The organism is Paenibacillus sp. VTT E-133280 (assembly GCF_002264385.1).
In the GTDB taxonomy this organism is placed as follows: domain Bacteria; phylum Bacillota; class Bacilli; order Paenibacillales; family Paenibacillaceae; genus Paenibacillus_AQ; species Paenibacillus_AQ nitricinens.
Map to the genome: position 1 here is coordinate 1 of NZ_NFUX01000040.1, position 57,671 is coordinate 57,671.

At 41.6% G+C, this 57,671-nt stretch carries 52 protein-coding genes (1 of these 52 running past the window's edge); 6 read left to right on the forward strand and 46 right to left on the reverse strand.

Annotation, left to right across the window (positions count from 1 at the left end; all coding sequences use genetic code 11):
* The 21 genes from CA600_RS17430 to CA600_RS17530 form a co-directional block, all read right to left on the reverse strand.
* On the reverse strand, positions 1–763 hold a 763-nt coding region (locus CA600_RS17430; RefSeq protein WP_143812162.1), incomplete at its 3' end, for a CBM35 domain-containing protein.
* Positions 764–1,119: 356 nt separating this feature from the next.
* A complete protein-coding gene (locus tag CA600_RS17435) occupies positions 1,120–1,617 on the reverse strand; it encodes an LURP-one-related/scramblase family protein (RefSeq protein ID WP_094871716.1) in 498 nt (165 codons plus the stop codon).
* A 103-nt stretch (positions 1,618–1,720) separates the two neighbouring features.
* On the reverse strand, positions 1,721–2,149 hold the full coding sequence (locus CA600_RS17440; RefSeq protein WP_094871718.1) for an SRPBCC family protein: 429 nt from the start codon (positions 2,147–2,149) through the stop codon (positions 1,721–1,723).
* Positions 2,150–2,503: 354 nt separating this feature from the next.
* Positions 2,504–2,905 carry a hypothetical protein gene (locus CA600_RS17445; RefSeq protein ID WP_094871719.1) on the reverse strand — a complete coding sequence of 134 codons (402 nt, stop codon included), beginning with the start codon at positions 2,903–2,905 and terminating at the stop codon, positions 2,504–2,506.
* A gap of 226 nt (positions 2,906–3,131) precedes the next feature.
* Positions 3,132–3,632 carry a cysteine hydrolase family protein gene (locus tag CA600_RS17450; protein WP_094871721.1) on the reverse strand — a complete coding sequence of 167 codons (501 nt, stop codon included), beginning with the start codon at positions 3,630–3,632 and terminating at the stop codon, positions 3,132–3,134.
* 100 nt (positions 3,633–3,732) lie between these two features.
* Entirely contained in the window at positions 3,733–4,638 is a 906-nt protein-coding gene (locus tag CA600_RS17455; protein WP_094871723.1) for an NAD(P)/FAD-dependent oxidoreductase, read from the reverse strand.
* Positions 4,639–4,846: 208 nt separating this feature from the next.
* Entirely contained in the window at positions 4,847–5,680 is an 834-nt protein-coding gene (locus CA600_RS17460; RefSeq protein ID WP_094871725.1) for an aldo/keto reductase, read from the reverse strand.
* A 41-nt stretch (positions 5,681–5,721) separates the two neighbouring features.
* Positions 5,722–6,288 (reverse strand): TetR/AcrR family transcriptional regulator, encoded by a 567-nt coding sequence (locus CA600_RS17465; RefSeq protein ID WP_094871726.1) that lies wholly within the window; start codon positions 6,286–6,288, stop codon positions 5,722–5,724.
* Between the two features lie 210 nt (positions 6,289–6,498).
* Positions 6,499–7,464: a glycoside hydrolase family 43 protein gene (locus CA600_RS17470; RefSeq protein ID WP_094871728.1), complete on the reverse strand. Its 966-nt coding sequence runs from the start codon at positions 7,462–7,464 to the stop codon at positions 6,499–6,501.
* 52 nt (positions 7,465–7,516) lie between these two features.
* The gene (locus CA600_RS17475; RefSeq protein ID WP_094871729.1) at positions 7,517–8,371 is read right to left on the reverse strand and encodes a carbohydrate ABC transporter permease; all 855 of its coding nucleotides are present in this window, start codon (positions 8,369–8,371) and stop codon (positions 7,517–7,519) included.
* Positions 8,361–9,347, reverse strand: coding sequence for a carbohydrate ABC transporter permease (locus tag CA600_RS17480; RefSeq protein ID WP_094871731.1), 987 nt, complete (start codon positions 9,345–9,347; stop codon positions 8,361–8,363). Before CA600_RS17480 ends, CA600_RS17475 begins: the two co-directional genes overlap by 11 nt.
* Positions 9,348–9,409: 62 nt before the next feature.
* Positions 9,410–10,816, reverse strand: coding sequence for an ABC transporter substrate-binding protein (locus tag CA600_RS17485; RefSeq protein ID WP_094871732.1), 1,407 nt, complete (start codon positions 10,814–10,816; stop codon positions 9,410–9,412).
* A 203-nt stretch (positions 10,817–11,019) separates the two neighbouring features.
* A complete protein-coding gene (locus tag CA600_RS17490) occupies positions 11,020–12,207 on the reverse strand; it encodes an extracellular solute-binding protein (RefSeq protein WP_373455891.1) in 1,188 nt (395 codons plus the stop codon).
* Between the two features lie 134 nt (positions 12,208–12,341).
* Entirely contained in the window at positions 12,342–13,145 is an 804-nt protein-coding gene (locus CA600_RS17495; protein WP_094871734.1) for a response regulator transcription factor, read from the reverse strand.
* The gene (locus tag CA600_RS17500; protein WP_256989895.1) at positions 13,142–14,911 is read right to left on the reverse strand and encodes a sensor histidine kinase; all 1,770 of its coding nucleotides are present in this window, start codon (positions 14,909–14,911) and stop codon (positions 13,142–13,144) included. The genes CA600_RS17495 and CA600_RS17500 overlap by 4 nt, the downstream gene beginning before the upstream one ends.
* Positions 14,912–15,195: 284 nt before the next feature.
* The gene (locus CA600_RS17505; protein ID WP_094871735.1) at positions 15,196–15,567 is read right to left on the reverse strand and encodes an iron chaperone; all 372 of its coding nucleotides are present in this window, start codon (positions 15,565–15,567) and stop codon (positions 15,196–15,198) included.
* A 327-nt stretch (positions 15,568–15,894) separates the two neighbouring features.
* Positions 15,895–16,245, reverse strand: coding sequence for a hypothetical protein (locus CA600_RS17510; protein WP_064617367.1), 351 nt, complete (start codon positions 16,243–16,245; stop codon positions 15,895–15,897).
* A gap of 212 nt (positions 16,246–16,457) precedes the next feature.
* On the reverse strand, positions 16,458–16,781 hold the full coding sequence (locus CA600_RS17515) for a hypothetical protein (protein WP_053522651.1): 324 nt from the start codon (positions 16,779–16,781) through the stop codon (positions 16,458–16,460).
* Between the two features lie 250 nt (positions 16,782–17,031).
* Positions 17,032–17,613, reverse strand: coding sequence for an S-(hydroxymethyl)glutathione synthase (gfa, locus tag CA600_RS17520; RefSeq protein WP_094871737.1), 582 nt, complete (start codon positions 17,611–17,613; stop codon positions 17,032–17,034).
* Between the two features lie 25 nt (positions 17,614–17,638).
* Positions 17,639–18,754 carry an S-(hydroxymethyl)glutathione dehydrogenase/class III alcohol dehydrogenase gene (locus CA600_RS17525; RefSeq protein WP_064617364.1) on the reverse strand — a complete coding sequence of 372 codons (1,116 nt, stop codon included), beginning with the start codon at positions 18,752–18,754 and terminating at the stop codon, positions 17,639–17,641.
* A 278-nt stretch (positions 18,755–19,032) separates the two neighbouring features.
* Positions 19,033–19,395 (reverse strand): winged helix-turn-helix transcriptional regulator, encoded by a 363-nt coding sequence (locus CA600_RS17530; RefSeq protein WP_094871738.1) that lies wholly within the window; start codon positions 19,393–19,395, stop codon positions 19,033–19,035.
* A gap of 382 nt (positions 19,396–19,777) precedes the next feature.
* Here CA600_RS17530 and fghA point away from each other — a divergent pair, with 382 nt between their 5' ends.
* Positions 19,778–20,611 (forward strand): S-formylglutathione hydrolase, encoded by an 834-nt coding sequence (fghA, locus tag CA600_RS17535; RefSeq protein WP_094871740.1) that lies wholly within the window; start codon positions 19,778–19,780, stop codon positions 20,609–20,611.
* A gap of 107 nt (positions 20,612–20,718) precedes the next feature.
* Positions 20,719–22,977 (forward strand): bifunctional glutamate--cysteine ligase GshA/glutathione synthetase GshB, encoded by a 2,259-nt coding sequence (gene gshAB, locus CA600_RS17540; protein WP_094871741.1) that lies wholly within the window; start codon positions 20,719–20,721, stop codon positions 22,975–22,977.
* Positions 22,978–23,957: 980 nt separating this feature from the next.
* Here gshAB and CA600_RS17545 read toward each other — a convergent pair.
* The 13 genes from CA600_RS17545 to CA600_RS17605 form a co-directional block, all read right to left on the reverse strand.
* Complete coding sequence (locus CA600_RS17545; protein WP_053522648.1) at positions 23,958–25,490, reverse strand: Tn7-like element transposition protein TnsE; 1,533 nt, start codon at positions 25,488–25,490, stop codon at positions 23,958–23,960.
* Positions 25,471–27,342, reverse strand: a complete 1,872-nt coding sequence (locus CA600_RS17550; protein WP_053522647.1) for a TnsD family Tn7-like transposition protein — start codon at positions 27,340–27,342, stop codon at positions 25,471–25,473. The genes CA600_RS17545 and CA600_RS17550 overlap by 20 nt, the downstream gene beginning before the upstream one ends.
* Positions 27,343–27,353: 11 nt before the next feature.
* A complete protein-coding gene (locus CA600_RS17555) occupies positions 27,354–29,048 on the reverse strand; it encodes an ATP-binding protein (protein ID WP_053522646.1) in 1,695 nt (564 codons plus the stop codon).
* Complete coding sequence (locus tag CA600_RS17560; protein WP_053522645.1) at positions 29,023–31,179, reverse strand: Mu transposase C-terminal domain-containing protein; 2,157 nt, start codon at positions 31,177–31,179, stop codon at positions 29,023–29,025. Before CA600_RS17560 ends, CA600_RS17555 begins: the two co-directional genes overlap by 26 nt.
* A complete protein-coding gene (locus CA600_RS17565; protein ID WP_053522644.1) occupies positions 31,176–32,015 on the reverse strand; it encodes a heteromeric transposase endonuclease subunit TnsA in 840 nt (279 codons plus the stop codon). The genes CA600_RS17560 and CA600_RS17565 overlap by 4 nt, the downstream gene beginning before the upstream one ends.
* Before the next feature lie 151 nt (positions 32,016–32,166).
* Entirely contained in the window at positions 32,167–33,999 is a 1,833-nt protein-coding gene (glmS, locus tag CA600_RS17570) for a glutamine--fructose-6-phosphate transaminase (isomerizing) (protein WP_094871743.1), read from the reverse strand.
* A gap of 640 nt (positions 34,000–34,639) precedes the next feature.
* Positions 34,640–35,980, reverse strand: coding sequence for a phosphoglucosamine mutase (gene glmM / locus CA600_RS17575; protein WP_094871744.1), 1,341 nt, complete (start codon positions 35,978–35,980; stop codon positions 34,640–34,642).
* Between the two features lie 111 nt (positions 35,981–36,091).
* A complete protein-coding gene (locus CA600_RS17580; RefSeq protein WP_094871746.1) occupies positions 36,092–37,549 on the reverse strand; it encodes a CdaR family protein in 1,458 nt (485 codons plus the stop codon).
* Positions 37,542–38,372 (reverse strand): diadenylate cyclase CdaA, encoded by an 831-nt coding sequence (gene cdaA / locus CA600_RS17585; protein WP_060625814.1) that lies wholly within the window; start codon positions 38,370–38,372, stop codon positions 37,542–37,544. The genes CA600_RS17580 and cdaA overlap by 8 nt, the downstream gene beginning before the upstream one ends.
* 218 nt (positions 38,373–38,590) lie before the next feature.
* Positions 38,591–39,205, reverse strand: coding sequence for a zf-HC2 domain-containing protein (locus CA600_RS17590; protein WP_042192079.1), 615 nt, complete (start codon positions 39,203–39,205; stop codon positions 38,591–38,593).
* 121 nt (positions 39,206–39,326) lie between these two features.
* Positions 39,327–39,893, reverse strand: coding sequence for an RNA polymerase sigma factor SigW (gene sigW, locus CA600_RS17595; protein ID WP_042192081.1), 567 nt, complete (start codon positions 39,891–39,893; stop codon positions 39,327–39,329).
* Between the two features lie 1,153 nt (positions 39,894–41,046).
* Positions 41,047–43,839: a phosphoenolpyruvate carboxylase gene (gene ppc / locus CA600_RS17600; RefSeq protein ID WP_094871748.1), complete on the reverse strand. Its 2,793-nt coding sequence runs from the start codon at positions 43,837–43,839 to the stop codon at positions 41,047–41,049.
* A gap of 236 nt (positions 43,840–44,075) precedes the next feature.
* On the reverse strand, positions 44,076–44,969 hold the full coding sequence (locus CA600_RS17605; protein WP_094871749.1) for a LysR family transcriptional regulator: 894 nt from the start codon (positions 44,967–44,969) through the stop codon (positions 44,076–44,078).
* A 167-nt stretch (positions 44,970–45,136) separates the two neighbouring features.
* On the opposite strand from CA600_RS17605, the gene CA600_RS17610 reads away from it, so the two are divergent.
* From CA600_RS17610 to CA600_RS17625, 4 genes are all read left to right on the forward strand, one after another.
* Positions 45,137–46,105, forward strand: a complete 969-nt coding sequence (locus tag CA600_RS17610; RefSeq protein ID WP_094871751.1) for an ABC transporter ATP-binding protein — start codon at positions 45,137–45,139, stop codon at positions 46,103–46,105.
* An 81-nt stretch (positions 46,106–46,186) separates the two neighbouring features.
* Positions 46,187–47,275, forward strand: coding sequence for an ABC transporter substrate-binding protein (locus CA600_RS17615; RefSeq protein WP_373455892.1), 1,089 nt, complete (start codon positions 46,187–46,189; stop codon positions 47,273–47,275).
* Between the two features lie 5 nt (positions 47,276–47,280).
* On the forward strand, positions 47,281–48,960 hold the full coding sequence (locus CA600_RS17620) for an ABC transporter permease (protein WP_094871754.1): 1,680 nt from the start codon (positions 47,281–47,283) through the stop codon (positions 48,958–48,960).
* Positions 48,957–50,267 carry an MBL fold metallo-hydrolase gene (locus CA600_RS17625; protein WP_094871755.1) on the forward strand — a complete coding sequence of 437 codons (1,311 nt, stop codon included), beginning with the start codon at positions 48,957–48,959 and terminating at the stop codon, positions 50,265–50,267. The genes CA600_RS17620 and CA600_RS17625 overlap by 4 nt, the downstream gene beginning before the upstream one ends.
* Positions 50,268–50,370: 103 nt before the next feature.
* Here the strand turns inward: CA600_RS17625 and CA600_RS17630 are convergent, their stop codons facing one another.
* From CA600_RS17630 to CA600_RS17685, 12 genes are all read right to left on the reverse strand, one after another.
* Positions 50,371–50,652, reverse strand: a complete 282-nt coding sequence (locus CA600_RS17630) for a holin (protein ID WP_094871757.1) — start codon at positions 50,650–50,652, stop codon at positions 50,371–50,373.
* A gap of 13 nt (positions 50,653–50,665) precedes the next feature.
* Positions 50,666–51,358: a M15 family metallopeptidase gene (locus CA600_RS17635; protein ID WP_094871758.1), complete on the reverse strand. Its 693-nt coding sequence runs from the start codon at positions 51,356–51,358 to the stop codon at positions 50,666–50,668.
* Entirely contained in the window at positions 51,359–51,763 is a 405-nt protein-coding gene (locus CA600_RS17640; protein ID WP_094871759.1) for a hypothetical protein, read from the reverse strand.
* A gap of 73 nt (positions 51,764–51,836) precedes the next feature.
* Positions 51,837–51,968, reverse strand: coding sequence for an XkdX family protein (locus CA600_RS17645; RefSeq protein WP_094871760.1), 132 nt, complete (start codon positions 51,966–51,968; stop codon positions 51,837–51,839).
* Positions 51,968–52,411 (reverse strand): hypothetical protein, encoded by a 444-nt coding sequence (locus CA600_RS17650; protein ID WP_179281651.1) that lies wholly within the window; start codon positions 52,409–52,411, stop codon positions 51,968–51,970. The genes CA600_RS17645 and CA600_RS17650 overlap by 1 nt, the downstream gene beginning before the upstream one ends.
* 18 nt (positions 52,412–52,429) lie before the next feature.
* Positions 52,430–54,055 (reverse strand): hypothetical protein, encoded by a 1,626-nt coding sequence (locus CA600_RS17655; RefSeq protein WP_094871761.1) that lies wholly within the window; start codon positions 54,053–54,055, stop codon positions 52,430–52,432.
* Positions 54,056–54,066: 11 nt separating this feature from the next.
* Positions 54,067–54,678 carry a putative phage tail protein gene (locus CA600_RS17660; protein ID WP_094871763.1) on the reverse strand — a complete coding sequence of 204 codons (612 nt, stop codon included), beginning with the start codon at positions 54,676–54,678 and terminating at the stop codon, positions 54,067–54,069.
* 2 nt (positions 54,679–54,680) lie between these two features.
* On the reverse strand, positions 54,681–55,016 hold the full coding sequence (locus CA600_RS17665) for a hypothetical protein (protein ID WP_094871764.1): 336 nt from the start codon (positions 55,014–55,016) through the stop codon (positions 54,681–54,683).
* Between the two features lie 11 nt (positions 55,017–55,027).
* Positions 55,028–56,050 carry a DUF2793 domain-containing protein gene (locus tag CA600_RS17670; protein ID WP_094871766.1) on the reverse strand — a complete coding sequence of 341 codons (1,023 nt, stop codon included), beginning with the start codon at positions 56,048–56,050 and terminating at the stop codon, positions 55,028–55,030.
* Position 56,051: 1 nt separating this feature from the next.
* Positions 56,052–56,465: a phosphoglucomutase gene (locus CA600_RS17675; protein WP_094871768.1), complete on the reverse strand. Its 414-nt coding sequence runs from the start codon at positions 56,463–56,465 to the stop codon at positions 56,052–56,054.
* 1 nt (position 56,466) lies between these two features.
* Positions 56,467–57,525: a baseplate J/gp47 family protein gene (locus tag CA600_RS17680; protein WP_094871769.1), complete on the reverse strand. Its 1,059-nt coding sequence runs from the start codon at positions 57,523–57,525 to the stop codon at positions 56,467–56,469.
* Positions 57,518–57,671 carry the final stretch of a DUF2634 domain-containing protein gene (locus CA600_RS17685; protein WP_094871771.1) on the reverse strand. It continues 278 nt past the right edge of the window, so only the last 154 of its 432 coding nucleotides appear in the window; its start codon lies beyond the right edge, outside the window — the gene reads right to left on this strand; it ends in the stop codon at positions 57,518–57,520. The genes CA600_RS17680 and CA600_RS17685 overlap by 8 nt, the downstream gene beginning before the upstream one ends.

The window sequence follows — 57,671 nt, forward strand, 5'->3', positions numbered from 1 at the left end:
CTGTTGGCGTTGATGTTGGTGCTGCGGTAGATGTTGGTGTTGCTGTGGCTGAAAGAGTTAGATAGTCGATATTGATATTCCCAGTATCATCCGAGTCATATTTGTAGGCGATTGAATTATTGCCTGCCTGTAAAGAGAGCGTTTCAGGTTGGTCACCCCATGCATCCCAGCTTGCCAAATTGGCTAAAGTGGTCTGCTTTACCTTTACACCATTTACATAAATGGAAACGATCTTAGCACTGCCAGACCCATTGGCGTAGTGGAGCGTGGCATTATAGGTACCAGTCGCGGAGGATTGAACACTAAAGGTGGTTGTTGCTCCTATGGTTGTGTATCCATCCACAAAACCAGTGCCAGTATATCCGGTGTGATTCGTATTTATTTTGGCGCCACCTGACAAGGCTGCGTTCTCAGCTTCGTATTTCCCAGCAACCGGGACAACAACCGTCCAGTTCTTCCCTCCGTTGCTATCCCAACTATCTGTCGGGGCCGTAATATGATAACAATAAATGAGTGTGGCGCCTTCCTGAACATTGAGGTTGGCCGTAAATGTGGTTCCATTTTTAGTCATAACCGTATCGGCAATATCCGTCCAGTTATTCGTGGTCCAATGCAGTGTTACAGCAGATGCTGTGGAGTTCGTGTAGGAGACTGTATAATCAGTATTGCTGGCTGAAGCCCCGCCGGATAAACCAAATAAACTAAAAATAAGCGAAAAAATAATCAACCAAGAAACAAACCGCCTAGATTGTTGTCTTCCCAAGTAAATAACCTCCTCATTATTTAGGTGCAACCCCTTGTGCAAACGTTTGCAAAAATAAGAAAAAAAGAGACTTTCTAACTTATCAAATCCCTCCTTCAAAGAAAGTATGGAGAAACTTCATTGTATGCGTTTACAATTAGACCTTTTGAGAAATCCTCAAGTTCCAAATCACTCCATATCTAATGAATTTTCCCTGTTTATGATTATAGGCTCCAACCTTTTCCAGGTCAATGCATCTTTTAGGCTAAAAACATAAAAATTTTAAAGTCTAGATATAAAAATACAATCGTTTTCATTCATCAGTTGTTCAAACATATCAAAATCTTAGACTCCCGCTATTTATAGAACTAGGCTAATTATATCGTCGCTGATGAGGAAGAAGCTGCTTGATCAGCTTTTACACAATCAATTGCAACAACTAACGCAATCATGATTGCCTCCATCTCCTCATTTAGTATTTGAACCTTGTAGCTATCGCCCCAAGTAAACCACTCCTTGTTCACTTTACCTATGACTACACCGTACTGCAAGACCTGAAAATCCATGTCCCACCAGTTACCATGTACCTCAATGTCAGCCGCATGAATCGTATAGCGCGCTTTAAAGAAAGTAAACTCTTTCTTAATCGTTAACACCTCTCGACCATTGACCTCAACAAAAAACTTCGGTAAAAAACTAAATACCTTCTTCGTAATAAGTCCGACTTCATCTCTTGTGGTATTCATAATGGAGAACGTCTTTGGTATTTGCATAAAACTGCCCTCTACATAATAGACATCCTGCTCCTGCTGATTCTTTACCGTAAATTTACCACTTAGACTAAATACCTTCTGCTTTATATAAAGTTGCTTCATTCCAATGCCTCCTTCGATATAAGCATATTATTAAAGCGCAGTACTTCCGAAATCAGTTCTCGGGATCATGTACTTTAGTCACCCATCCGTGTTTGGGATGGTTCTAAAACTTCCGTTTATGATACGGAAGACCCACGCCTTCTTCACAATACTGTTTAAGACTGTACAAAAAAATAGCCCAGTTATAATTACATAGGCGATAAAATGCGGTTACATTCTCCCAATTCATCTGACGAAAAATGATTGAAGTCTTCCCGTTTTTTTCCTCTAAATTAAAAGAAATTGTCGTACCTATCCATTCTGGATCTGAATCAACACATTGCCACAAAATCTTTTTATCGGTAACAAGCTCATCAACTCGCATCTTTGTTAAGCCTTTGCCTCCGAATCGGAACTCGTTTATACAACCGATCTGATCATAGACTATTAGTTCATTTGTCCATATTTCTGAAAGTCCTTTTGCAGTGGTTAGTGCTTTATATACCGTTGAAGCCGGAACATTCACGGTCTGCAAGTGCTCGATATTTGCCATATAGTGCATTCCCCTTTTTCATAAGGATTTAATTTATGTAATTATTTGTATGCGAATATTATACCATGGTACGGTTGATTTGATTGCTTAGTCCATAACCTTTGTTAATTTTTTACCATTTGAAAACAAAACATCGATTATGATTTTTTTCATGTGGTATATCAGGATTCCAATCCACAGCAAAGGATTCATCACCGAGTTGTTTCATGTTATCTGCTCCTTATAGTTTCCCGCCGATTTCTTATAACGTCTTATTCACGAAATTACTGAATTATACTGCCTTTTACTTCAATAAAACGGCAGCTGATCCTCTGATCGGCTGCCTTCTTGTTGCGATTGAACTATCGTGTCCCGTTAGCGTAATGGAAGATTGTTATTTTCGCTACGGATAACACGGAAATCACTCGCTTTATATCCGTCTGTATTAGCTTTGAAAGTGATTTGAACTATATCCGAGTTAGAATCTTGTGTCATAACTTCCCCTTCAAATATGAACTCTTGTTGAGGATAAGAATCCGATTTCCTGATTGGTATGATATGAGCGCCGCCGATGAGATAGTTATTACCATATTCTTTTTCAAGTACGCTCATAATTTTAAGACGAATTTCAAAAATAAGGATCTCATCCAAGCACTCCCGTTGAATGTCGACGTTATATTTAGTTGATGACTCCTCATCGTAAGCTTCAGCACAATCCATTACTGTAAAGTTGGTGACCCCTATTATCAAAATCAAAATTAGACCTCTCCACCACATGAGAAATAACCCCCGTCTATTTTTGGTTATTTTCCCCCAATCGATTATTAAACTATCCTACCCGTTGGCATAACATTAACATAGCATACTGATACATAGGTTCTATCCATCAAATGAATATAGAAGAATCAATTAGTGAAGGACGATTCTATAAAAAAATGGAGTTACATATTAGTTATCTAATACGTAACTCCACTTATTATCATTAGCTTCTATTAGTAGAATCTCAAGCAATGGTCTCCATTAAAAATTCGATCACCGGATAAGAGATCATATGCCGATCACGGTAAATCGAAGTAATTGCCTCTGGCTGTGTGCTAAGGACACCCTTTTGTAGAATGGCTGCTTGAAAACCTCTTTCTTGTGCACCGTTAATAGTAAAGGTTACGCAATGTTCTGCGGCGAAGCCCGCAACGATGATGAATTCAACACCATGTTCACGTAGCAGTTGTTCCAAATCCGTTTTCCAAAAAGCATTAGAGAATTCTTTCGCCATCTGGATATCCGTGGGTGCAACTGTAATTTCCGGTATACTATTTCTAGCTTCTGGATCCGTATCTGTATTCGCCCCTTCCATGTCTTGTATATGGATAACGATTTGGTCCTTCGCACGAAGTAACCCAGACACATGATTAATATATTCACAAGCCTCACTTACATTTAATCTCTCCATATGATCGTGTAAGAAAAGGTTTTGCATATCAATAATTAGGAATCCGATTTTTATTTTGAACTACCCCTCTCAGAACAAATATAGTTTCTATATTAATCTGGATGTAGATTCAGCTCAAGGGAATAAATGAATTAGACGATTTTGTACAATAGCATCATATGTTACGCCACGCCTCTTCATTTAGTTCGTTATTAATGCCGACCCCAGCTAAGGAGCCCAAAGAAGCGGCAATAATGGCTTGATGAAGATGTGTTGTTGCATCACCGGCACTATAAACGCCTGGAACGTTCGTTTTACCGAGATTATCGATGATTACTGTTCCTGTTTCTGTGAATTCACAACCAAGGGCTTGTGGCAAATCCGACCCGATCATAAGCTTCGGTCTAAAAAATATCCCCGTACATACTATGCTAATACCATCCTTCAACACAACTTGCTGCACCATGCCATTGTCAGATTCGATCGACTGAATCGGTGAGTCATAGACAGGAATGTTATGTTGATTCAGCTCTTCACGTTGTGCATCCGTCAAGTCATCAGATCCATTAGTACATATGGTTATCTTTTTCGTCCAACCAGATAATACTCGGGCCATATGCGTTGCATCGGCTCCCTTAACAATTACGACAAGAGGCTGATCTCTTAGTTCCCATCCATCACAATAGGGGCAGATAAAGGCGCTTTTACCATATACGTCTGTGAGTCCCTTAATATCCAACGGGAGGTCTTTCATCCCTATGGCGAAGAGCACCTTTTTACTTTGAAAGGTCTGACCCTGAACCGTCTTAATTTGAAAATCACCATCGGTTCCCGTAATCGATATGGCGGTATCTTCCGCAAAAGTAACGGAGTGATAGGCACTAATCTGCTCCATCGCAATTCTCCTGAATTCGCTTGGACTTATAGAATCTCTAGTAAGAAAGCCATGCGTTTCTCGAGTCACCCTATTACGTGCGCGTCCTTCATCAATCACAACCACACTTTTTCTTGCCCTGCCTAGCACCAGAGCAGCATTTAGACCTGCCGGTCCTCCACCGATAATTACACAATCATGAGTCATCCTAATTCTCCCTTTCGCTTTCAATTTATATTAAAGATATTAGAGACTTATGTTATCCATTATGGATTTAAAAAAAGAACACTCCATAATCAGGAATATTACACTCGACTCTTTAATTAAAGACTTTATGAATCTATAATAACTTCAATAAATCTAAAAGGCAAGGATTTTTCTATTTAATCATTGCCCTCTTGGAATCCCAGCTAGATTACCGCAAAAGTGTAGTAGCCCATAAAAACAGCTTGTTGTCAGGATTAACAAATCCCTTTTTATTTTTATCTAATGTCGATATTTGTTTCATTTCCTCATCAGATAAACTAAAATCAAAAATTTCCAGATTCGCCTTTAATCTTGCAGGATTAACCGATTTGGGAATAACTCCAACATTGCGCTCAATGTTCCACCTTAACATAACTTGAGCCGTTGTTTTACCGTGTCTTTCAGCAATGCTTGTTAATATAGGGTTATCGAATAAATCTTTATTTCCATGTCCAAAAGGACTCCACGCTACATGTTGGATATTCTTATTCACCATATAATTATGCAAATCGGGCTGCTGTAAAAACGGATTCGTATGAATTTGATTTACAGCAGGGACTATTGAGCCATGCTTCAATACATCACTCAGGTGCATTTGTTCAAAGTTAGACACACCAATGGCTCTAATTTTACCCTCTTTGTACAATTCCTCTAATATCAACCAGCTCTCAACATATTTCGGGGATGGCCAATGGATCAAATAAAGATCTATATAATCTGTTCCCAGTTTTTTCAAACTCATTTCAAAAGCCTGTTTCGTTCTTTTACCATGATCTGAATTCCACAGCTTTGTTGTAATAAATATATCCTTTCGATTTACACCTGATTTTTTAATTGTACTTGCAACAAGTTCCTCATTATGATAAAAAGCGGCGGTATCAATATGCTTATATCCATTTCTCAATGCCCAAATGATTGCATCTTCGTGTTCATTTTTCATTTGGTATACACCCAATCCGACTTTCGGTAACAAAACTCCATTATTTAACAAGTAATTTTCCAAAGATTAATCCTCCCATACACTATTATTTTATATCAGCAGAGTCAGTCGATTCTGATAGCATTCCAGCAGCTTCGTTCTATTCCTTGAATAAGCTCTGGTGTCTCAATTATTTTTCCATGTTGAATTTCTTTGAAGAAGCTAACAAATGCGCCATAAACAATACAGATTAATGCATTTGAAGGAAGCGAGCTGAACACCTCTCTCTCTTTGCCACTTTCTATGATTGCGACTAAAAAATTCATAAATCCATCAAACACGCTCCGGCTCTTCTCATTTAAATAATATGACTCTGCATGTGAATCTATAAATAGCAGCGCGTATATATTGCTTTTTGCAAATCCGACCATTTGATAAAACACATGGCGAAATTGCTCACGAATTTCATTTGAGTTTGGAAAATCAGTTTTAATGGTCTCTGAAAACTCCATCACTACTTTTTGAAACAATGAATTAACTAGTGACTCTTTACTTTCAAAATATCGATAAATTGTTCCCGCTCCTACTTTTGCCGCTTCCGCAATCATTGGAACAGTCGTTCCATCATAACCTCTTTCTGCAAATAATTTTAAAGCCGCTTTATAAATTTCCTCTTCCTTGTTTGTAGACAATAAGAACACCTCTCCTTCTTGCGGAATGAATATTCATTCCTCTTCACAATAAAACTCCTTTATAAAAAAAGCAATCAAAATATTAGAATTTTTTTCCTATAATTTAAAGATGAAAAGACAAATAAGGATGTCTCTGAAGTATTTGCTTCAAGACATCCTTAAGTACAATTTCATAATAAGCCCTATCAATAAGGGATGCTGTACTTTCAATTAGAGCACTACCGGCCGGATTCTGCCGTCTTCCTCATAATGAAGCTCCGTAAATTTCATACTGCGTTTATGGTCCACACCGCCAGACAGCGATGCGTCATGATAGAACAAATACCATTTCTCGTTAAATTCCACAATAGAATGATGGGTCGTCCAGCCAATGACTGGATTCAGGATCGTTCCTTGGAAGACAAAGGGTCCGCAAGGCTTGTCACTCACCGCATAGACGATCTTATGGGTTGTGCCAGTAGAGTATGAGAGATAGTATTTCCCTTTATACTTGTGCATCCATGGACCCTCGAAGTATCTCCTGTCTTCATCACCCGCAAGGATTAATTTCCCTTCTTCATCAATAATGGTGATCTCCTGAGGATCAGATTTGAATGTCAGCATGTCTTCACTCAGCTCACCCACCCAAGGACCGTAAGCCGGTTCCTCTGGGCCCTTTTCTACCGCATCTTGTTGAAAAATACCGTCTTGCCACTTTTCTAATTGTCCGCCCCATAAGCCTCCAAAATACATGTAGGCTCTTTCGTCCTCGTCCACGAATACGGCTGGATCAATGCTGAAGCTCTCTTTAATATAGCTTTCTTGAGCCTGGAAAGGACCAGACGGAGAAGTTGACGTAGCCACTCCGATACGGAAAATCCCCTCCTTGTCACGGGCCGGGAAAAACAAATAATACATCCCCTGCCGGTACGCGGCATCGGGCGCCCACATTTGCTTCGAAGCCCAAGGCACATCCCGAAGATGAAGTGCCTCTCCGTGATCTACACAGGGAGATGTAGGATCTTCCAAGGAAAACACATGATAATCTTCCATTGCATACTGGTCACCATTATCATTCGTAGGTCCATCATGGTCGATATCATGGGATGGGTAAATATACAGCTTGCCCTCAAATACATGAGCGGAGGGATCGGCTGTATAGAGATGGGTAACTAACGGTTCATTTTTCGTGGCCATAATAGGACTCTCCTCCTGATTGAGATTACTTATTTGAAGCCAGAAGCCAATGTTATTCTTTGACGCCACCAAGCGCTACGCCGGCGATAATATATCTGGATAACAAGAAGTAAACCACAAAGAGCGGTAAAGCCGTCAAAGCCAGACCCATATAGATCGAGCCGAACTCCGTTTTGTAGATATCACCTCGGAGCAAGCTGACCATGATTGGCATAGTATATTTCTCCTTCTGTGTCAGCAATATCAGCGGCATGAACAGGTTGTTCCAGTTAGCCACAAAGGCAAAAATGGCCTGTGTTGCAACTGCCGGCATCATCAGCGGTAAGATAATCCGGTTGAAAGTGAAGAATTCACCTGACCCATCTACGCGCGCAGCTTCCACGATCTCTATCGACAGAGTTGCGAGCAAGTATTGGCGCATGAAGAACACCACCGCCGGTGCAGCAATTGCTGGTAGAATCAGCGGGAGAAAATTATTGGTCCAATGTAATTTATACATGAACTGATAGAATCCGATGGCGCTTGCCTGGGAAGGAATCATCATCACGCACATGATGAAGGTAAAGAATGGCCCCCGTAGCTTCCAGCTGTAAGTCACCAGCCCATAGGCCGCCAAAGACGAGAAATAGACCGTGCAGAGGGTTGCAGAACTGGCGATAATGAATGAATTCATGAAACCTTGAAGCGGATCAAAGCTCTTGTCGAGCAGTACTCGCAGATTGCTCATCATGTGGCTCGAAGGAAGCAGTGAAAGACCGCCTTGGATTTCCGGTGTAGAGCGCGTGGCATTTACAAACATGATCCAAAACGGCAGGATACTGAGCACCGCCAAAGAGATGCAAACCACATAGATAATCGTCTTGTTGATCTTTCGGTTAACGGTCCCGCTTTTCTGATTATTTGCCATGTGTTACGCCTCCCTCACGGGCTGCTGCAGCAGCTTTTCTGTACTTTTGTTTTTGTATTTTTTTAAGTCTTGATGCATCGCGGTCACGCATCACGTAGAACAGAATTCCAGCCAATATTGCTGAAATCAAGAACATGATCATGCTCGCTGCTGCAGCACGATTGTACATATAGCTGCCCTTGAATGCTTGCCCGTAGATAAACATAGACGTGGTAAGCGTAGAATCGTCCGGACCGCCTGCAAGAAATAATTGCGGGATATCGAACATGGTCAAACCGCCCACCATCGATGTAATCAGTGTGAACAGCAATATCGTACGCAGACTCGGCAGTGTGATTCGGAAGAAGGTTTGAAAACCATTCGCCCCGTCAATCGCTGCGGATTCGAAGAGGGCAGGATTTATACCCATAACGCCAGCGATCAGGACGATCATGGTGTTGCCGTACCACATCCAAAACTGGATGAACGCGACAATGCCCCGTGCTGTCGTCTTATCCTGCAGGAAGAACACCGGAGCGTCTGTCCATCCCAACGTTTGAAACAAACTGTTTACAGGACCCATCGGGTAGGCGAATAAAGTGCTGAACAACACGGCAATCGTACTAGCAGTAATGATATTAGGCATATAGAGCAGAACCTTGAACAAGCCTTGTCCCTTTATGTTTAGACGCTTATTCGTGAACCATGCAGTTAGCAAGAGCGCGAGAAGCATCTGGGGAACGAAGTTAGTAATCCAGAGTAAGCCGGTGTTGAATAAAGACTTCCGGAACGAGGGATTATCAAAGAGAAGATCTTTGAAGTTCTGAAAAGGATTATCAAGGATATGGATCGGTTTGGGTATGATTCCTTTCATATCGGTGAATCCAATGACTGCGGTATATAAAATGGGATACAGTGAAAAAATCAGAAATGCAAGAACAAATGGAAAGGTAAAAATATAACCGTATTTCGCATAGTTCACATTTTTGCGGCGCATGCTCTCACCTCTTTAGTTGATATGAAGGGGCGGGATTACTCCCCCGCCCCTCCGAATCCTTCTTATTCGCTTTCAATGCCAAGTTGGTCTTTGACTTGTTGCTTAAAGGTTTCGATCGCTTTGGCACGGTCCTTATTGCCTGCGGTGTATTCGCGTACTTGATCACGCCAGAGCTTGTTAATTGTTTCGTCGTACTGGGTCAAGTTCTTACCTGAAGCGTTAGCATTGGCCGGTACAAACACGTCGAACATGTTCTGGCCGCCGAGCAGCGGAACTTCGCCATTTGATTTGGACATGACAACGGAGGATGCAACGCTATCCTTCGTTCCTTGCTCGCCTTCCTTCATAGTACCGTTAGCCCAGTAATATTGAAGTCCCGTTTCAGAGGTATCGAGTGTAACCCACTTCACAAAGTCCGCAACAGCCTGTTTCTTAGCATCGTCCTTGGTCACGTCTTTGTTGGCAAGCAGCCAAGTACCGCCCCAGAAGAAACCTGTTGTTGGTTCGGATACAGCCCAGTCGCCATTCGTGTCTTTTACTTGACCGTTCATCACATAGTTGATGAGCCAAGCAGGACCGAAGAATCCGAAGATCGGTTGAGCGCCGGCACCGGACATATCCGCATACCATGCTTCCGTCCAGTCTGTCGTATCATTGTGATAACCATTGTCTTTCAGCTTTTTAGAAAGATCCAGGAACTCTTCACGCTTTGGATCGATATGAAGCTTGCCATCAACAATCCAGCCCTTGTCAGAACTGTTCTCGATCGGGTGCCAGATATCGCCGTCGCCAGAAACGATGCCGTATCCTTTAGCTTTCAGCTTCGCGGCTGCATCGTAGAATTTATCCCAGCCTGGTCCAATTTCATTTTTGATGGTGGCTGGATCGTCTGTTCCAAAAACATCCTTCGCAATAGAGCGGCGATAGATAAAGGCACCGCCAGTTGCTTGATACCCGAGGGCTTTTAATTTTCCATCTAAACTGCCGATATCAACCGAGTATTGCGCGATGCCAGCGTCCTTAACCATTTGGTCATCAAGACCCATATCAGAATAGTTGGCTGCATAGCTGGATGCATCGCCTTGGGTATACTTAAGCACGAATGCTGATTCTGCTGCATAAATGTCAGGGGCATCTTTACCTCCCGCTGACAGAGCCTGATCAAGAGCAGGCTGATAAGCGCCGTCAGTGGTAGCGATAACTGTAGTTTTGAACTCTACATTCGCATCAGGATGGGTTTCCATATACTTCTTGGTCATGTTAGGAATCTCGTCCGTAAAGCTCCAGAGATTGATAGTGACTTTCTCACCTGTTCCTTTTGATGGAGCTTCGGTAGCGTTTGCTGCTGGTGCAGTCGTTTGACTTGGGCTAGATGAGTTAGAATTTGAGTTCCCACCACATGCTGCGAGAGCAGATGACATCACAAGCAATGTAGAGATCCCCACTAAACTACGTTTCATACTTTTCATATCTTTGCCTCCCCTTTTGTATTATTACTTCGGTTTTTTGTAACCGCATACATAATTATAGATCCTGCAACCCTTAAGCATAAGGACACCCTCTTTAGGAAAACTTCCACTATTTTTAGATTCAGTTCTATAGAGCGCAAAAAAAAGAGACATCAAAGGATCTATCCCTTGACGTCTCCATGATCTGTTGATATTTCTGAACATTACTTATCCGCTTTTAGCGCATCATCCTGTTTCTTGATAAATTCTTCTGGCGTGACGGCTTCACCGAACAATGCCTGAATCTGATTCATGTGTATAGCAGATGCGACTGGCTTCATTTGTGTATCCAGATAAAGAGTTACTTTATTAGCCTTATTTAACTCGTTTAATAGATCAATGAACATTTGCGGTAGCTTGATGGCTGCAGTATCTACTTTGGTAGCCGGGATTACACCTGCATTGACAACAGAATGCTCTCCCCACTTTTGAACGAAAAAGCTCACGAATTCTTTGGCCTCCAGAGCATGCTTCGAATTTTTGGAAACGAACAATCCAGTGCCCGGACCACCGACCCAATCATCCACATTGCCTTTGCCGCCTTCAACTGTCGGGAACTTGAAATAACCGATGTTGACTTTAAATTCTTGGGCTATATTCGTAGTGGTCGTGAAATCTGGCAGCTCCCAAGTCCCTGTAACGAACATGGCTGACTTTCCGTTCATGAACTGTACCTTGGCTTCATCATTGGATAATCCGTTGTAGCCTTTGATGAATGTGTTCAGGTTTACCAGCTCTTGCACTTGTCTTGCAGCCTCTAGCAAGGAAGGATCTGTGAAGTCCTGATCCGCAACAGCTTTATCCATCAGGTTAGGTCCTCCAATACGATCAGCTAGATACATGTACCAGAAGGAAGCCGGCCAACCGTCCTTACCGCCAAGAGTAACAGGTGTTATGCCATTGTTATTCAGTGTTCGAATGATCGCTTTGAGATCATCCAAGGTTTGGGGAGGCTGCAGATTGAATTCTGAAAATATTTCCTTATTATAATAGACCGGGACTATGTTTAGTTCGACAGGAAGGGCATACGTCTTCCCATCAAAGGAGTACCCCTCCGTCGTACCAGCTACGAATTTTCCTTTCAACTCATTCTGTAAAAGATCGTCCACGGCTGCAAACTTATCTCCCCTAACATAAGGATCCATAAAGCCTGCTGCCCAGGTGAATCCGATATCCGGTAGATCGTTGGAAGCGGCAAGTACCTTCAGTTTGCTTTTATACTGCTCATTTTCAAGCACTTCCGTCTTGATGGTGATATTCGGATTAGCTTCTTCAAATTCTCTGATGATTTCTTTTACCATTTTATTTTGCGCGGAGTTATTGCTATCCGGCCATAGATGCATCATTTTCAAAGTGATTTTCTCGCCGTCGCTCTTGCTGCTATTCCCCTTAGCCCCATTGCAACCTGTTGTTATCAACAACAATGTTAAGAAAAGGGTAATGGATAATCCGATCCTCTTCGTAGATATCCCCCCTTGCCGAGCCGCTATTGGATATTCGCTTCTATACCATTCCTCATGGAAGATCGATACTGCCCTGGACTCATTCTTTCGTATTCCTTGAACAGCTTGTTGAAATATTTAACCGTCTGGTAACCTGTAAGGCTGGCAATTTCCGCTATAGGCAGATTGGTTTTCAGCAGTAATTCCTTCGCTTTCTGCAATTTTCTGCGGGCGACGTATTCGCTGAAATTCATCTGGCATTGTTCCTTGAAAAGAGAACTAAAATAGCTCCCGTTCAGATGAACAAGTCCGGCTACTTCCTGCAGGCTGATCGCCTCTTCTATATGCATTTCCACATAGTCAATCGCCTGACGGACCGGATCGCTTAATGCGGCATCTTCATCTCTTATGGCCATTAATTGTGGATCGGCCATCTTCCGCATGAAGCCGATATGTTCCTGCTCTTCCCCTGCCTTCAGGGCATTCTCCACAGATGTGATTAGCTTTTCCCGGCTGGCTGGCTTGAGTAAATATTCAACTACGGACAACTGAATCGCTTGCTGAGCATACTCGAACTCGGCATGACCGGAGATGAGAATAACAGATGGCTGACGCTGTATTTTTTTATCCCTTATTTGGCTAACTAAAGAAAGACCACTGATTCCAGGCATGCGGATATCCGATATCATGAGCTCGACCGGTATTTCCTCCAGAATTTCCATCGCCGAGATCCCATTGCTTGCCGTAAGGATTTCATAATGACCGGCTGCCCACACCTCTAGTATTTTCTTCATTCCTTCTCTAGATCTCGGTTCATCGTCGACAATAAGAATTGTTCGGCTTCTCATGGCATTTTGTCTCCTCGAACAGGAATTTTGATGTTTATACGGGTGCCTTGCCCCTTTTGGCTATCGATGGTCATAGCCGCACCCTGCTCATTCTCTCTCGAAAAAAATAGTTGAAGCCTTCTATGCACATTAGCGATTCCGACGCCGGAATCTTTTGAAGAAGATACCTTTCCGCTATCCAGCCCTTCCACAAGAGAGCGCAGCATCTCCTCGTCCATTCCCATCCCGTCATCTTCCACCGTAATGGTGACCCATTCTTCATCTCCAGCAACCGTTAGCTTTATCCATCCCGGTTCAATCTTGCTCTCGACCCCATGCAATACGGCATTCTCTACAAGGGGCTGCAGCAATAGTCGGGGTAACTCCACATTCGAAAATTCAGAAGGAGCCTCAATTTCCCACTCCAAGCGATCTTCAAATCGCATCTTCATAATAAGCAAATATCGCTTTACATGCTCCAGCTCATCCTGTAACTTCACCCATCCTCCTTTACTCGAGCCGGTGATCGTATAGCGGAATAAATCAGACATGGCGACAACATACTCCGCCAGTTGATCTTCATCCCTATCCAGCAGCGACCAGTACAGAACATCTAGGGTATTAAACAAAAAATGCGGATTAATTTGCGCTTGAAGTGCCTTCAACTCCGTATGACTCCGGGATAACTCCTTCTCATAAACCAACTGGATCAGTTCGTTGATATTATCAACCATTTTGTTATAGGAATAATTTAGTTCCTGAATTTCCATAGTGGACGATACGTTTTCGATAGGCTTCAGAATGCCTAGACGGGTACTTCTCATAGCTTTGATCAATCTGAACACAGGTCTGGTAATAAGTATAGATAGGAAAAACGAAAGCAAGGTGAACAGTAAGGTACCCATCAAAGCCGATACAACAATGGTCGTCCGCAAGACCGATATCCCCTTGGTGATGACGTTAACCGGGGTTAAGATGAGTAGCGTCCATCCTGTCACGGAAGACCGCTGTTTGACAACGATAAAGGACTGCTTGCCGATGGAAGCAATTTGTTCGTCGGATTCTTCTACCAGCTTTGCTGCTGTCTTTTGTGAAATCGTGTCATCGTTGGACGTGATGAACTGGCCATCTGGAGCGAGGAGCAGCACCGTTTCCCCGTCCCCCTCCCCGGATAGGGAGTCTTTAAGCGCAAACTTGTCACGGTCTGAACGAATGAGTAAATACCCTCCAGTTGTGAAATGCCGATCAATAAGACTGATCTGTCGAATCGCTACAAGCGATGTAGAATCGAGCGGATCAATACCGAACCAAACGAGACTGCCATCCTTTCTCGTCGCCATTTCAATCCAATCCTCGGGTACCTTATCTCTAAGGGTGCTGCCGTCAAGAGGATACAGCCTCACTCCGTCTTTATTATAAAGCTCAACAGATTTGATGCCGTCCGTGTAGATTTGGACTAGATTGATAATAGATGGCAGGGCTTGCCGTTCCGTAAAAGTAGCGGGATGACCCTCTATATCGCGTAAAAGGAGTTGCTGGATATAATCGTTAGTAGATACCAGTGTCGTCAAAGAATTGATCTGTTCGAGAACGCTTTCTAAACGTCCGTTAGCTTGAATCGCAGTCTGCTGAATATGCTTCTCCGCATTGTTCTTGAGTAGCGTCGAGACTGAATGGAACGTAATCCCTCCAACGAACGTCAGAATGATGAGCATGACGGCGAGGAAACCGAGCAACATTTGATTTCGCAGCGTATTTAACTTTAACATCGACAGTATCCGCCGCATGCAATTTCTTCCCCTCTTTGTCATGTGAGCATGAGATGATCGCCCCTAACCGCTAAAAGTAAGGGCTTTCAACCTTTTCAGTCATTATATTAGCATGTTTGCTAATGATCCGCTAAGAAAGAATTATGGATTCGACAAAAAGAACTGATATTTTCGCACCCAATAACGACTAGCAAGCATATTAATCCCATTTCCAGTAACCCTTTATATAAGAATGTCTTACTCCTAATTAAAAAAATCCCGATGATGTATTCATCATCGAGGCTAACTACTTTTTTTATATTTTATTTTCGCCAAAAAGTTGAACAATCTGCCTTGTCCATAATGTTAAACTCGATCATTTTCTCAAGTAATGAGAAATCAACCGGGCTATCCCACCGGATCCGTAACAACTGCTTGGTGTGATCATAGCCTGCCTGTACAATTTCATCAGAGAAATGATTAATCCCTGCGATTTCAGGCGCAACAGCCATATGTTGTTTGGATACGCTAAAGCCAATAATATAGGTGTCGTGATCGGTGAACATAGGCTGATTCCACGCGATTTTTGGTTTTAAATCTGTGAATTTCTTAGTTACCCAAGCCAACACCTCTTCCATTCGCTCCCGATGCTGTGGGTTATCAATTTGCGCTAAATAGTCTGCAAAAACCTCCATGTCGATCACTCCTAACCTCAGAATCGCCTTTTGTTCAGGCGCAGCTACAAAAAAACACCCCGTTAGATAATCATATCTAACGGGGTGTTAGGGTGCAACTTTTTATAATGTTACGATTGTAGCTTTAAAATAAAGTTTGATCAAAAGTTCCCGCAAAAGCTCATTTTTCGGGCAAATAAAAAGAATCCGTTTTGAAAAAAAGATTGATCAAAATGGATTCTTTTCTTGTGGGTTAGTATACACTTTTTAAAATAAAGTTTGATCACTTTCTACCCTTGACGTTCCACAATAGCGCCCGATTGCAGAAGACCACTGTTTGCAATTGAATTATTTATTCATATAAGCTTTGATTTCTTCTTCTGACATGGATGAATCGCATTTCACGTTTATTGTGTCACCATTAGTAAAAACGAAACCAGGAACCGTTGGAATGTCGTATTCATTACGGAAGGCCGTAATACCTTCCATATCAGATTTTTCCACACTATTTACATAATAGATAGTAGTATCAGTTTCCTCAGCAACTTTTTTTAGTTTTTCAACGAATATTTGGCAAAAAGGACAAACAGCCTTTCCAATATAGATTAAGGCTTCGGATTCCCCTTTTACCAATGCCTGTGCTTTTTCGGAATCGATTTTATCAAAACTAGCTACATTTTCTTCATAAGTAGTCATCATCGCTCAATCTCCTTTTTCTAATGTTATTATTATACAATAAAGTGTAAATACTCAAATAAATTACGCTTACGTGCTTGAATGTTCAATCCTATCAAAAATTGATGTGAAACACAAAAATTGATCTCAATCAAAATATATTCCTACGATTTGATAAATTCTTCCGTATGTCACAAGAGTTTACTCTACAATCTCGCGCACGTTAGCCTAATGTTTTAAAGTTCTTTATATTTATTTTGTACCTGAACAAGAACGTATCTTTTAATCCACATTTGTGTAGCAACAGTTAATTGTTCATCCTCTTTCTCAAAGAACAGACCTGAGCCTTCTTTCGCTTCAAATTCCCAGCCGTTTGAACCAATCATTTGTTTAAGATTTTCATCGGCTATCGAAATACCGTCATTCTCGCTTCTTATGATATACCAAGTGGAATCATCGTCTGTTACGATCTCTATTATCTCTTCATCGGAATTTCTTAGTTTTTCAATTGCTACTTTTGCAGTTAGATTTTCTATCGGTAGAGGTTGATTTAGACCCACACCCTAAATAATGAATATACAAAAGCACTTACTCTGAAATAGAGTAAGTGCCTTTGCATATCTTTTCAATCTGCAGAATTCTTTAAAATATGTGAGATTGAAGCGAAACTTGAGTTTAAAAGGACTCTTGACGACAATAGTTTTTATAAACTAACAATTTTACGATTAATGAAGAACCGCTAGTTTATAAAAACAGAAAGCACATGTAACTAGTTTATTATTTCTTAATTACTACATTAAAATATAACTTTTATTCATTCAATGTGCCATTCAGTTCAGCAGTTTTAGTAGAAATTAAATCCATTAACTCAGGTGATAGGACATCATAGGTAGGTAATCCAATATCATTTAAATCTTTTCGGATATCAGCCATTTTTGAAGCCGGTGTACCTGTTTCGATTACAGACGAAACAAATGCTGCAAATTGTGGTGCAGACCACCCTTTATCCTCTGATAATTCTGTATGAACAAAATCTAAACCATAAAATGCATGATCTCTATTTTCTATACGACCAAATAAATGTGCTTTACATTCTTTACAAAAATGTCTTTGAATTGTAGCTGTTTCATCAACAATCTCTAACTTATCGCCGTTTCTAATGACATGAACTTTGTCACGAGGAGCTACAGCTACTAAAGAAAAATTGGCACCCTCTGGTTTCCAACACTTAGAACAACCACATGCATGGTTGTGCATTGTTTGTGAATCTACCTTGACTTCTACTTTATTGGATTCACAAAGACACTTTAGTGTTCCTCCTACAAAGTCTTTTACTTCTGGATAATCATTAATCCCGTTATCTAATCTTGGATGTAATTTAGTGGTAGTCATATGTTTTCCTCCTTGAATATATTCATTATTTTTCATACGTTAACATCGTACGGATTGACTCACCCTTATGAAGCAAATCAAATGCATCATTGATGTCTGTAAAGTTTAAGTGGTGTGTGATAAACGAATCGATATCGATTTCACCATTCATATAATCTTCAACCATTCCTGGAAGCTGCGTTCTGCCTTTCACGCCGCCAAAGGCAGAACCACGCCATACTCGACCCGTTACTAATTGGAATGGACGCGTATGAATCTCTTTCCCTCCAGCTGCTACACCGATAATAGTACTTTCACCCCAACCTTTATGACAACATTCAAGAGCAGACCTCATTACTTCAACATTTCCAATACACTCAAAGCTATAATCTACTCCTCCATCTGTCATTTCAACAATGACTTCTTGAATTGGTTTATCAAATTTAGCAGGATTTAGAAAATCAGTTGCGCCCATTTTTTTAGCTAATTCAAACTTATCTTCATTTAAGTCTACAGCAATAATTCGGCTTGCTTTTGCTTGAACCAATCCTTGAATAGCGGCTAATCCAATGGCTCCTAAACCAAATACGGCTGTCACAGCTCCTTCTTCCACTTTTGCTGTGTTGTGTACAGCGCCAATACCTGTAGTCACACCGCATCCAAATAGACCAATTTTATCAAGTGGCGCTTCTTTGTCAATTTTTGCTAAAGAGATTTCAGGAACGACTGTATATTCACTGAATGTACTTGTTCCCATGTAATGATAAATAGGCTCTCCATTATAAGAGAAACGAGTTGTTCCGTCAGGCATTAAACCTTTACCTTGAGTTTCTCGTACAGCACTACATAAGTTTGTTTTACCAGATCGACAGAATTTACATTCCCCACATTCAGCCGTGTATAGTGGAATAACATGATCTCCTGGTTCTACTGAAGTAACTCCTTCACCTACGGCTACTACAACACCAGCGCCTTCATGACCTAAAACGGCAGGGAATACGCCTTCTGGATCATCCCCTGATAATGTATAAGCATCTGTATGACAGACTGAAGTGTACAGTATCTTTACTAAAACCTCTCCGGCTTTTGGATCCTCTACATCGATTTCTACAATCTGAAGCGGTTCTCCCGCTTTAAATGCAACGGCTGCTTTACTTTTCAAATGAAACCCTTCTTTCTTTTGTTTTATAGCGTTACCATACCCATAATTACATATCAATATACCGTTGACAATACTGACACATTTGTCATCATGGACACATTAATACGTAAAAAATGTGAAACACTATGATGTTTACATTTCCATGATTACATATCGTAATTTAAATTACCATACTGACAAATATGTCATAATAACCAAAAGTGTAATGGATAGGTACGCGAACTGAAAAATTAATGCCTGTTTTTCTTTCTTACACCCATGCTAAGTATACATAGATGTTATTCAATCTCTGTTTTATTAGCGTCTCTTTCTAAAGAGTCGCTAAAAATATCTCCCCAATCACAGATTGAAGTTACAACAGGTTCTAGGAGACAACCAATTTCACTTAGTTGATACTCAACTTTAGGAGGTACAACGGGATATACAGTTCTAGTAATTATGTTATCATCTTCTAATTCCCTTAACTGTCTAATTAACATGCGTTGATTGACTTCGGGAAGTTTTTTTTGCATTTCACTTAACCTTAATGGAGACTCCTGTATCAAACACCATATAATCACTATTTTCCAACGTCCACCTATAACTGATAAAGCCAAATCTTTTCCAGTAAAATAAGTTTTATCTTTATAATTAATTTCCAATTATATTCACTCTCTCTATAAGTATTGATATATCACGGTTTAAACCGTCGAAACGATATTAGAATGTTCTTTTGGTTTTCCGGAAATTCTCACATATTAAGAATTCTAATCCTTGCCTTGTTTGATGCTCAGGTTAAGTTTTCTATAGAAGCAATCTCCGCATCATACCAATAGGGCTTCTTATTTACAAGTTGTCTTAAAGTTTTCTAACAGTAATGCTCCTTTCTTTTACTATTATAGCATAGTGACAAAAACGTCAGTATTGTAGATTGCATTTTATTATGTAATTATGGGTATGGATATCAATAAAGCATTTGGTTTACTTCATTAGTTAAATCAATCCGTACAATTATAAACAAATGGAGAATGGAGAGTGAAATAAATGAGTCTTAAACTAATTGAACAACAACGCTCTTTTGATGGGGAACAACGTAAGTACACCCATTATTCAGAAGTTTTACAATGTGATATGACATTTAGTATCTACTTACCATCAAATAAAGAAAAGAAAAAAATCCCTCTTATTTGGTGGCTATCTGGATTAACTTGTACAGATGATAATTTTAGTCAAAAAAGTGGATTTCAAAGATTGGCTGAAAAATATCAAGTGGCAGTCATTATTCCTGATACTTCACCACGCGGAGAAAACGTTGCTGATGATGATGCATACGACCTCGGACAAGGTGCCGGTTTTTATTTAAATGCCACACAAAATCCATGGGCAAAGAATTATCATATGTATACTTACATCACAGAGGAGTTAACAGGTATTACGTCCACTTTAGTACCTGGATTTTCAGGAAAAGAAAGTATAATGGGCCACTCAATGGGAGGTCATGGTGCTTTAGTAATTGGGATAAAAAATGCTGCAAGATTCAAAGCGATTTCTGCTTTTTCTCCTATTTCAAGTCCTAGTCAAGTCCCTTGGGGAATAAAAGCTTTCTCAACTTATTTAGGTGAAGACAAAGCTTCTTGGAAAGAATGGGATGCTTCAGAACTCATTAAAGCAACTGACACCCCCCCTATTCTTATTACACAAGGAACTGCAGATCAGTTTTATCCAGAACAATTGGAAGAAACGACTTTCTTAGAAAATGCCCAAGCAAATAACGTAGAAATAAACTATAAGCAAGTTAAAGGTTATGATCATAGCTATTTCTTCATCTCTACATTTTTGGAAGAACATTTCGAATTCCATATGAAGCAATTAAGATGATGCTTTTTAACAAATAAGATTCGGAACGGTAAATATTCACATTTAATTAGATTGTGGATATTTTTGATTGTTTTTAAAAGGTAAGAGAATAAGGAGGTATAGTTAATATGGATATTAAAAAAATGTTAGTCAATGACCGTGTTAAACCATACTTATTAAAAGCCCGTTATGGGATTGAAAAAGAAAGTAAACGAGTTGACTTATCAGGAAATTTAGCTAAAACGGATCATCCTAAATCGATAAGAGATGAACACCCGTATATTCAGCGAGATTTTTCAGAGCTACAGATGGAATTAATCACACCTGTTACTGAGACATTAGAGGAACTGTTTAATTACTTAGCAGCCATCCATGATGTTGCTTATCGTTCTATGGGTGATCATGAAATGCTTTGGCCATTAAGCATGCCACCACAGTTACCAGAAAAAGAAGAAGATATTGTTATTGCGAAATTGAAAAATGTTGAAAATGTTCTATATCGTCAATCTTTATCCAATTCTTATGGCCGTCGTAAACAAATGCTTTGTGGTGTTCATTTTAACTTTGAATTCGGCGATGAGTTAATCCAAGCGATATTTAACTTACAATCGGAGATAAAAGATTATCTACAGTTTAAAACAGAGATTTATCTAAAAGTCACAAGAAACTATTTACACTATCGATGGTTAGTAACTTATTTTTATGGAGCTTCTCCTAGTAGCGAAAAGAATTATTTTGAAGAAGATTCTTTGAATGGGGCAATAAGAAGCATTAGAAGCAGTAAATTGGGTTATACTAATTCTGATGATGTTCAAGTGTCATATAGTAGTATACAGAACTATATATCAGATCTTTCTTTGATGGTTAAAAAAGGGCTTTTATCAGAAGAAAAAGAATTTTATGCATCTGTCCGTTTAAGAGGCGGACATCATGTTTCAGATTTAGAAGCTCACGGTGTTAGTTATCTTGAATTGCGAAATATAGATTTAAATCCTTTTGAAACGAATGGAATTAGCTATGAACAAGCAGAATTTCTACATCTTTTCTTATTTTATTTACTATGGAAAGATGAGGGTAATAATTGTGATGAGTGGATAAAAATGGGTGATTCTTACAATGATGTAGTGGCTCTTGAGCATCCATTAGAGCATACACAATTTGAAGTAGAAGCTAAAAATATGATCGATGAGATGGAACATTTAGCAGAAATTTTAGATTTGACTATTTCAGATACGTTATTTGTTAACCTGAGAGAAATGCTAATGGACCCAAGTAAGACTTTAGCTGGAAGGCTTTATAAAGAGAGTGAAAAAAGCAGTCAAGGACAAGTGGCTACGTGTATTGCGAAAGAAAACTATAAAAAATCATGGGATAAGCCATATCAATTAACAGGATTTACTGACATGGAGTTGTCCACTCAGATTTTAATGTTTGATTGCTTACAGCAAGGAATAAAGGTAGAAGTTTTGGATCGGCAAGATCAATTTTTGAAGCTTCAATTAAAAGATCATGTTGAATATGTGAAAAATGGGAATATGACAAGTAAAGATAGTTATGTATCCCCTTTAATTATGGAAAATAAAACAGTAACAAAGAAAATTCTTCAACAACATGGATTCCGTGTACCAACAGGTGAGGAATTTAATGATATAGAACATGCTTTAAATTCTTATAATATGTTTTCTGCTAAACCTTTTGTTGTAAAGCCGAAAACAACAAACTATGGATTGGGAATATCAATCTTCAAACAAGAGGCAAATTACGAAGATTATCAAAAAGCAATCACACTCGCATTTAAAGAAGATTCTTCTGTACTAATAGAAGAGTTTCTCTATGGAACAGAATATCGATTTTTTGTGTTACATGATAAAGTTCAGGCGGTTTTATTACGAGTTCCTGCGAATGTTAAAGGCGATGGTGAACATACAATCGAAGAGTTAGTCATTGAAAAGAATCGTGATCCGTTAAGAGGAAAAGACCATAGGACACCTTTAGAAACTATACAATTAGGTGACTTGGAAAACCTTATGCTAAAAGGCCAAGGTTATCAAATGAATTCGATTCCAAAAAATGGTGAAATCGTCTATCTGCGTGAAAATTCTAATGTTAGTACAGGCGGAGATTCGATTGATGTGACAGATCAAATTCCCGATGACTATAAAAAAATAGCAGTGGATGCGGTATCTGCACTGGGAGCTAAAATTAGTGGTATCGATTTGATTATTGAAAATATAGAAGTTCCTGCAGCTAATAAAAATGCTTATGGGATTATTGAAGCGAACTTTAATCCATCAATGTATATGCATATCTATCCATATAAAGGAGAATCTCGACGTTTGACTATGCATATAATACACTTTTTATTCCCTGAACTATTACAAAGTTAGGAATCAAAGTTAGTCAAATTAGGGGTGCCATAAGCAAAACGCGATTATCTACACTATGAAAATCGGGAGTATTTAAAGTATTCTAAGAAGAAAAGTTGGGTGAAAGGCTACTTTGAATACTTGATATCTTAACCCAGTAAACAATGTATTCTACGTATCGAATGTAGTGATATCTTGATAATTAGAAGCATCAAATAACCATACCATTCTAAACATTGTTCTAGGAAGAATTAAAGGTATTTGCTACTTCTTAAGGACGCCTTAAGGCCGTTTTAGCTACCTTCAAGGCGGTTGTAGAATATGATGCTGCGAGGATCGTTGTCTAGACTAATACGTTGTTTATATGGCTTCAATGAATAAATCATTGATAAACAAAGGTTTTCTATGTAAGAGTTAAGATAACTGCATATTTACAACGTTAAGCTGTTGAATGACAATAAAGTTATTTAATGTTCAAATTACTAACATACATAACCCCGTTCTGAGTAGGGACGGGGTTAAAATAATAGTGTTTAAATACTGTGTATAATACTTTCTGTCATTTCATAGTTTACTTTTTCCCTGATTGCATGGACGCTGGTATTACCCTAAATAGCCCGATTGTTGCATTTAAAAATACTGCTTATCAAAAGGATTTAAAGGAACAGCGAGTTCACTATCTATATACAATTCTGATTCACACGCAGGGCAGATATTTTGAAATTTATCTTCATTTTGTAAAATAGCTGTATACAGGTCCTTTAAAGAAATTTGATCTTTATACTTCTGTAAAGACTTCGTTGCCTCTTCACGATCTCTTCGCCAGCTTTATCTCATAATTAGATAAATCATCAACATTTTTCTTTATAAATTGCTTAAACTCTCTTAATGCCTTAGACATTTAAGCTCCCCCTCGTTATATTTAATTCTTACATCTCTAATTCTGTCTAGTCAAAAGTGTCCTCGGTTAAACAACTCTGCTTATGAATATAATCGAATTGTTACATTAATTTGTTTAACAACATATTTGATCTATGTCTTATTCCTTTACGGCTATGTTTGCATTTAACAATTTTTATTCCTCTAGTTTCAATAGTTTTTAAAGATTTTCTGGACCATGCTCCGCTAGCATTTACAAGATTTATAAGCAAATTATGATAAATCGTACTCCAGTCTTGTTTTGAGGGAGAATATAAAATAAGAGTAGATAAAGAACGGGTTTCGCGTTCTACCTCAATAATATTGAATCGACTGCCATGTACCGCATATACTTCAGCAATTACATAACGCCTCTTTGCAATACCATCGCTTAGCTTTGTAAATTTTCGTTCTCCTAGGACCTCTGGTAATACATCGGTAAATGCTCGAATTGCTTTTATCTCTGGATACTGTTCCAATACTTTCAAGACATTAATAAATTCCTGTAGCTCCCCTTGGGCTTTAATCTCATGTAGCATTTGATGTTCTAAACCCCTTGCCAATTGCTGTCCGCCACTATCTGCTGTAGAATGAATAGAATTATTCTCTCCATAGTACCTCTTTGTATTTTCGTCCTCTTCCAAACGTTGCTTGGATGAACCTCGTTTTATTCGTTTGACTATTGGCATCGATGTATATTCATGTTTCAACTGATTCATCTGTACTAAATCAAAATCCTCCGTGGATCCATCTACTTGCTCGTCTAATGTAAAGCCTTCTTCATCGTCGTTTTTGTTTAGGGAACGATATGTATATTTCTTCGCTTCTTTTGACTTCTCTGAATTTTGTATTTCCGGATGTGAAATCGAGATATTTTCATAAGGAATATGCTTATTTTTTACATTGACAATTTGTAGTACAGTCCATGTATTATTGTCCTCTTTTACACGTGCAGTGACAATAATTGGCTGTGTAAAGTTCCATTCGAATTTCAATGACTGTTCTTGCAACCATGTAAAGGCGATGCTTTCATAGACCTGACGTAAATCACGATTCGTTAATAGCCAAACCAATTGATAAATGAAAGTTGTTTTGGTGTATTTTAATTCATACAGTGATGAAAAGCTAAGATGAATCCTATTTGGTTCATATGTTTCTGTGAAAAATTGAGGAAATGAATTTGATTCAAGCAAGCGATACAAAAGAAAACCATTTGGTGCTAGTATACTGCGTAACACTTCAATGACTGGTAAAATGACATTCTTTCCGTTAAAAGAGAATATGAAGCTTCGTGAGGTTGCAGGGTCATTGATCCCTGGAATTTTCCAAGGCTTCTCGTAATATCTGGCACCGTTAGGATAAATCGTTATATCTACTTCCTTTGCATCTTGAGGAGACCGACTGGTGGTAATCACCCCATCACTATAGTAATGTTGAATTGCCAAGCAAGGTAATGTCCCCCAATCTAAAAGGATCTTCTTTGTAACCCTTTTTGCCCGAAAATATGCATATAGCATTATTTTATTATCATAACGAAAAGGATCGCCAATCCATATCAGTCCTACTTTTTCTCCTTTTTTGAACGGCCATTTAATTTTAACTTGTCGTGCGCTCATCCTTATCCACTTCCTGTTTCATATGTATGTACGCCTCTAAATGTGGTTTTATCTCATGAATATGATGTGATTTAACAGCACCCATTCGTTGAACTTTCCACAATACGACTGGTTCCGCGTCTTGCAGCATCCGATCAATAATTTTACAACACCGACGAATTTGAACTTGTGGAACAGACTCTGTCACATTGTTTAAAAGTTTTTTCGTCTTTGGTAATTTATGAAGATGCTTCTCTAAATTAGATAAAATACCTAAACGTTTGCCGATAAGAGACTTTGTTATCCGAACAATTTTTTCTAATGCCAACAATTCTTTGTACAGTTGTTTTATTGCTTTACAATATTCATCATCCCTTGCAGACCAATTCACAGTTTTATTAGCACCTGTTTGTCTACGTTTTTCAGGTGAATGCCCAAACAACCATTCTTTATCGTATCGATACAGGTAGGTATATTCCTTTTTAAAGCGCTCTCTAATTTTCGTTCTTGAATCACGAGGGTATTCCTTTAATCCATCAAGCAATCGCTGTCGATATTTCTGTAACAATAGAGGGCTTGCTTTACTATCGGCTTTTTCTTTTTGTCCGTTCTTAGATAAATACTTTATTACGGTCTTAGAATCAACTCCAAGCATTCCAGCTATGGCTCGTGTGCTTAGATTCTCATTATTTTTTGCTAAAACATGTAATTTTTTATTCCATGTGTCTCCGAATAATTTCACACGACCAATACGATATGTATCCTTTTTTGATTGATCAGGACCCTTTCTGGCATAAACAAAGCCACAGGAACATTCAAATGTACCAATAGGGTTCGCTGATTTATAATCTCTTGTGATAGTTACATGATTAATGACCAGTTGTTTATAATGATCAGCAGCCTTATTTAAGCATGGCCATGGACCTGTACCAAATGAACCTGCATCATCTCCAACATGCAAAAGCTTCTCTACATCTTTTTCTAAAAAGTATAGAAACAACAAATGGCGAAAAGGATGTACATGACGTTCCTCATTACGAGTTAATACCTTTAACCAATTGTACTCATTTTCCTGTTTTAACCCTGAATCATACTTTTCTAAGAACCCTATTGGAAACCTTGCTTGGAATGTATCAAATAACTCATTTTGCCTTATTCGATTTGCCGTAGTAATTAAATTCTTTTCTCTAAGAAGCAATCGATACCTTTTAAAAATATCCTTGCGTGAAATTGCATTTATATCAATATTTAATAGTCGATATGCCATTTTTGCTAACTTTACTTGAATATCAGTATTATCAAGGGACTTAACTTCCTCTAAAATTGAAAAATCCATTCTTTTTGCCTCAAACCGAATAAATTTGATTCTACTTTGTTCGGTGAAATCATCTGGATATTTCTTCAGTTGTAAATCGTGATGTGCGCACAAATTTATACCTTGCAATTGGTGTTCCCGATGTATGTATGGTTCACCATATTTATCAATATCAGCCTGGGCGCATTGTGAACAATAGTATAATCCATCTTTTTTGCAAATACCTCCTGAAACCATACCTAGCCTTGTGTAAAGACCTTTGCCATCACCTTGGACGTCCTGCATAATCTCTTGCTGTCGTTGTTTGGAAAGGAACGGGGCATAAAACGGGTAAATGGTATGTTTCGCTAACAACTTCTCTACCGAATAATGATTTCCCATCTGTTGGACCAAGGCATGAAAATGGCTGCCAATCTCTACACTCGGAATCACAGAGCGACTTTGAAATACCTCTTCCAACGTATCTTTGTAATCAATATTTCCACTGTAAAAGTGATAACGTGCAATCGCCGAATAAATCAACTCATTTGGATATGGATCCGTAAAGAATGGCAGCATTGAATTGCCTCCTAATAGAATTCTTCCAAAGGATTTTTAATGTACCCATTTGCTTTCAATAGTTCATGAGGATGTTGTTTTTTGTCTAATGCTCGCTTTCTTAGCTTAAGTAATGGGAGAACCTCTGCCTTTTTCATATTTTCCTTTGCTTTATTATCTTTCTTTTGTTGATTTAAGTTAATCGCCTGCTGAATTACATCTGATTTTAGTTGATGAAAGTCTATATCAAATGGATTTTCCCCAACAATTTTTTGTACGATTTTTTTAATGTCTTTATCTTTCAAACTATCAAAAATACCCAGGGCTGCTACTTCAACACTTAAGTTTTCAATCGTGTCTTGTCGTTTATACTCGATTGTATTTTTGCGCTCTTTAAACGCCTCCTGAATACGTCCTGCTATTTCTGTGTTTCGCTTATGATTCAGCATGACTTCATCCAGATTGATCATGATATCTTCATATTTCATTATGTCAGCTAAATTGTTCGTCCGAATCGCTGTCATCATTGGTTGAATCGTTTGCATATCTTCTTTAGCAGTCTTTTTTAATACTTGTGGAGTAATTATTTCATTCGGGTTATTTTCATCGAATAAAGCTCGTTCTTGTGCTAGAATAAACAAATTGACAGCGACAGCAGTAATTCCTTGGCACTCATAGTAAAATGCCTTTTTCGTATTCTCTGTAAGCTCGGAATAGGATTTTAAGCACTGTAATTCCCAAAGCGTTTCAAGGAAGAACTCCCATTCTTCACTATCCTCCGCCATACGATCCCAAATAATAGCTCCATCACTTGCAGCCCGTCTAGCCTGCCTGAAGTTCCCCTTAAATAGCTTTTGTGCCTTAGAAGTGCCAATTAAGACCGTGGGAATACCAACTGTATTAGACAGTGTTACAAAAAAATTCAGCATTTCTTCCTGATCATTTTTTGAATGCAGTAAGTGTTGTATTTCATCAATGACTAAAACACCAATGCCATACATACTCGCCAGTGAGGTCATGTGCAACAACATTGTCGATGTGACTCGATTCAAATAACCGTATTTTTCTAAATATCTCGTACCTAGTAAATCATCAATTGCCTTAAAGAAACTTTTACAAAGCGTTGACAAACTACCATCATATGGACAATCGATTTTAAGCCAAACAATTTGTGTACGATTGAAAGATTGTCCTTCATAAGTTTCATGCTTAATCACTTGCGGATACATGAGCAGCAAGCGTTCAATTGCCGTGGTTTTGCCTATACCAGAGATACCTATAATTGATAAACTATCTGCTGTAGAGCGAATATAATTTAAACGGTCCTTGATATGCTTATGTGCAAGCTCTTCCTCTTCACGTAATTCATGCAACACTCGAACACGCTCTAAAAATGTTATGTCTAATGGATTTCGTGCTAAATAACCTCGCCGAATCAGGGTGGATAACCGACGCTCAACCTCAAAGTGAATCGGCAACGGCTGTATAAAGTTCCTTACACGTTTTAATACGTGATAACGAATATTCGTTGCACTTAATTTATCTTGCTCGCTAATTCGGGGAGTCACCATAAATCTTTCTAGCACATCATCCTCACTAAAAATCGGTGGAAGGGCTTCGATGAAAGGATTATTGGTATATTCACTTAAAGGTTGTTCCTTATAGACGCCTTTCTTAAACTCCCCTTTTAAGACAACCATGTCATTTGTTTTTCCCAAATTCCTCATCTCGTTTCTTCTTTAGTTTTTGCATTAGGCGTGAGGGTGATTTCTTCGGTGGTGTCTCATCGACTTTCTCTTTTGTAGCGAAGTTGATTACTTCAGCTGATTCACTAACTTTATTAGGCGATAAATCAAATTTTTCAGATTCACGATTTAATTGTTTTTCAACATCCTTGTTGTCACGAATAGAAGCTATTTTGGCTTTCTTACTCGTTGGTTGGTTATAAGATTGTTTTTTGTTCCTCACAGCTTTTTTAATAATTTCTTCCATTGCTGCATCAGTATTTACGGTGTGTTGAATTTGATTTGTACGTTCTATTTCCTCTAGTTCATTCCGGAGTTGCTGTTGGAATACAATTTCTTCTAAGAAATCTTCTTTATATTGCTGACTTGGTTCTAACAAAACACACGTCTCAAAGTCCATTCCGTCATCGTGTGGAATATAGATTTTTTCAACGTGTCGGGGGTCATAAACAATTTCTACACTTCTATTTTTCAACTTCAAATACCAATCTTCTTCAATCGCTCTTTGAGAACCATATAAGAGATTTTTAAACTTGATGCCAGCCCTTGAAATTGTCGCCTTTCCTCGTGGTAGCACGTTCAAGCGAAGAATATTTCTATCAATTGTTCTTAGCCTTCCTTTGCGATTTTGAATGCCCCAATTCCATAAATTAATTGGCGTTGGTACTAATTCTTCAGCAACCATTTCTTTTTCAACAGGGTATTTTTCAATGACTTTTTGGTTGTGATGCAGCGCCATTGTGATAATAAGAGACGTAAATTCCTTTAAATTCAGCGTAGCATTTAAGCGATAATCCTGATCACCACGCTCTCGAAATTCCTTTTGAATTGCTCCAGGTGCCTTTTGCTTTACCTTTCCGTTAAACGTACGGAACTTTCTTTCAACAATCCCTTTCAAATCTCCACGGTAAGCCGTAGTATTCTCAATTTTAATATTAAGATTATTAATTAAGTTGTCTACCGAATAACCTTCAAACTCACCTCGGTCAGCAATAATTATTTCAGGCAAATGATGTGTTGGCCATTGCTCAGGAGTTATATCAATTCCATATTGCTTACAAAATTCTACTTTGTCTGCAACCATATTATCTAAAGCCATCATTGCACCAACCCATGATGGACCTTCTAGTCCAACGTAGAGACCTGTGATAATACGTGAATACACATCTAATACCGCATAAATAACTGGTCGTCCAATTACTTTATTTACATCAAGCGAACTAACTAAATAAATATCCGCAATAGTTGCATCAATCTGAAATCTAGTTCCAGGACCATTTGTTTCCAATTTAGAATTACTTAAAATCGGGCGATGCTTCAACTCATACTCTTTCGTACTTTTACGAAATTGAATATCTTTTTTCGGATCTTCAAGCTTTTTAAACCAATAGTAAAACTGATGATATGAGGGGGTTCGGGTAGCATCCCAAATACGGTATTTCAGCTCACCGTTTTCCTTATAGCGATTAGAATAGAAGTCACGTAGCATAAAATTATAAACATCTTTTAAAGAGTATTTATTCTTTTTCCTGTAGTACTTATTGATAACGTGTTCAATTTGGACCTTTACTTCTTCTGTAATGTTAATACCGATTTGATATTCATTATTTATATTTACTCTTCTAGGACGACCAACTTTTTCTTTCGTTAAAGCTTTCGTTTTACCTTTACCACCTGAATTAGAGTAGTCAGGTAACATGGCGTTTTTGGTCATGCCACGCTGCCAATATCGAGTTAGTAGCTTTTTAACCTTTGTCTTGCCTAAGTTGCTCTCTTGAACGATTTCACGAATCTTGCTTTCTCTTCCTTGCTTTTGGAGCAAATCTGGCATATTGGGGACACAGTATTTTTGTATATCTCCCCAATCTTCTTCACGCTTACGAATCTGCACCTCTGTTAAATCATCTTCGGAAATCACCTTTGCATAAGGATCACTAATCGCTAACAGTTCACCTTGCTTGATATCTGTGGTTAGACTAGAGTATAGCTCTTTGCGTGGCATAGCACTGTTGGTGTCAATATTAACTATATAGACATGCGGTTCTTCCATATCTATTACCCGAATTCTTTTTGAATCTGTTACATATTGAAATACCTGATTAATATAAATCATCCGTACTTCACCTTCTCCAATTTACTTTCATCAATATACTTAACATCAATTGGTTGCTCTAAATCAATTGGCTTGTACATATCTGTAACCATTATTTTTTTAGCTAGCAGATGATAAAACAACGTAACACCACTTCCAAAAGGCAAGTGTGTATCTGCATCAAACTCACTAGTAATTTCCCGGATACTTTGCGAATTATTCAATAGACGATTCATAAGAGACATTGATAAATCTTCTATATGTTGGTTAGCCATTTCTCGATATACATCATAGCTACGAATATCAAAGTAATCATGGATATAACTAATATTTCTAGCCATAGTCTTATCGATTTCTTCTTCTGTTACAATACCCCAACTAGTACCTTTACGCTCCCAGTATTCCCGTTCAATTTCGAATTTCTCTAACACACGCTCTTCTAGTAACTTATCTTTCATTTTGATAGTATGAGCGACTTCAAATACACCTTGACCCTTATCAACTGTTAATAAAAAGTCCGTTGTCATAACAATTGGATCGCCTGTTTTTGGATCAGTTGGGTGTTTAATTCCAAGCTCTTCCGCAATGACAATCGTCTCTTCTTGTGGTAATAAAGGAAATTGTTCACGAATATCTAAGACAACATCGGAAAATTCAGTCAAATAAAAGTAATTTCGTTCCAAATCCGATAAAAACTCATATTGTCTGCCGGCTTTTATACCTTTTAACCTCGTTGACCGACCTAATGAGGAAACATCTTGAATTTTTAGCCATGGTTGATAATCTGCCCCACTTCCAGTTCCTCTACCTTCTTTAATCCACTTATCGACTTTAGATGTTCTTTTTCTTTTCGCCACAAAAACACCCCTTTAGACAATCATATCCAAAGGGGTAAAACTTCGCAACTTTTTTATAAACATCGCGACTTTGTTTTAAACATCGCATCTTTTTTACAAACGTCGCGACTTTATTTTAAACTTACAACGATTTTTGGGGAAAGGATATAACCTACTCCACAGTAACGCTCTTCGCCAAGTTACGTGGTTTATCCACGTCATGACCCAGCGCAAGAGAAGCATAATAAGACAATAATTGAAGAGGTACTACAGACAACGCTGCTGTCAGCATAGGCAATGTCTTAGGAATAACAAACACTTGATCGACCGATCTAAGCAGGTCAGTCAAATGCTCTTGGTGAGTGATTGCAAGCACGTCTGCGCCGCGAGCTTTCACTTCTTTGATGTTGCTGACAGTCTTCTCAAGCACAGCTTCCTGAGTTGCCAAGGCAATAACCGGAACGCCTTCCTCAATCAGAGCCAACGTACCATGCTTCAATTCACCTGCAGCATAAGCTTCGGAGTGAATATAAGAGATTTCTTTCAGCTTCAATGAACCTTCTTGAGCAACTGCGTAGTCTACGCCACGGCCGATGAAGAACAGGTTCTTGTGCTCAGAAATTTGTTCTGCATAACCCTTGATCGCTTCTTTTTGAGCAAGAATCTCTTCCACTTGCTCTGGTAGAGCTTGCATAGCTGCTAGAATTTTAGCCACTTGTGCCTCAGTTTGTGTACCACGTACCTCAGCCAAGTATAGAGCAAACAATCCGAAGGCAATCAATTGTGAAGTGTAAGCTTTGGTCGACGCTACAGCAATTTCTGGACCTGCCAAGGTCACCAAAACATCATTCGCTTCACGAGCGATAGAGCTGCCCACTACGTTAGTGATCGCCAATACATGTGCACCGTTAGCTTGAGCTTCACGTAGAGCTGCCAAAGTATCTGCAGTCTCACCGGATTGGCTGACAACGATAACCAAAGTTTCTGGCGTCACGATTGGTGAACGGTAACGATATTCCGAAGCGATATCATTCTCTACTGGAATACGAACCAAAGATTCAATCAAAGAGCGTCCTACCACGCCAGCGTTGTAAGCTGTTCCGCAAGCAACAACTTGGATGTTACGAATATTCTTGATTTGTTCTTCAGTCATGTTTAGTTCAGGCAAGACAACCTTGTTTCCTTCGGCATTAATACGCCCCCGCATAGTGTCGCGATAAGCCTTAGGCTGCTCGTGGATTTCTTTCAACATGAAATGCTCGTAGCCGCCTTTTTCTGCGGTAACTTCATCCCAATCGACAGTAATCATTTCCCGAGAAATAAAATTGCCTTCAATTGTCATCAGTTCGACAGCATCTCTTGTCAAGACTGCCATTTCGCCGTCGTTCAAAATATATACGTTACGGGTATATTCAAGCAGTGCAGGAATATCTGACCCGATAAAGTTTTCTCCTTCGCCAAGACCGATGATGAGCGGGCTTGCTTGACGCACAGCGACCAATTTATCTGGTTCATATTCAGTCAGGACGCCTAATGCAAATGCACCGCGCATAAAGGTAATCGCTTTTTGCACAGCTTTCACGATATCCCCATCATATTCGCGAGCAATCAGATGTGAAATAACTTCTGTATCTGTTTCGGAGACAAAGTGGCATCCGCCAGCGATCAGCTCTTCCTTCAGATCCAGATAGTTTTCGACAATGCCGTTGTGAACAACCGAGAACTTCATGCTGTTATCCGTATGTGGATGGGAATTCTCATCGGATGGTTTACCGTGAGTTGCCCAGCGTGTGTGTCCGATACCTGCGCTACCTGCCAGTGGGCTGCCTTCCAGCTTCGACTGCAGATTCGCCAAACGGCCTTGTGCTTTCACTACTTGCAGTCCTTCGCCGGTGAATACAGCAATACCAGCGGAATCATATCCCCGATACTCCAGCTTCTTCAATCCTTCAACCAAGATCCCCTGCGAATTCTGATTACCAATATATCCTACAATACCACACATTATAATTTCCCCCGTCCGAGTTATCGTAATGTGGCGGCATAAGGAAAGAAACGTGCCGTGCGGCATGTTTTTGAGAAAAAGCAAATATTCTGTTGTATTTTGGATCAACAAAATAAACTGTCACTTACATCTTATGTTTCATGAAATGCACAGCCTTCTTCTCTGCCGTGGCAGAACTACCGTGTTTCTTTACGATGCGCGCACACATGAATTTTTATATTTCTTATGCACCCATGAAAACGTTGTGTGAAAGGTCGCCCTTCCATTTTCCGTCTCCATTTACGGCTCTGGTGCATCACCGGGAGGTCCCCGCCGAACATTTCGAACACCTCCACCTCGTCAGCTTACGTCTGCCGTGATCCGTTCAAGCCTTTGTCTACATAACCATGTAGCAGCTTTCCCTTCTCCCCCGCGCTCGACCAAGCTCTGGCGCTTGCTATTGCAAACCTCACAATCCCCGCTTTCCTTCTAGAATGACACTTAATCTATTATATGCACCTTGCATTACTTTGGCAATGCTGAATAACCTAAATTTCACAGATCCCTGTTTAGACGATCCATTCAAGAAATAATAAACACCGGTGTAATGATCCCGATACGATCTCGTTCATCACACCGGCTATAAAGTTATAGTAATGAATTATACCAATTCACGTTGAACAACTTCTACAATTTGATTCACATAAAGATCTAGATCTGCCTTATCAGGGCCCTCTGCCATGACGCGAATCAGAGACTCCGTACCGGACGGACGTACAAGCACACGACCATTGTCGCCTAGCTTGCCTTCTACTTCAGCGATAGCTGCTTCGATAGCCTGGTTGTTAGGATAATTCGTCTTATCTTGTACACGAACATTGACCAGCACCTGCGGGTATTTCGTCATCATGCCCTTAACCTCGCTAAGCTGTTTACCAGAAGCTTTAAGTGTATCTACCAGCTGGATAGCCGTCAGAATACCATCACCTGTTGTATTAAAATCAAGAAAGATAACATGTCCAGATTGTTCTCCACCTAGATTAAAACCGCCACGGCGCATTTCTTCCATCACATACCGGTCGCCTACAGCTGTTTTAGCAGTGTTCAGGGATAATTTCTCGGTAGCTTTGTAGAATCCGATATTACTCATAACCGTTGATACAATTGTGCTATCTTTCAGCTTACCAGCACGGTTCATTGCATCTCCACAAATACAGAGAATAAAGTCTCCGTCCACTTCATCACCTTTATTATCGATCGCAATCAATCGGTCAGCATCTCCGTCAAAAGCAAGTCCCAAATCCGCTCCATGACGTAATACTTCCTCACGCAAAGTCTCTGGATGTGTCGAACCAAATCCAGCATTAATATTCAATCCATCAGGCTCAGCACCAATAGAAATAACCTCAGCGCCCAGCTCTCTGAACAATCTTGGTGCAAGTTCATACGCTGCGCCGTGAGCACAGTCGAGTACAACCTTAATTCCCTTGAAATCCTGAGAAATGGTTGTCTTCAAATACTCCAGATAGAGGTACTTGGCGTCATTATCAACCGTAACCATACCTAAACCAGAGCCGATAGGACGAGGCAATTCATCTACCTCAGCATCCATTAGTTCTTCAATACGCAGCTCAGTTTCATCCGTAAGCTTGAATCCATCTCCGCCAAAGAACTTAATGCCATTATCCTCAACCGGATTATGTGATGCCGAAATCATGACCCCCGCATCTGCCTTTAATAATCTCGTAATATAGGCAACAGCAGGTGTACTCACTACACCTATACGGATTACATCTGCCCCAATAGACAGCAATCCAGCAATAAGAGCCGATTCAAGCAATGGTCCGGAAATACGTGTATCCATCCCAATGACAACCTTTGGTTTATGCACGTTACCCGCTAGTACATATCCTCCACAGCGACCAATGCTATAAGCCATTTCTGCAGTTAATTCACGGTTTGCTACTCCCCGCACACCGTCAGTTCCAAAATACTTCCCCATTATTTTTCTCCTTTGAATACGCTACATTAGCTTAATGTTCTATCCTATGATTTGAATACTATTTTGGTGTACCTTTGGGACATATCCTAAAAGACGTATTTCAATAAAAGGTTACGTGCCCCCTGTACCTACAGGATTTTCGGAATTCGTACTTGTGTTAGCTGTGCCATTATTCTCTGGACTGCTATCCGTGGGGACAGGCGTCGCTGTAGCTCCAACTTCTCCGCTATGGGTAGGCTTCTCAGTGGCCTCCTCATCGCCTATAACAGGTTCAGAGCTTGGCTCAGGAGTAGGTACACTACCCGTGTCTGGATGAGGCGTAGGCACCGGCGTTGCAGGTGACAGCAACTGAACAGTTACCGTAAGCGGCACACTTGAATTAGCCAGTGCGATGAATTTAGGCAGTGATACCCGTAAAGAAACCTCGTGAGTTCCGGCAGTAAGGCCAGTCACATCAGCCACAACACCTATATCGTCTTTATTTAATTGATTTAGCAAAGTAGGTGCACCTGTTAAGGTAAGGGCTATATCCTTGCTTGTTGGATTAACAATACTTCCTTCTAACTCATCACCGACACCCTGTAACTTGATGGGTACCGCTTCAACCGTCCGTTCAGCAATTTCTGAAATCGTTAATGAAACGCTCACGGTTTCAGGCATTACTTTCTCAGTTCCTGCCGGAGGTTTCAGTTCTACCTTCAGCTGCTTCGTTCCTGCAGAATCTATAGCGCTAAGATCGACAGTTGCTTCATAGGTAGATAATGCAGCTAATGCATTGGCTTGACCATATACCACGACTGATTCCAGCTCAGGTGTCACATTTGATAAGACAAGGGAACCCGGAAGTTGTCCGGTAAAGCCGATATCCAGCGGTAAGCTCTTAAAAGGCAAGGTAATTGGCAATTCCACCGAAACGGTAGCCGGCTCAATGACGGCATCCTTCACTTCTTTTCCTTCGTTATCATAAGCATGCAGCTTCAATTTCTTCTCTTTAAAGGTTTCGTTCTCGCCATTTAGCTCAATAGTGCCTTGTACCTTCACCACTTTGCTTAACTCATTATCTGGCAACGTAACCTCAACAGTATCCGTAGGCTGCAAGACTGGGGTACCTAATTGATACCCCGCTGCTGGTTCTCCCTTGGTAACCAAAGTTACGGGAAAAGACTTTGTATTTCGCAGCTCTACATGTACGTTGACCTCTTTAGGAGTCATTCTTACAAGAGTTACACCTCTAGGTAATGAATACGAGAGTGGCAGCGTATTATCTCCAGGCTCAACCTTACTTAGATCAAGGGTCACTTTATAGTCGTCCGAGAACTGAAAGGAGATATCGGAGTTCTTCCCCTTAACCTCCATACTGACACTATCTACATCCTTGTATTCCAGCACATATTTATCTTTATCTAGACCGATCTCTTCGATCTTTACATTCTCAATAATCTTCGACTTAGTATCGACCGTGGTCTGTCCAACAGGTGCTGTGTCGACACGCACCATTGTAAACAGAATAATCCCAAACACAAGGGCAAGAATCTTATTGAAATTGTTATTGTTCATCCACTTATCCATGATTTTTGTCCCCCTTCCGTTTCCAGAAAGTTGAACCTTTCTCCTTCAGTGATGAACTTACACTCAGCTCTTGATGGAGCTTCGAAATCATTGATTCTTCCTTAATGTCCCTTACAATTTGACCATTGATGGCCAGAGAAATCTGTCCTGTCTCCTCTGAGACAATGACAGATACTGAGTCCGCAACCTCACTAATCCCGATAGCTGCACGATGCCGTGTCCCCAGTTCCTTGCTAATAAAAGGGTTCTCAGACAAAGGTAAATAACATGCAGCCGCGGCGATCTGGTTCCCTTGCATAATAAGGGCTCCGTCATGCAAAGGGGTGTTAGGTATAAAGATGTTAATCAGCAGCTCAGAGCTGACCAGAGAACGCATGGCGATACCCGATTCCGTATATTCATTGAGGCCTGTCTCTCGCTCGAATACGATTAATGCCCCTATTTTTCTATGTGATAAATAATTTACGGCTTTAATCACTTCGCCAATTAATTTACTGAGTTCTTCATCACTTTCCCCAGCCCGTCCGAAAAACCTACCTCGTCCAAGCTGCTCCAGTCCCCTTCGTAGTTCTGGCTGAAAGATGATAAAGACCGCCAGTACACCGAATGTAAACATTTGATTCATCAGCCATTTGAGCGTATAGAGGTCTAGGATGGTACTCACAGCCCAAATCAAAACCAGGACCAGAATCCCCTTCAGCAGCTGAATCGCTCGAGTTCCGCGGACCATATTAAGCACTTTATAAATAATGTAGCTGACGATCAGTATATCAACAATATCTTTAATGGAATCTTTCCATGTTAAGTCTGTAAAATAACTCATTGCCTAAAACCCCCGTCATTTCATATTAGCTGGGTTTATGTAAAATGTCTGTTAGATCTGTATCAATATCTAGGTTATAACGTTCGGGCTCCAGTTGCAAGTTTAGCCCCTCACCCATTTTCTAAATTTTCTAATTTTAGGCAACAAAAAAGCGCCATCTTTCCGGAAAAAGAGGCGCAAAATAATATTCCAGCTCAAGGTAACCACTGTCGCTTTCTTTAACGGTAGGCAACTTCAGAGAACATGTTCGTCACTTTATACCAGAGCCAACTTACCGCTTGGTCTATGCTTTTGACTTGCCCGGAAATATGAGCTGTTGAAGCCTGATACAGAGAACCGTCAATGACTGTTACGTTGCCGTTCACTTCCCCATATACCTGTGCTTTACCATTCTCTATGGTAAGGTCACCGGTAATAATCTTGCCGGAAGGTACGATTACAGTATCCCCTTTGATGACCACTTGATCCAGATCTGCACCTCTAACTACAAGTTGTCTATCTGGACTCCAAAAGGTTACGGAGCTCATCAGCATTACGACTAGAAACAGAGATGCCGCTGTAAGTGCAGGGTGTCTCTTGATCCAGGTAACAAAAGCATTTTCTTTCTTGGTCTTTGGCAATGAACTCATTATCCGGCTCACAAGATCATCTGAGGCAACAGGATTCTGATGCATTAGGGAGAACATCAACATATCTGTCTGTTCTAATTCTTTAAACTTTGCACGGCAATCTGGACAGGATAGAAGATGCTCCTTCAATTCCCTCTGCTGCTGATCGGGCAAGTCGTCATCCAAGTAGTCGTGCATCATAGAGACGGCCAGTTTGCATTCCATAGGAGCCAATCCTTTCATGAGTGCTATTTAATTATCCTAAGACAAAGGGTCAGGACACATAAGACTTGCTTAACTTACATACGTCGCTCTCCCAAAGATGTTTCATAAAAAAAATCTATTTTTACATTTTAGGGCCTAATTTTTTACGTAAAAACTCACGACCTCTGTGTACACGCGTCTTAATCGTGGTTACAGGCATGTCGAGCACATCACTTATTTCCTGAAGCGACAAATCCTGCAGGTATCTAAGAATCATCACAGACCTGTATTTCACAGGCAGACTGTCAATGGCCTCATAGATTAGCCCCTGCGTCTCAGAGAGCAGTAATTCGGTCTCAGGTGTTACATTATCACTTGGAATCAACGAATAGCCGTCAAGGCCCTCCTGATCGTTCATATCTGCATCGAGCGAATAGGTTGGTTTCCGTTTGCGTAATCTATCAATACAGAGGTTCGTTCCAATCCGATAAATCCAGGTAGAGAACTTCTGTTTGTCATCATACCGATCCAAGTTTCTATACACGCGCAAAAAGGTCTCCTGAACAATATCCTCCGCCTCATGGCGATTGTTCAGCATCCGGTACGCCAGATGATATATTTTGTCTTTATATAGTTCCACAAGCTCGGCAAATGCTCTTTGGTCGCCTTTTAAGGCGAGCTTTGTCAATCTGCCTTCCAAATTCTCCACCTGTTAACTCCCCCAGACTTGCCGCCCTTGGTATTTATTTTCAAATATCCACGGTACAAGCAATTAAATCGTAATTCAAGTTTGTGTAAAAATCAAGGATTGTATTGTAACCTTCTCTGTAAACTGAGTTAATTTCTAGGAATAAAAGATAGGGTGAATACAATGACATTCCTAAGAATGTTGGACTTTCGGTCGCTGTTATCCTCTGATTTCCTGATTATAAACCGCATATAGCGGTCGAAATCTGAGGATAAAGGCGATCGCATTCGCTCCTACAGTTCCAAAATTCTTCTCCATGCCCTCTTTCACCCGAATTTATTATTCTTATCATTTCCCTCGGACTACATCTCGGTTACATGGGTGGTGCAAGAAAGATCAATATTGGGCAAAGCACCACAATATTTTTCAGGACAAAAGAATCACTTCGCAGCACAATATTTAGTTTTATGAGCAAAGTAACTCGTATTAGGCAACAAAATCATCCCGTCGGTTGAATAGGCTTCTGTTAGTTTAAATTTGTCGCATATGGAGCAGACATTGTTGTACTTTCCGCAGGGTTTTCGGTGATTTGGCGTGTATGGACTCCAATGTAGGTTGAGGATTTCATTTTGATGGAACGAGTTATAGGGAAAACCTCCCTATAAATTAGGTCACAGCTGTTTTATGACCAAGTTATAAGGAATTTCTCCCTGTATATTGGCCAAATTCAATTAATTATACCAAGTTCAGCTGATATAAAGGGAACAATTCCCTATATTTTATCGAAATGACCTTATAATACCGATTTACGGGTAATAATTCCCTTTAATTCAGCATTTTGACCCTAAAGCAGAGAAATATGAAACTTAAAAATGTTAATGTGTGCGAGCAGACAGTAATTCCTATAAAGAAGCAAACAAACACGGGCTCCGGCGCTCCTTTTGTGTATCCTTTGCACACATTCATGGCAAAGTCCATAACGTGTGTGCCATAGCGCATCGCTTTATTTCGGTCTATAATGCTTCTTATGAAGAATATTGGTCAGATGATGACCGTGCATTTCCATGAATCCATGAAAGTAATCTTTTAGAATCTGCCGGATACTGCATAATTTCCTATACAAGCACAAAAAGTCCGCCCTAATAAAGGGCGGACTTTTTGTGTTAAGACTATATCAGCCGGTATTCCGAAGACCAGCGGCAATGCCATTGATGGTAAGCAATACTTCGCGGAGCAACTCGCTATCGTCTCCATCGACTTCACGGAGCGCTCTAAGCTCAGATAGCAACTGAACCTGCAAGTAGCTAAGTGGATCAACGTAAGGATTGCGGAGTCTGATCGACTCCTGAATCACAGGGACGTTATCCAGAATATCCTGCTGGCCAGTAATCTTCAGGATCAGCTCAGAGGTCAGTTTGAATTCATCTTCAATCTGGCCAAAGATCCGTTGACGCGCTTCCTCGTTCTTGCCCATGCTGGCGTATTCCTTAGCAATGATCAAGTCTGCTTTTGAGATAGCCATTTGCAGCGTATCTATCAGTGTAGTAAAGAATGAGAAGTTCTCATACATATGCTGCATAATCTTCAGATTCTCTTCCTTACCCTCATAGAAACTCTGCAGTCCGGTTCCAGCAGCATACCATGCAGGAAGCAAATAACGGCTTTGTGTCCATGCAAATACCCACGGAATGGCACGCAAGTCTTCAAAGCGGTCACTGTTCTTCCGTTTAGAAGGACGTGAACCAATGTTAAGCTCTCCAACCTCAGGCAGAGGTGTTGATTCTTTGAAGTACGTCAGGAAGTCCGGATCACGGAAAATCAAATCCTGATATTTGTGAAGCGAAACTTCAGAGATACGGGCAACAATCTCATCCCACTTCTCTTCATATAGATCCGCTTGCGGAATTCTTGCATTAATCGCTGCAGTCACAAGCGCAGATGTCGCTTGCTCTAGACTGCGGTAAGCAATCCCTTGCATTGAATAGCGGGAGGAGATAACTTCTCCCTGCTCTGTGATCTTAATCCCGCCGCCAATCGTTGAGGCTGGCTGAGCAAGAATGCTGCGGTTAAGCGGCATGCCACCACGTCCGAGCGCTCCACCACGTCCGTGGAAGAACTTCAGCTTGATTCCGAACTTATCGGCTGTAGCTGTAATCTCTTTCAGAGCAACACGCAGTTCCCAGTTCGCAGTGACCACACCGCCATCTTTGTTACTATCTGAATATCCAAGCATGATTTCCTGCAAATCATTCATTGCTCTTACTGCATCGCGGTAGATAGGCATGCTGAGCAGTCTATTCATAATTTGTGGGGCTTCATGCAAATCATCAATCGTTTCAAAAAGTGGCACAGCTTGCAGCGTGCATACGACAGTACCGTCGTTATCTTTGCGGAATAGTCCTACCTCTTTGGAGAAGACCATAACCTCCAGAATGTCGCTTGCCGCTTCTGCCATACTGATCAGGTAACTGGTGATACACTGTTTGCCGTACTCTTCTTGCGAAGCAAAGATCGTCCGGTACACAGCAAGACATTCCTCAGTTCCCTCACTATACGTCTGATAAGAAGAAGTGATTGGACGTGGATCATTCAACAGCTTCTCCAGCAGCTCAATCTTCTCATTCTCAGACAGTTTGGAGTAGTCCGGTGTAATATTCATTTTCGCCAGAATTTCAGTCATGGCATTCTCATGTTCTTGACTGTGCTGACGCACATCAAGTGTCGCCGTATGGAAGCCGAACAGCTCCACTTGGCGGATCAATTTCTTAATATAAGTGTCGGCCACATAATCGGCATAGTGATGCCGTAAGCTGCGGTCAATCACGTTCAAATCATCGATAAACTCTTCAGGTGTAGAATAACGCTCAGGAGTATCTTTTTTCTCATCATCCAGAACATTTTGTGTCTTGGAGATCATATAGCTAAGTTTAATACGGTAAGGTTCATTGTCATTGCGCCATTCTTCCATCTTGCCAAGATTAATGATCTCACGATCAGCTTCAATGGATGCGGCTAGCTCAGGCGTCACCTTAACAATACTTGTGCTAAAGCTTAGATATTTCATGAGTTCACGCATAATCCGTTGATATTCCCGAATCGCCAGCTTACGCTGCATGCGCAAGGTCTGTGAAGTAACTGTAGAAGTTACCGAAGGGTTACCGTCACGGTCTCCACCAATCCATGAGCCAAAACGCAAGTAGGTTGGTACATGCCAATTCTGCCCTGGGTAGTATTTACTGAGACAACGTTCAAGTTCCTGATAAACATCGGGCAATACATGGAAGATCGTCTCATGGAAATAGTACATCCCATTACGTACTTCATCTAGTACGGTAGGCTTACGGTCACGCAGTTCATCCGTTTGCCATAGCGTAATCACTTCATTTAATAGCTTCTCACGGAGCTGTTCACGCTCCCGGAAGGTTAAGGTAGGGTTATCCAGACCCATAACATCATCAGATATCCGCTTATGAATATCGAGAATAGCACGGCGCATAGCTTCCGTTGGATGTGCCGTCATTACAAGTTCCAGAGATAATCCTGCAATAATCTCGTTAACTTCCTCATGAGAGAAATCACGTTCACGAAGCTCTTTAATCGCGCTTTCTATAGAACCGGGTTGGACTGTCTCCCCAGCTGAACGTTCATAGTCACGTTTGCGGCGAATCCGATGGTTCTGTTCGGCAATATTCACGAGCTGAAAATAAATAGCAAACGCTCTTATTACCTGATGACGGTTCTCTGGATCCAAAGAATTGATTAACTCCTTAAATTCACTGTGCAGTTCAGGTAAAAATAGTGAGCGCAGCGATTTACTGGTTTCGCGAATTTTCTCCACGATCTCTAGTAGTTCGTTACCGCCTTGGTGAACCAAGACCTCTCCTAAAATGTTCCCCAAGAACCGTACGTCCCGTCGCAGCAGATTGTTAGAGTTGCTTTTGCTGACGGTAGTCGTAAGTTCGGTCATGCTGCTCCCCCCATTCTCTTCCGGATCAATGTGTTAATTATTGTCTGTCTAAAAATCGCCTATTAAAGCTTTCCTCATATCATACAATAAAACTGCGTGAAAATCTCCAACTATTTTGCGCTGTAAAGCGACACAGCATCTAAGATTATACACCAATTTCTCAATTTATACAGTCCTTATATTTTATGTATTCTTTCTTATATATAATGGCTCTAGCATACCTTCATTATGTGTATTTAAATACGGAGCGTTCGAATCTGATCGATGAACAGACCAATAAGCGGAGAATAATGACGATCACGGTTATACGAATAATAAATATGTCTTTGAAAATTATAATCTGGAATGGTGCGCATTAGCAATCTTCCTCTGGCTACTTCATCCTCCACAGCAAGACGCGATATAAACGAAACGTACCTTCCACTCATAAGCGATTGCTTTATGGCCTCCAGTGAATCCAGTAAAATATAGGTCCTCGGCTCATTCCCCTCCCGCTCAAACCATTTATCCGTCAGTTGGCGTGTACTTGATTCCTTGTCATGTAATATAAAACTCGCAGAAGCAATCATAGCCGGGTTTAGATTAGAAAACGAAGCAAATTCATGAGATGGCGCAAATACAAGCACGAGTTCGTCCTCACACAAGGCTTGAGTATGCAAATCAGGCAGATAAAAAGATTCTGTAGACAAAATACCAAGGTCAATCTCATGGCTAGCCAGCATTTCTTTGATTACAGGGGAAGGCTTAACCGATAAAGAGATCGTAATCCCCGGATGTTGTTCTCCAAACAGCCCCAATATTTTCGGAAGAATATAAGTAGCTGGAACGTAGCTCGCACCAATCTTAAGCGTTCCGCGACCCGCCTGACTGAACTCTTTTACAACCCGCTCCGCTTCTGCAGCTAGTGCATTGATTTTAGTCGCATAATGAAGAAACGCTTTTCCACTCTCCGTAAGAATCATTTTATCCATTCTGGATTCAAATAACTTCTCCCCCAATTGCTGCTCTAAATTCTTCAAATGGTACGTAACAGTGGGCTGCTTCAGTCCGAGTTTATCGGCTACTGTAGTTATTTTCTTATGTTTATTTAGCAGTTCTACGATTTCCAGCTTGATTAAATTTAGGTTCATTTTTCTCCACTCCCTCGCCTATTCCCTAAACGGTACCATAGAAGAATTCTATGAATGTTAAAATAAATCGGCAAAAAAGTTAATATCACAGTTACATTCAGCAAATATAGCGGGAATTCTTTACCTTTACACTAAGAACAAGCTTAAGAACAGGCAGGTAGATAGAGATGAAGGAAATTACAATCCACAGTTTGGAAAAGAAATTCGGAGATGTGCATGCTTTGAAGGCGGCAGATCTGAAGATTCCCGCTGGAAGCTTTACGACATTACTCGGTCCTTCAGGTTGTGGAAAGACGACACTACTCCGTCTGATTGCTGGGCTAGAAACACCGGATGCGGGAGAAATCCTAATGGATGAGGAGTTTATTTTCTCAGGCAACAAAAGAATTAGTCGCCCGATCCATAGCCGCAACTTTGGCATGGTCTTTCAAGATTTCGCACTCTGGCCGCATCTGACTGTCTTCGAGAATGTCGCCTTCGGACTTCGAGCCTCTAAGCAGAAGAAAGATTTACGGATTAGGGTTCAGCAAGCCCTTCGTTCTGTAAAGCTGGAAGGACTCGAGCTACGCTTTCCCCATCAGCTGTCCGGTGGACAACAGCAGCGGGTTGCTTTCGCCAGAGCCGTAGTTACTAGACCCCAGCTCGTATTGTTCGATGAGCCTTTAAGTGCGCTGGATGCGGTCTTGCGAGATGAAATGAGGCTGGAGTTAACCTCCTTGGTGAGGAACATGGGCATTACCGCTTTATATGTTACCCATGATCAAACCGAGGCGATGTCTATGTCAGATGAAGTGGTCGTTATGCAGGGCGGCACGATTTTACAAACAGGCTCTCCTGAGGAGATTTATCAGAAACCAAATCATCCCTTTGTAGCTCATTTTATTGGAAAATCCAACTGGATCGTTCCTGATAAGCAAATGCTTCGTCCGGAACATTTACGTTGGTCTCAGGAGGATGCTTCCTCTCTACCTTTTACAGGGACTATTCGACATGTGAGCTATATGGGTGACCGTTATGAAGTCATTCTGGACATGGAGAATGGAATCACTTGGACCGCTTATCATGATCAACGTTTACCTGTTGGAGAAACGATTCAGATCTATGCTTCTCAGCATCAGATCCATCATCTGAATTAAGCGTCCACTGCATGGAATAGCTATGTTTAATGCTGTTCCATGCAGCAAGATGCACAAAAAAATATTTGGGAGGCATTCAAATTGAAAGCAATAAATAATACTAAAGGACTTAGTACACTTCTTCTAACAACTATAATCGGTGCGATTTTAGCTGGCTGTAGCTCCTCTAACACGCCTGCAGCTAACGCAAGTAACCCAACTTCAAATGCTAACACTACAGCTCAAACTGAAGCACCACAACCAACAGAGAAATCTCTGAGTGGCAAACTTGTTGTCTACAGTGCAGGTCCTGAGGGTCTAGCCAATAAAATTAAAGCAGGCTTTGAAGCCAAAACCGGTGTTAAGGTCGAAATGTTCCAAGGCACAACCGGAAAAATATTAGCCCGTATGGAAGCTGAGAAGTCCAACCCAGTTGTCGATGTTGTCGTTCTAGCTTCCCTTCCGTCCATGCAAGGGATGAAGAAAGATGGATTATTACTTCCATTTAAAGAGGCGGTTAATGCAGATAAGCTCGTTAGCGATTGGTCAGACACAGCAGATGGAAATTATTTCAGCTATAGCGCATCCGCACTAGGGATTGTCTACAATACCAAAAAAGTTAGCACACCACCGACCTCATGGGATGACCTCACCAAAGCGGAATGGAAAGGAACCGTCAATATTCCAGACCCTTCGCTATCAGGCTCGGCTCTTGATTTCATGACTGGGTATTTAAGTGCTAAAGGGGACAGTGGCTGGGATCTTTTTAAACAATATAAAAGCAATGAAGTAGCGATGGCGGGCGCCAATCAAGAGGCACTTGATCCGGTGATTACCGGTGCTAAATCCGTCGTTGCCGCAGGTGTAGATTACATGGCTTATAAAGCAAAAGCTGACGGAGAGCCTGTAGATATCGTCTACCCTGCTGAAGGAACCGTAATCAGCCCTCGTCCAGCTGCGATTATTAAGACAAGCCCGAATGTAGATAATGCTAAAGCTTTTATCGACTATCTTCTATCCGATGAAGCTCAAGCGCTTGTTGCCAAAGCTTACTTGCTGCCAGGCAGAACCGATGTGAAAGCAGAGAATCGTGCAAATCTCGAAGAAATTAAGACATTTGATGTGAAATGGGAATGGATGAACGAACACAGTGATGAAGTTTCCTCAACATTCACACAAATTTTTAAATAAGCGTAATGAATATTAACTCTTTGCGCTCATTTAAATGGGTGAGCGGCGGACTTGCTTTATTTATACTGACAGTGCTTGTACTGCTGCCACTCCTGCTCATCTTCTGGACCAGTATTTATCCGAATGAGCAGCTGGATATAGCCGCGCCATTACGAACTATTATGGGTAGTCATGATCTGGTAGAGGTACTGCTGAATTCTATCGGGCTTGGGGTAAGCGTCATTCTACTAACTACGCTATTTGCACTACCTCTGGCGTGGATTATGGCTAAGACGGACTTAGGGCATCATAACTGGCTCGATGTCGTGCTGTTAATCCCGTTTATGACACCACCATACATTGGTTCTATGGGTTGGATGTTGTTTATGCAGACAGGTGGGTATATGGAGCAATTTCTACCTGTATCCTCCGTGCTGACTCCGTACTTCTTTAGCTATGGAGGGATGGTGCTGATCATGAGCCTGCATTTATTCCCCTTCCTGTATTTACTGCTGCGTAATGCACTTTTGCAGATCGGGGGCAATCTGGAGGAAGCAGCCTCTGTTCATGGTGCTCCGTTCTTTTACAGATTTAAAAGAGTAATCATTCCCTTGCTATTATCCAGCTATGGGCTTGGAGCTCTTCTCATCTTCGTCAAAACGATTGCCGAATTTGGTACCCCTGCGACCTTTGGTCGTAGGATCGGCTTTTACGTTCTGACCTCTGAGATCCATAAGTATATCTCTAGCTGGCCGATAGATTTTGGAAAAGCTACTTCACTAGCGTCCTTGTTGCTCGGAGTTTGTCTAGTCATGTGGTACATCCAGACTCTAATTAGCAGCCGTTTCTCTTACCGCCTAATTGGAGGAAAAGGGACGCGCACTAAACGTTATAAGAGCACGGGAATCGTAGGGGTTCTTAGTTGGGGGTATGTTATTTTATTACTTCTATCATCTATCGGCATTCCTTATTTCTCGATCATTACAGCCTCATTATTGAAGCTGCGCGGAGAAGGCGTATCTTGGAGCAATTTAACCTTCAAACATTATGCCGAGCTGCTATCACCCGGTTCTCAAGGTCTTGAAGCCTTATTAAATAGCTTCACATTAGCTATCGTTGCTTCTAGTATCGCGGTTATTCTTGGGACTTGGTTTGCTTTAACCGTAGGAAAAGGAGCTACATTCAAGCAGAAAATTACAGATCTGTTCAGTTTGCTTCCCAACACTGTTCCTGGAATTGTAATCGTAGTGGGATTAATTCTGCTTTGGAATGCTCGCTGGATGCCTATCCCGCTCTATAATACCTACTGGATGGTTGTGCTAACCTATGTTGTGCTGTTCATCCCCTATACCGTTCAATATGTAAAAGCAAGCTACGGGCAGATCGATTCTTCCCTCATGCAAGCGGGACAAGTATTTGGTGGAAGCAAGCTTTATGTGTTCCGCCGTATCCTGCTCCCTCTCATCCTTCCGGGGATGGTGGCTGGCTGGATGATGACCTTTACCATTTCCAATCGGGAACTGGTAGCCTCCTTACTCATTCTTCCACCTTCAATGCAGACATCGGCGACCTATATTTTTGCCCAGTTTGAACAAGGTGCAGTAGCGATGGGGATGGCCATGGCCGTAATCTCTGTAGGCGTTACCACTATATTACTACTAGTCTTAGAATATTTAAGCCCAGATAGAAAGCGGAGACAACAATGAGCACACTAACGATTTGGGGAGGGGCCGGAGAGCATGGCCGTTCCTCCTATCTTTTGCAGAACAAGGGTGGGAAAGCTGGGATTCTACTCGATTGTGGTGTAAAAAAAGAAGGCCCAGGTGAATACCCCCTGCTAGATACAGATATCATTCCTCATTTGCAGGCCGTATTTCTGTCTCATGCGCATGAGGATCATTCCATAGCCCTTCCCCTACTATATAAGTACGGATATTCAGGTAAGGTATGGACAACGAAAGCTACCGTTAAACAGCTACCCGATTATTTCGAAGCTTGGGATAAATATGTGGCTGCTCAGTCCGCATCATTACCTTATGGAGAAATAGATAAGCAATCTATTCAGTTCATGTATTTGGAAGAGCATATCCCCCCTCAGACTTGGCTGAGGGTTGCACCTAATCTTCGAGTACAATGGGGGCGAAGCGGACATTTAGCAGGTTCGGTTTGGCTGATCCTCGAATGGGATGGAACAATCGTATTTTTCTCAGGCGATTATACGAAGGAGTCGCTGCTGCTCATGGCAGATTCACCAACGATTGTGGAAGCCGGAGCTAAAGATGCCGTCGATCTATCCATTATCGATGCCGCCTACGGCGCGGATCCTGATGAGCAGCTTGTAAAGTTACAGCAATTAGAGTCAGCTATCTGTAGCACTCTGCAAAAAGGGGGTTCAATCCTCCTTCCGGTACCTATCCATGGCAGAAGCCAGGAATTGATCGTATGGGCAAGCGAGTGCTTCCCAGATGATCCGCTGATCGTCGAAGAAGAGCTCGTAGCACCGTTAAGAGGTTTGAGCGATAAGGCCGAATGGCTGAAAGAGGACGCTATTCAGCGCGTAGATATGCTTTTTAATAGAAAGAACTTGTGTATTGTATCTAACCCAGACGACCGCGCAAAGGCATTATTGAATCTCAAGGGCGCAATCGTATTTACCAATGATGGGATGATGCAGTCGGCAAAAGCACAAGAGTACTTTCATCAGCTCTCTGCTTCTCCTGACAACCATGTGATTTTTACGGGACATTTGGCAGCGGGTAGCCTGGGACACCGTCTCGTTAAACATTCTATGGTAGAGCAATCTAGCAACACGAGATGTAAAGTTTCACTCATACGCTATAAAGTCCATCAAGGCTTGCCAGACATTCGAGACATGCTCCAAACGCTTCCCAGCCGCCGGACGGTACTCGTTCATGCTCCCAAATCGCATATCGATCATGTTACTTCTATATTAGAAGGAGAAGGTTTTGCAGGACTGTACTCTTTACTTCCGGGTAATACGCTTTCGTTCTGAAGCTTAACTATGTAATCTTGTGATGGAAACAATGGGGCTCTTCCTTAGGTCTATTCAGACTTTTTGGAACAGCCCTTTTTTATGATTTGAACCTAATATCCATCTATTCTTTCGTCGTCCCCGGACGATCCTTAAAAGCTAGCTCAAACAACCCCGTCGCAGATAAACCAGCCACCCCCCCAGCCCAAAGGCGAAGGACGATATCCAGTTCGGTAAAAGGATACGCTGCCGCTCCGATGAGCAAACCTATTAATAGTCCAATAATCGGGACTGCATTACGCGGGATATTGATACTATTTTTGACCAATTGAACCAGAGCCAGTACGAATACAGCTAATATAGAAGCAAACGCCATAACATCATCTAAAATCTCTATAGTTTCCATGTTAGATACCTCCTTAGTGAATACTTGTAATCTCAACCGTTCTAGTGGCGGAATTATAACCTACCTGTGCGCCTAGCGCTTCTGCAATAACACGTACGGGAACGTAGGTTATACCTTTTTCAAGCACTCCATCTGCAATCTTAACCCCGTTAACCTTTACGACAGCAATAACCTCGCTCTTCAATTCTTCCTCCACCTTCCGATTGATGATCTTGTACGCGGCCTCCACTGCGGATATTGAGGGCTTGCCCCCTGCACGTAACTGAGTGAGCGTTAAGCCAAACGTCATTTGAAAATGCGGGTAGTCCTTAAAGCTCGTCCAATCGCCTCCCCACTCAAAGCCCAGTGTCTTCGCCTCTCTCACAACCTCCTGCCAATCTGCAATCTGGTTGTTATTACCGTCCCGGCACATATCCCATGACACACTCGATCCACTGGGTAACAAAAGAGCAAAGTCTACGGCTAATCCATAATTGTGGTAGCTGTACCCGCCACGCGCATTGGTCACAATCGCTCCAGGCTTAGTGCGTCCTTGTGCGTAAAGAGCATCCTGCTCCGCAATTGTGCGAAGTCCTTGCGTAATGAGAATGGAGATGTTGAGTTTGTAGCAACGTTCGATTAGAGCAGTAGCAGCGGAACGGACTATGGGGTGTAGGTTGGTTAAGCGTTTACTTGATTTTTCTTTAATTTGGGACAATGTGAGCATCTATACCCCTCCTTTAAATAAAAAGGCAATAATAGCAAAGATAGTACCCGCCAGAACGTATTTAAGTAGATCAACAAACACTTTTCGTTCGCTCTTACTGTCCGTCTGAGATTGTTGCAATAGCTGGAACACACGTGAGTCTAAAGTGTCCCAACGCCTCATAATCTCGTTAAATTGAATTTTCATTTCTATTGTTGATTGTTTAATTTGCTTCACATCTTCCTCATGGCGTGATTGTTTTTCTTTTAATATTAGAAGCTCATTACTAAAACTTAGATGTTCCGTTCCAAATCTAAAAATCTCGTCTTGGATGACTACAAGTCTATTTTCAACATCTTCTAAACGGTGCTCAATGGGCGCTGCTTCAGCATCGCCTCCTCCTGAATTTACTCCCACAATGGTCATATAACAGCCCCCTTCTAAAGTGATAAATAAAACAGCCCTCGTAGCAGATACAAGGGCAAAATAAAAGCGCCTACTATATGGCGCTATCTGTAATCTCTATAGCTTGCTCTGATGTGATCTTGTTGGCAGTTACAAATACTTGAACTTGATCCTTTGAATAACATCCTGCGTCATAATAGCTTTTAATGATTGCGTACCAATCCATTATAATACACCTCCCGTTACAAGAGTGCGCAGCAAGTCGGCGTGGTCTTGTTCCGCCTGGTTGAGTCTAGCCTGTGTTTGCGCTAGTTCTAGCGTCAGCCCGGCATTATCGGACTCCACAAGCTTGATACGCTCGGACATAGGTACTTGATATACAAGCGCTTGCGGCTCGTCTGGTTCGATGTTAGGGTCAGGATAGCTAAACTCCAATCTTCCCGTTTCGATGCTTACCTTGTAGCCGCTGCACGCTGCAAAGTCTTGCTTGTATTGCTCGTAATCAAGCTCTAAGCACCCCACCGTTTCCGCTACGCGCTCGGCTAGTGCTTTATAGACTGTCAAATCCAACGCCTGTGTTGTCTCCACCACATCGCCGGACCGCTCTCCGGTATCAACTAATACGTTACCTGTGACGTTATCATAATAAATTTTTCTGCCTATTTGCATTTATATTCACTCCCTTTCTTAGCCCCAAGCCACCCATTTATATTCTTGAGCTACAATCTGATTATATGAATTAGTTACGGTAATACCGCCTGCAGTAGGTGTAAAAGTAACCGGTATACTGCTGCCGCCGACTGTAACACCATATATATTGCCTCTTATAGTTATAGCATCATCAACCCAAAAACCATTCACATTAGTCCATCCAGTTGTGCTAGCTTCGTTGTAAGAAAAGGTGAATACTTTTGGAGTAAAACTTAGCCCTGTAATTGTTATTGACCCACTCCCCCAAACCATTCCTCTTGCGGATTGAAGAGGTTGTAATGTTCCAGTCACACCAAAAATAGAAACACCAGCACGAATGTTCCAAGGTACATAGTTACCGTCTGTCGATATAATCGCACCGAATCCCATACTATTTAAGCCCTCTTTATAAAATCCTGTAGGTGGTGATACTACTAGACTTCCCGCGCTATCACCTCTAGTGTTTTTTGATGTGATATATCCCCCATTGTGAGGATACGCTGAATAATCAGGTATCCCGCCAGCCATACCTAGAACAGTTTTTCCTCCTAAGAAATTCTGTGGCAACAGGTCGGGAGCCGCCGCTCTCACCCAAACATCCCCCTCATATGCAACAGCACCCCCTCCACCTGGGTTTGGTTTTAAATATACATAATTTTGACCATCACCAGCTGAATATGCACCAACAGTTTGGTCAGAAGCTACATGATGCCCACCTGTGCCACTTGCACCGTTAGTTGAATTTCTTAAGGGCAAAGTACCAGCAGTACCAGCGATTGTAGTTCCTGCAAGCACCTTATCTGCTGGCACCGTAACAGCTGCAACCGTGATAGCTGCATCATAAATTCCGGCTGCCTTAACGACAGCAGTTGCTCCTGGAGTGACCGTACCACCAGCTTGAACCGGGAGTGTGCCTGTAATATCCCCTGCGTCTGTTGCCGCCGTTTTTCCTGCGCGAATGTCTCCTGCTACCGCATTACCAGAGCCACCCGCGCTATCTGCCAAAAAATCCGTACCCACACGCCGGAACGTATAAGGTTTCCCAGCGATGAGCTTCCCAGTTGCATAAGCTACGCCTTTTTGATCTTTAAGAGGCGCCGCTGCAAGTCCGTTAACACTGAGCGTAGGGCTTGCACCATTGGTTACGTGTGGAACGATAGTGATACCGAATCCATCCGGGATTGTCGTAGGCGCTGGGGCTAGAACTGCACTATAAGCTGTAGCTGTGCCACTAGTGGCAGCATACCCCGGCTGACGAATATAGTCCGCTTTTCCCGCCGCGACCGCTGCGTCCGCTTTTGCCTGAGCGCCAGCTGGAGTCTCTTTAGCATTCCACGCCGTCTTTTCAGCATCTGTAACAAACCGATTACTAGCGTCTTGAACAATAATAGCTGCTGGGTGGGTAGCTGGGTGGGTATAATTCGTTGCCCCCGTAGCAACCCCCGCCAACTTCGTTTTCTCAGCTGCGGTGTAATCATTCGTGGACAGCTGCTTACCAGTAACCTTATCAACTTTGCCATTAACGGAATTATCCAAGATATCCATATTTCCGTTCAGATCGGTAATATCAACGATATCTGTTCCCTCGGGCTTCTTTAATCCCAAATTTCCTGTGGTTTGCATGTGTCACTCTCCTATCTATAAGTTCGTAATTCGTTCCATGTCTTACTGTGAGCATTCTCCCAAGTCAAAACCTTAACGGAGTCCCACCAGGTATAGCTGAACACAAATTCATAAGCCAAATGCGCAGGTTTAATCTCTTCGATGATTTGAATCAACCCTGCCATATTGGGAGGAATGCCCAGCGTACTTACAAAATGGATCTCAAAACGATACTCATCAGGCACTTCTTTCACTTCAACCACGCCACCCGAAAAAGCGGACGCCGTCCGCTGGATCATCTCCGGCGTTGTTGTCCCGTTTCCACGCAGCTTCGCCTTAATCATCTCTCGGCGTGTGGCATATGACTTAGATGAATCAATATTTAGTCCAAGCTCAGCTTCCCAACGTCCAAGGCTTACCGTTGCCGTTTCAACAAATGCCTGATCCAGTACATCTATAGTACCTACCTTCAGTCCACCAATTTCTAGCCCGATGGTCTCCTGAAGCTTCTCCATTTCGCGGACATCTTTATAATAATCCGGCAAATACTGCATTAGATCAGGCGCCTCGACTTCACCCGGATGATTCGAATCTTCATCTGCGGAATACAATAATTCGCTGAATAAAGAGCTGCCGTAACTCATCCTCACACCCCCTTCAGTTGATTCCAGGTTAGGGGCCCTTTGGGCAAATAATCATGTGTATGCGCCGCTGGAGGAAACACGGATGGCTTCCCCGCTACCCCCGTCCAAGCTACACTATCCGCTTGTTGCGCAAAATCCACCTTGCCATTGTTATTCGTATCGTAAATGCTTTTCAGCATGTCCCCGGTACTTTGTGCCGCAACTAGCAAGACATTCCCAGCAGCAGAACCGATATATAGCTTACCAGTGTCAGTACAGTAGCCAAGCTCACCAATAGCCAGTGCGCCAATCGCACTTTCCAAGCCGCGGCGTATTTGAATCAATGTCTTTAAAGCCATTGTCCCGCCCCCTAGAATGTTCCGCCATCAATACTGGCTACAGTAAGTTTATTGCCATTCGCAGCATCATAAATGATGCTGCTTCCATCCACACTTACAGCTACACCGGTTCCATCTACAGTGATCCCTTTTCCAGCTGTAACCGCAATCGCGTCTGCAGTAACCGTGATCCCGTTGCCTGCACCAATATTCAGCGTCACAGCATCGGCCTGACCACCACCAATCAGTCCGTTTCCAGCTGTAATGGTCTGTAACGCACCACCCGTGCGAACCCATGCGCTGCCATTCCAGCTATAAATCTTCTGCTCATCATCGACATAAGCGGTCCAGCCTACGGCAGGAACATAAAATACCCATGCAGCAGATTGGTACTCAACAATTTGATTCGTTTTCCCCGCCCATGCCCCGATTGCCCCTGCTGGAATAATATATCGATCCCCCTCAACCGGACTGGCAGGTGGAGCCAGCAGGTTCTGATCTTTTACCGACGCTTGCGGTTCGATGTTATGCTTGGCCAGCTCAATTTCATTTTTAATCTTCTGTGCAGACCACAAGTCTGTAATCGTAGTCCCGGCATCATTGATCGTCCGATGCTTGGTCACATCGTCAATGTGAGTCTTAATCTCAGCCGCAGTCTTTACGTTCGTACCATCTGATACTTTGTTGATATGTCCCGCACTAATATCCGCTTTAAGCACCTTCGCATAAGTTGCTCCATCAGCGATATCGTCAATTGTACCTGTCAGATCGCTAAGCTTCTGCGCATTCACCCGCCGCCAAGCAGCCCCATCATCAAAATATAAATATCCGCTATTCGTCCCCGTAGTCACGTAATACAAACGGCCAACGGCTCCTGCAACCGGACGCGAAGCTTCTGGACCCGATAGCGCCCTTCCGACCATGGAATTAGACGTGCCGTCACCAATATAAACTTCCTTAGTATCACTGCAAAAACCAAGCTCACCCGCCTTCAAGACTCCATAACTCGTTAGTTCAGCCTTAGTACCCCGCTTTATTTGTATGGTCTGTGCCATTTTACACCTCTCTTCTAAATGATCCTCCGTCAATCTGGCCCTTGCTCTTATAACGCTCTAGTTCACTTTGTACGGCTGTAAGGCTACCTTGCAAACCATTAATATCCTCTGCTTCAACGGTATCGCCGGGGGTTTCGTAAGTCACATAAACCTCTGGCACATCGGCAAAAATCTTAATCAACCGCCGCCACGGCGCCTCATCCGGAAAAGACACCGTAAAATTACGTAGTTCAATCCCTGAATACTGTGATCCTGTGTACACGGCGATGGTCTGATTATTAATGTTGTCATGCGCAAGCACACCATTGTACATGCCATTTTCAAGCGGTAATCTCTCTTCAATTACATAGCTGCCACCGTTTGCTTTTTTATTAAGCTTGTCTTGAAATATATCAATCTGCTCTGGATACCCCATGCTACACCTCCAGTAAAACATTGCCGAACAACGGTACTTCTTCTACGTTCAACATTACGTTGCCCGCTCCACCGTTCAGCTTCAGCTCACTGTAATCCGCGACTCCCTCAGTAGCTAGCAATAGTGCCCCGATTACAGACTGACTGATATAGGTTGCTGAAAAAGCCTTCTCTTTGCGATAGCTCTCAAGAATTACTTTGAATTCTTCATTAACAACTTGCAGCGCATAGCCTGATGCGAGGGTTACTTTTGCACTTATATTGATACTTTTGCCCGTTGCCGAGGCAACCGTTACAACAGCACCCACAGGGGCTTGTCCTTCGCCCGCTCCTGAGACGGGATCGATATATTGCTGAACCTTCGCTGCTAGCAGCTCAGAAGCAGGACGTTTCTCGGCATCTACGATGATCACCTTCACCGTCTTTGGACCGTTCCATAACGGAAAAACACGTGCAGCCCCCACCCCCACAACCTGCATCGCCCACTCCATATAGTGATATTTATTGCCGCTAGTAGCTGGGCGCCTGGCTGAATCCAAATAACGTTGGCGTAGCGATTCATCGGTTTCTTCGTTCTCTCCGGGAATCAATAGAGCAGCTATTTCCCCACGCGCAAGGTCTGAAATATAATCCACTGGCAGCAAAGAGCCGAAGTATCGACTTCCTTCTTCTCCAGCAGTTTCACTTTCCAGCCGATACACTCCAGGAGATAACTTCTCCACGGCAATATAATTCAGCATATCGAGAGAGAAGCGGCTGCCTAGAGGAACATCCACAAATCCTCCATCCGCTTTATAAAAAATCCCCTTCAGCTGCGCCTTACTCGCTTCACGCCTTACAATTCCTGACCAGGCGATACTTCTCTCCAAGTACTCTCCGGTAGCCGTATCTGCAAAATACAGATTATTATTCACATCCAGCTCAATGTACATCTGCGCAAGCTCTGCTGCTGCTGGAGCAAGCGCGTCATAAATGATGCTGCCCTCGCGTTTATCCAAACCTGACGGAACCCGGTCCAGCATTCGCTCCAAAAGAGCCTCATACGTCTGATCCTCATACATCCTCATTCCACTCCTTTCTCAGCTGAAAATTGCCATAACGTGTGACCACCTTACAATCAAAAGTTAGATTATCCCCGTTAAAAGAAACCTCAATATTTTCTAAGCCAAGGATTCGTTCATCCTGAAGTAAAGCCTCACTAACGACA

What these genes read in the sequence shown, in the direction of transcription:
- CA600_RS17435 (WP_094871716.1), bottom strand. Translation starts at nt 1,617, where the DNA reads ATGAAGCAACTTTATATAAAGCAGAAGGTATTTAGTCTAAGTGGTAAA.
- CA600_RS17440 (WP_094871718.1), bottom strand. Translation starts at nt 2,149, where the DNA reads ATGGCAAATATCGAGCACTTGCAGACCGTGAATGTTCCGGCTTCAACG.
- CA600_RS17445 (WP_094871719.1), bottom strand. Translation starts at nt 2,905, where the DNA reads ATGTGGTGGAGAGGTCTAATTTTGATTTTGATAATAGGGGTCACCAAC.
- CA600_RS17455 (WP_094871723.1), bottom strand. Translation starts at nt 4,638, where the DNA reads ATGACTCATGATTGTGTAATTATCGGTGGAGGACCGGCAGGTCTAAAT.
- CA600_RS17470 (WP_094871728.1), bottom strand. Translation starts at nt 7,464, where the DNA reads ATGGCCACGAAAAATGAACCGTTAGTTACCCATCTCTATACAGCCGAT.
- CA600_RS17475 (WP_094871729.1), bottom strand. Translation starts at nt 8,371, where the DNA reads ATGGCAAATAATCAGAAAAGCGGGACCGTTAACCGAAAGATCAACAAG.
- CA600_RS17480 (WP_094871731.1), bottom strand. Translation starts at nt 9,347, where the DNA reads ATGCGCCGCAAAAATGTGAACTATGCGAAATACGGTTATATTTTTACC.
- CA600_RS17485 (WP_094871732.1), bottom strand. Translation starts at nt 10,816, where the DNA reads ATGAAAAGTATGAAACGTAGTTTAGTGGGGATCTCTACATTGCTTGTG.
- CA600_RS17495 (WP_094871734.1), bottom strand. Translation starts at nt 13,145, where the DNA reads ATGAGAAGCCGAACAATTCTTATTGTCGACGATGAACCGAGATCTAGA.
- CA600_RS17500 (WP_256989895.1), bottom strand. Translation starts at nt 14,911, where the DNA reads ATGCGGCGGATACTGTCGATGTTAAAGTTAAATACGCTGCGAAATCAA.
- CA600_RS17505 (WP_094871735.1), bottom strand. Translation starts at nt 15,567, where the DNA reads ATGGAGGTTTTTGCAGACTATTTAGCGCAAATTGATAACCCACAGCAT.
- CA600_RS17510 (WP_064617367.1), bottom strand. Translation starts at nt 16,245, where the DNA reads ATGATGACTACTTATGAAGAAAATGTAGCTAGTTTTGATAAAATCGAT.
- gfa (WP_094871737.1), bottom strand. Translation starts at nt 17,613, where the DNA reads ATGACTACCACTAAATTACATCCAAGATTAGATAACGGGATTAATGAT.
- fghA (WP_094871740.1), top strand. Translation starts at nt 19,778, where the DNA reads ATGAGTCTTAAACTAATTGAACAACAACGCTCTTTTGATGGGGAACAA.
- gshAB (WP_094871741.1), top strand. Translation starts at nt 20,719, where the DNA reads ATGGATATTAAAAAAATGTTAGTCAATGACCGTGTTAAACCATACTTA.
- CA600_RS17545 (WP_053522648.1), bottom strand. Translation starts at nt 25,490, where the DNA reads ATGAGCGCACGACAAGTTAAAATTAAATGGCCGTTCAAAAAAGGAGAA.
- CA600_RS17550 (WP_053522647.1), bottom strand. Translation starts at nt 27,342, where the DNA reads ATGCTGCCATTCTTTACGGATCCATATCCAAATGAGTTGATTTATTCG.
- CA600_RS17555 (WP_053522646.1), bottom strand. Translation starts at nt 29,048, where the DNA reads ATGAGGAATTTGGGAAAAACAAATGACATGGTTGTCTTAAAAGGGGAG.
- CA600_RS17560 (WP_053522645.1), bottom strand. Translation starts at nt 31,179, where the DNA reads ATGATTTATATTAATCAGGTATTTCAATATGTAACAGATTCAAAAAGA.
- glmS (WP_094871743.1), bottom strand. Translation starts at nt 33,999, where the DNA reads ATGTGTGGTATTGTAGGATATATTGGTAATCAGAATTCGCAGGGGATC.
- glmM (WP_094871744.1), bottom strand. Translation starts at nt 35,980, where the DNA reads ATGGGGAAGTATTTTGGAACTGACGGTGTGCGGGGAGTAGCAAACCGT.
- CA600_RS17580 (WP_094871746.1), bottom strand. Translation starts at nt 37,549, where the DNA reads ATGGATAAGTGGATGAACAATAACAATTTCAATAAGATTCTTGCCCTT.
- cdaA (WP_060625814.1), bottom strand. Translation starts at nt 38,372, where the DNA reads ATGAGTTATTTTACAGACTTAACATGGAAAGATTCCATTAAAGATATT.
- CA600_RS17590 (WP_042192079.1), bottom strand. Translation starts at nt 39,205, where the DNA reads ATGGAATGCAAACTGGCCGTCTCTATGATGCACGACTACTTGGATGAC.
- ppc (WP_094871748.1), bottom strand. Translation starts at nt 43,839, where the DNA reads ATGACCGAACTTACGACTACCGTCAGCAAAAGCAACTCTAACAATCTG.
- CA600_RS17605 (WP_094871749.1), bottom strand. Translation starts at nt 44,969, where the DNA reads ATGAACCTAAATTTAATCAAGCTGGAAATCGTAGAACTGCTAAATAAA.
- CA600_RS17610 (WP_094871751.1), top strand. Translation starts at nt 45,137, where the DNA reads ATGAAGGAAATTACAATCCACAGTTTGGAAAAGAAATTCGGAGATGTG.
- CA600_RS17620 (WP_094871754.1), top strand. Translation starts at nt 47,281, where the DNA reads ATGAATATTAACTCTTTGCGCTCATTTAAATGGGTGAGCGGCGGACTT.
- CA600_RS17625 (WP_094871755.1), top strand. Translation starts at nt 48,957, where the DNA reads ATGAGCACACTAACGATTTGGGGAGGGGCCGGAGAGCATGGCCGTTCC.
- CA600_RS17630 (WP_094871757.1), bottom strand. Translation starts at nt 50,652, where the DNA reads ATGGAAACTATAGAGATTTTAGATGATGTTATGGCGTTTGCTTCTATA.
- CA600_RS17635 (WP_094871758.1), bottom strand. Translation starts at nt 51,358, where the DNA reads ATGCTCACATTGTCCCAAATTAAAGAAAAATCAAGTAAACGCTTAACC.
- CA600_RS17640 (WP_094871759.1), bottom strand. Translation starts at nt 51,763, where the DNA reads ATGACCATTGTGGGAGTAAATTCAGGAGGAGGCGATGCTGAAGCAGCG.
- CA600_RS17645 (WP_094871760.1), bottom strand. Translation starts at nt 51,968, where the DNA reads ATGGATTGGTACGCAATCATTAAAAGCTATTATGACGCAGGATGTTAT.
- CA600_RS17650 (WP_179281651.1), bottom strand. Translation starts at nt 52,411, where the DNA reads ATGCAAATAGGCAGAAAAATTTATTATGATAACGTCACAGGTAACGTA.
- CA600_RS17655 (WP_094871761.1), bottom strand. Translation starts at nt 54,055, where the DNA reads ATGCAAACCACAGGAAATTTGGGATTAAAGAAGCCCGAGGGAACAGAT.
- CA600_RS17660 (WP_094871763.1), bottom strand. Translation starts at nt 54,678, where the DNA reads ATGAGTTACGGCAGCTCTTTATTCAGCGAATTATTGTATTCCGCAGAT.
- CA600_RS17665 (WP_094871764.1), bottom strand. Translation starts at nt 55,016, where the DNA reads ATGGCTTTAAAGACATTGATTCAAATACGCCGCGGCTTGGAAAGTGCG.
- CA600_RS17670 (WP_094871766.1), bottom strand. Translation starts at nt 56,050, where the DNA reads ATGGCACAGACCATACAAATAAAGCGGGGTACTAAGGCTGAACTAACG.
- CA600_RS17675 (WP_094871768.1), bottom strand. Translation starts at nt 56,465, where the DNA reads ATGGGGTATCCAGAGCAGATTGATATATTTCAAGACAAGCTTAATAAA.
- CA600_RS17680 (WP_094871769.1), bottom strand. Translation starts at nt 57,525, where the DNA reads ATGTATGAGGATCAGACGTATGAGGCTCTTTTGGAGCGAATGCTGGAC.